53 protein-coding genes (2 of these 53 running past the window's edge) are annotated in these 57671 nt (G+C 65.8%); 24 read left to right on the top strand and 29 right to left on the bottom strand.

What is annotated here, in order from left to right; all coding sequences use genetic code 11:
• The 3 genes from HWX08_RS23430 to tssB all read right to left on the bottom strand — a co-directional run.
• Window positions 1-909, bottom strand: partial view of a type VI secretion system Vgr family protein gene (locus HWX08_RS23430; RefSeq protein WP_174921235.1) — the 5' portion only. 1443 nt of this gene lie to the left of the window's left edge; the window shows 909 of its 2352 coding nt (coding positions 1-909); the start codon lies at window positions 907-909; the stop codon falls past the left edge of the window.
• Between the two features lie 80 nt (window positions 910-989).
• Complete coding sequence (gene tssC / locus HWX08_RS23425) at window positions 990-2540, bottom strand: type VI secretion system contractile sheath large subunit (RefSeq protein ID WP_174921236.1); 1551 nt, start codon at window positions 2538-2540, stop codon at window positions 990-992.
• Window positions 2541-2613: 73 nt separating this feature from the next.
• On the bottom strand, window positions 2614-3126 hold the full coding sequence (gene tssB / locus HWX08_RS23420) for a type VI secretion system contractile sheath small subunit (protein ID WP_174921237.1): 513 nt from the start codon (window positions 3124-3126) through the stop codon (window positions 2614-2616).
• A gap of 574 nt (window positions 3127-3700) precedes the next feature.
• Between tssB and tssK the strand changes: the two genes are divergently transcribed.
• The 6 genes from tssK to tssE all read left to right on the top strand — a co-directional run bounded on the left by tssK (window position 3701) and on the right by tssE (window position 11415).
• Window positions 3701-5050 carry a type VI secretion system baseplate subunit TssK gene (gene tssK, locus HWX08_RS23415; protein ID WP_174921238.1) on the top strand — a complete coding sequence of 450 codons (1350 nt, stop codon included), beginning with the start codon at window positions 3701-3703 and terminating at the stop codon, window positions 5048-5050.
• Entirely contained in the window at window positions 5050-5805 is a 756-nt protein-coding gene (locus HWX08_RS23410) for a DotU family type IV/VI secretion system protein (RefSeq protein ID WP_174921239.1), read from the top strand. The genes tssK and HWX08_RS23410 overlap by 1 nt, the downstream gene beginning before the upstream one ends.
• Complete coding sequence (locus tag HWX08_RS23405) at window positions 5802-7565, top strand: OmpA family protein (RefSeq protein WP_174921303.1); 1764 nt, start codon at window positions 5802-5804, stop codon at window positions 7563-7565. Before HWX08_RS23410 ends, HWX08_RS23405 begins: the two co-directional genes overlap by 4 nt.
• A gap of 94 nt (window positions 7566-7659) precedes the next feature.
• A complete protein-coding gene (locus HWX08_RS23400) occupies window positions 7660-8145 on the top strand; it encodes an Hcp family type VI secretion system effector (protein WP_174921240.1) in 486 nt (161 codons plus the stop codon).
• Between the two features lie 139 nt (window positions 8146-8284).
• Window positions 8285-10999 carry a type VI secretion system ATPase TssH gene (tssH, locus tag HWX08_RS23395; RefSeq protein ID WP_174921241.1) on the top strand — a complete coding sequence of 905 codons (2715 nt, stop codon included), beginning with the start codon at window positions 8285-8287 and terminating at the stop codon, window positions 10997-10999.
• On the top strand, window positions 10996-11415 hold the full coding sequence (gene tssE / locus HWX08_RS23390) for a type VI secretion system baseplate subunit TssE (RefSeq protein ID WP_069259363.1): 420 nt from the start codon (window positions 10996-10998) through the stop codon (window positions 11413-11415). Before tssH ends, tssE begins: the two co-directional genes overlap by 4 nt.
• A gap of 13 nt (window positions 11416-11428) precedes the next feature.
• On the opposite strand, the gene HWX08_RS23385 is transcribed toward tssE, so the two are convergent.
• Window positions 11429-12214 carry an NAD(P)H-dependent oxidoreductase gene (locus HWX08_RS23385; protein WP_174921242.1) on the bottom strand — a complete coding sequence of 262 codons (786 nt, stop codon included), beginning with the start codon at window positions 12212-12214 and terminating at the stop codon, window positions 11429-11431.
• Window positions 12215-12300: 86 nt separating this feature from the next.
• Between HWX08_RS23385 and HWX08_RS23380 the strand changes: the two genes are divergently transcribed.
• The gene (locus HWX08_RS23380) at window positions 12301-13194 is read left to right on the top strand and encodes a LysR family transcriptional regulator (protein ID WP_069259362.1); all 894 of its coding nucleotides are present in this window, start codon (window positions 12301-12303) and stop codon (window positions 13192-13194) included.
• A 213-nt stretch (window positions 13195-13407) separates the two neighbouring features.
• Entirely contained in the window at window positions 13408-13812 is a 405-nt protein-coding gene (locus HWX08_RS23375) for a DUF2471 family protein (RefSeq protein WP_069259361.1), read from the top strand.
• Window positions 13813-14025: 213 nt separating this feature from the next.
• Here HWX08_RS23375 and HWX08_RS23370 read toward each other — a convergent pair whose 3' ends face one another.
• A complete protein-coding gene (locus HWX08_RS23370; protein WP_174921243.1) occupies window positions 14026-16059 on the bottom strand; it encodes an NADPH-dependent 2,4-dienoyl-CoA reductase in 2034 nt (677 codons plus the stop codon).
• 75 nt (window positions 16060-16134) lie between these two features.
• On the opposite strand from HWX08_RS23370, the gene HWX08_RS23365 reads away from it, so the two are divergent.
• The 3 genes from HWX08_RS23365 to HWX08_RS23355 all read left to right on the top strand — a co-directional run bounded on the left by HWX08_RS23365 (window position 16135) and on the right by HWX08_RS23355 (window position 18555).
• Window positions 16135-17244, top strand: a complete 1110-nt coding sequence (locus tag HWX08_RS23365) for an AraC family transcriptional regulator (RefSeq protein WP_174921244.1) — start codon at window positions 16135-16137, stop codon at window positions 17242-17244.
• A gap of 112 nt (window positions 17245-17356) precedes the next feature.
• A complete protein-coding gene (locus HWX08_RS23360; RefSeq protein WP_069259358.1) occupies window positions 17357-17956 on the top strand; it encodes a hypothetical protein in 600 nt (199 codons plus the stop codon).
• Window positions 17953-18555, top strand: coding sequence for a hypothetical protein (locus tag HWX08_RS23355; RefSeq protein WP_174921245.1), 603 nt, complete (start codon window positions 17953-17955; stop codon window positions 18553-18555). Before HWX08_RS23360 ends, HWX08_RS23355 begins: the two co-directional genes overlap by 4 nt.
• 91 nt (window positions 18556-18646) lie before the next feature.
• On the opposite strand, the gene HWX08_RS23350 is transcribed toward HWX08_RS23355, so the two are convergent.
• The 3 genes from HWX08_RS23350 to HWX08_RS23340 form a co-directional block, all read right to left on the bottom strand.
• On the bottom strand, window positions 18647-19126 hold the full coding sequence (locus HWX08_RS23350; protein WP_069259356.1) for an aconitase X swivel domain-containing protein: 480 nt from the start codon (window positions 19124-19126) through the stop codon (window positions 18647-18649).
• A complete protein-coding gene (locus tag HWX08_RS23345; RefSeq protein WP_174921246.1) occupies window positions 19119-20366 on the bottom strand; it encodes an aconitase X in 1248 nt (415 codons plus the stop codon). The genes HWX08_RS23350 and HWX08_RS23345 overlap by 8 nt, the downstream gene beginning before the upstream one ends.
• A 187-nt stretch (window positions 20367-20553) precedes the next feature.
• On the bottom strand, window positions 20554-20982 hold the full coding sequence (locus HWX08_RS23340; RefSeq protein WP_069259354.1) for a MarR family winged helix-turn-helix transcriptional regulator: 429 nt from the start codon (window positions 20980-20982) through the stop codon (window positions 20554-20556).
• A gap of 91 nt (window positions 20983-21073) precedes the next feature.
• On the opposite strand from HWX08_RS23340, the gene HWX08_RS23335 reads away from it, so the two are divergent.
• The 5 genes from HWX08_RS23335 to HWX08_RS23315 all read left to right on the top strand — a co-directional run bounded on the left by HWX08_RS23335 (window position 21074) and on the right by HWX08_RS23315 (window position 26710).
• Window positions 21074-21994, top strand: coding sequence for a LysR family transcriptional regulator (locus HWX08_RS23335; protein WP_107310251.1), 921 nt, complete (start codon window positions 21074-21076; stop codon window positions 21992-21994).
• An 81-nt stretch (window positions 21995-22075) separates the two neighbouring features.
• Window positions 22076-22507 carry a MarR family winged helix-turn-helix transcriptional regulator gene (locus HWX08_RS23330; RefSeq protein ID WP_069259352.1) on the top strand — a complete coding sequence of 144 codons (432 nt, stop codon included), beginning with the start codon at window positions 22076-22078 and terminating at the stop codon, window positions 22505-22507.
• 64 nt (window positions 22508-22571) lie between these two features.
• Entirely contained in the window at window positions 22572-23666 is a 1095-nt protein-coding gene (locus tag HWX08_RS23325; protein ID WP_174921247.1) for an HlyD family secretion protein, read from the top strand.
• A gap of 13 nt (window positions 23667-23679) precedes the next feature.
• Window positions 23680-25254: a DHA2 family efflux MFS transporter permease subunit gene (locus tag HWX08_RS23320; RefSeq protein ID WP_069259350.1), complete on the top strand. Its 1575-nt coding sequence runs from the start codon at window positions 23680-23682 to the stop codon at window positions 25252-25254.
• A 19-nt stretch (window positions 25255-25273) separates the two neighbouring features.
• On the top strand, window positions 25274-26710 hold the full coding sequence (locus HWX08_RS23315; RefSeq protein ID WP_174921248.1) for an efflux transporter outer membrane subunit: 1437 nt from the start codon (window positions 25274-25276) through the stop codon (window positions 26708-26710).
• A gap of 69 nt (window positions 26711-26779) precedes the next feature.
• Here HWX08_RS23315 and HWX08_RS23310 read toward each other — a convergent pair whose 3' ends face one another.
• Entirely contained in the window at window positions 26780-27190 is a 411-nt protein-coding gene (locus HWX08_RS23310; protein ID WP_174921304.1) for a TIGR02594 family protein, read from the bottom strand.
• Window positions 27191-27377: 187 nt separating this feature from the next.
• Here HWX08_RS23310 and HWX08_RS23305 point away from each other — a divergent pair, with 187 nt between their 5' ends.
• The 3 genes from HWX08_RS23305 (at window position 27378) to HWX08_RS23295 (ending at window position 30977) form a co-directional block, all read left to right on the top strand.
• Complete coding sequence (locus HWX08_RS23305; protein WP_069259347.1) at window positions 27378-28289, top strand: LysR substrate-binding domain-containing protein; 912 nt, start codon at window positions 27378-27380, stop codon at window positions 28287-28289.
• Window positions 28290-28412: 123 nt separating this feature from the next.
• On the top strand, window positions 28413-29729 hold the full coding sequence (locus HWX08_RS23300; protein ID WP_174921249.1) for an MFS transporter: 1317 nt from the start codon (window positions 28413-28415) through the stop codon (window positions 29727-29729).
• Between the two features lie 12 nt (window positions 29730-29741).
• Entirely contained in the window at window positions 29742-30977 is a 1236-nt protein-coding gene (locus HWX08_RS23295; protein ID WP_174921250.1) for a metal-dependent hydrolase family protein, read from the top strand.
• Between the two features lie 261 nt (window positions 30978-31238).
• On the opposite strand, the gene HWX08_RS23290 is transcribed toward HWX08_RS23295, so the two are convergent.
• The 9 genes from HWX08_RS23290 to HWX08_RS23250 all read right to left on the bottom strand — a co-directional run bounded on the left by HWX08_RS23290 (window position 31239) and on the right by HWX08_RS23250 (window position 40183).
• Complete coding sequence (locus HWX08_RS23290; RefSeq protein ID WP_069259344.1) at window positions 31239-31652, bottom strand: hypothetical protein; 414 nt, start codon at window positions 31650-31652, stop codon at window positions 31239-31241.
• A gap of 417 nt (window positions 31653-32069) precedes the next feature.
• Window positions 32070-32489 carry a DUF6678 family protein gene (locus HWX08_RS23285; protein ID WP_069261094.1) on the bottom strand — a complete coding sequence of 140 codons (420 nt, stop codon included), beginning with the start codon at window positions 32487-32489 and terminating at the stop codon, window positions 32070-32072.
• A gap of 152 nt (window positions 32490-32641) precedes the next feature.
• Window positions 32642-33430, bottom strand: coding sequence for a hypothetical protein (locus HWX08_RS23280; RefSeq protein WP_174921251.1), 789 nt, complete (start codon window positions 33428-33430; stop codon window positions 32642-32644).
• A 103-nt stretch (window positions 33431-33533) separates the two neighbouring features.
• On the bottom strand, window positions 33534-35396 hold the full coding sequence (locus HWX08_RS23275; protein ID WP_174921252.1) for a methyl-accepting chemotaxis protein: 1863 nt from the start codon (window positions 35394-35396) through the stop codon (window positions 33534-33536).
• 133 nt (window positions 35397-35529) lie between these two features.
• On the bottom strand, window positions 35530-36501 hold the full coding sequence (locus tag HWX08_RS23270; protein WP_174921253.1) for a hypothetical protein: 972 nt from the start codon (window positions 36499-36501) through the stop codon (window positions 35530-35532).
• 48 nt (window positions 36502-36549) lie between these two features.
• Entirely contained in the window at window positions 36550-37224 is a 675-nt protein-coding gene (locus HWX08_RS23265) for an OmpA/MotB family protein (RefSeq protein ID WP_174921254.1), read from the bottom strand.
• Window positions 37225-37263: 39 nt separating this feature from the next.
• Window positions 37264-38028 (bottom strand): flagellar motor protein, encoded by a 765-nt coding sequence (locus HWX08_RS23260; RefSeq protein ID WP_011355952.1) that lies wholly within the window; start codon window positions 38026-38028, stop codon window positions 37264-37266.
• A gap of 13 nt (window positions 38029-38041) precedes the next feature.
• Entirely contained in the window at window positions 38042-39283 is a 1242-nt protein-coding gene (locus HWX08_RS23255; protein WP_174921255.1) for a Crp/Fnr family transcriptional regulator, read from the bottom strand.
• A gap of 237 nt (window positions 39284-39520) precedes the next feature.
• Window positions 39521-40183 (bottom strand): glutathione S-transferase family protein, encoded by a 663-nt coding sequence (locus HWX08_RS23250; RefSeq protein ID WP_174921256.1) that lies wholly within the window; start codon window positions 40181-40183, stop codon window positions 39521-39523.
• A gap of 289 nt (window positions 40184-40472) precedes the next feature.
• Here HWX08_RS23250 and HWX08_RS23245 point away from each other — a divergent pair, with 289 nt between their 5' ends.
• Window positions 40473-41828, top strand: a complete 1356-nt coding sequence (locus tag HWX08_RS23245) for a polyhydroxyalkanoate depolymerase (protein ID WP_069259338.1) — start codon at window positions 40473-40475, stop codon at window positions 41826-41828.
• A 106-nt stretch (window positions 41829-41934) separates the two neighbouring features.
• Here HWX08_RS23245 and HWX08_RS23240 read toward each other — a convergent pair whose 3' ends face one another.
• From HWX08_RS23240 to HWX08_RS23205, 8 genes are all read right to left on the bottom strand, one after another.
• Entirely contained in the window at window positions 41935-42402 is a 468-nt protein-coding gene (locus HWX08_RS23240; protein ID WP_107310265.1) for a DUF3761 domain-containing protein, read from the bottom strand.
• Window positions 42403-42463: 61 nt separating this feature from the next.
• A complete protein-coding gene (locus HWX08_RS23235; RefSeq protein ID WP_174921257.1) occupies window positions 42464-42604 on the bottom strand; it encodes an HHHH-motif protein in 141 nt (46 codons plus the stop codon).
• A gap of 312 nt (window positions 42605-42916) precedes the next feature.
• Window positions 42917-43351: a cupin domain-containing protein gene (locus HWX08_RS23230; protein ID WP_069259336.1), complete on the bottom strand. Its 435-nt coding sequence runs from the start codon at window positions 43349-43351 to the stop codon at window positions 42917-42919.
• A gap of 83 nt (window positions 43352-43434) precedes the next feature.
• Window positions 43435-44430: an ABC transporter permease gene (locus HWX08_RS23225; RefSeq protein ID WP_174921258.1), complete on the bottom strand. Its 996-nt coding sequence runs from the start codon at window positions 44428-44430 to the stop codon at window positions 43435-43437.
• A 1-nt stretch (window position 44431) separates the two neighbouring features.
• The gene (locus tag HWX08_RS23220) at window positions 44432-45409 is read right to left on the bottom strand and encodes an ABC transporter permease (protein WP_174921259.1); all 978 of its coding nucleotides are present in this window, start codon (window positions 45407-45409) and stop codon (window positions 44432-44434) included.
• 32 nt (window positions 45410-45441) lie between these two features.
• Window positions 45442-46998 (bottom strand): sugar ABC transporter ATP-binding protein, encoded by a 1557-nt coding sequence (locus HWX08_RS23215; protein WP_174921260.1) that lies wholly within the window; start codon window positions 46996-46998, stop codon window positions 45442-45444.
• A 58-nt stretch (window positions 46999-47056) separates the two neighbouring features.
• Window positions 47057-48085: an ABC transporter substrate-binding protein gene (locus HWX08_RS23210; RefSeq protein ID WP_084636148.1), complete on the bottom strand. Its 1029-nt coding sequence runs from the start codon at window positions 48083-48085 to the stop codon at window positions 47057-47059.
• Between the two features lie 127 nt (window positions 48086-48212).
• On the bottom strand, window positions 48213-49142 hold the full coding sequence (locus HWX08_RS23205; RefSeq protein ID WP_174921261.1) for an aldose 1-epimerase: 930 nt from the start codon (window positions 49140-49142) through the stop codon (window positions 48213-48215).
• A gap of 301 nt (window positions 49143-49443) precedes the next feature.
• On the opposite strand from HWX08_RS23205, the gene HWX08_RS23200 reads away from it, so the two are divergent.
• A complete protein-coding gene (locus tag HWX08_RS23200) occupies window positions 49444-50484 on the top strand; it encodes a LacI family DNA-binding transcriptional regulator (protein WP_174921262.1) in 1041 nt (346 codons plus the stop codon).
• Window positions 50485-50841: 357 nt separating this feature from the next.
• Window positions 50842-53163 carry a PA14 domain-containing protein gene (locus HWX08_RS23195; RefSeq protein ID WP_174921263.1) on the top strand — a complete coding sequence of 774 codons (2322 nt, stop codon included), beginning with the start codon at window positions 50842-50844 and terminating at the stop codon, window positions 53161-53163.
• A 72-nt stretch (window positions 53164-53235) separates the two neighbouring features.
• Here HWX08_RS23195 and HWX08_RS23190 read toward each other — a convergent pair whose 3' ends face one another.
• From HWX08_RS23190 to HWX08_RS23180, 3 genes are read right to left on the bottom strand one after another with little or no spacing between them, the layout of a single operon-like run.
• Window positions 53236-54003 (bottom strand): ABC transporter ATP-binding protein, encoded by a 768-nt coding sequence (locus HWX08_RS23190; protein ID WP_069259330.1) that lies wholly within the window; start codon window positions 54001-54003, stop codon window positions 53236-53238.
• A gap of 33 nt (window positions 54004-54036) precedes the next feature.
• Window positions 54037-54750, bottom strand: coding sequence for an ABC transporter permease (locus tag HWX08_RS23185; protein WP_174921264.1), 714 nt, complete (start codon window positions 54748-54750; stop codon window positions 54037-54039).
• Window positions 54747-55436: an ABC transporter permease gene (locus HWX08_RS23180; RefSeq protein WP_069259328.1), complete on the bottom strand. Its 690-nt coding sequence runs from the start codon at window positions 55434-55436 to the stop codon at window positions 54747-54749. The genes HWX08_RS23185 and HWX08_RS23180 overlap by 4 nt, the downstream gene beginning before the upstream one ends.
• 767 nt (window positions 55437-56203) lie before the next feature.
• Between HWX08_RS23180 and HWX08_RS23175 the strand changes: the two genes are divergently transcribed.
• Together HWX08_RS23175 and HWX08_RS23170 are read left to right on the top strand one after the other, a co-directional pair.
• Complete coding sequence (locus HWX08_RS23175) at window positions 56204-56518, top strand: hypothetical protein (protein ID WP_076605993.1); 315 nt, start codon at window positions 56204-56206, stop codon at window positions 56516-56518.
• A gap of 187 nt (window positions 56519-56705) precedes the next feature.
• Window positions 56706-57671, top strand: partial view of a porin gene (locus HWX08_RS23170; protein WP_174921265.1) — the 5' portion only. Its footprint extends 162 nt past the window's final position; the window shows 966 of its 1128 coding nt (coding positions 1-966); its start codon is at window positions 56706-56708; the stop codon falls past the right edge of the window.

The raw sequence follows: 57671 nt of genomic DNA, 5'->3' as shown, positions 1-57671 counted from the left end.
GGCTTCGTGCCGCAACCGGGCGACCTGCTTACCCTCGTCGGGCGTCTCGTAATGCTCGCCCCAGCGATAATCGACGGCGTTCGTCGTCTTGTCGTCACGCGCTGTGTTTTCCTCGACCAGCAACGACACCTCGGCCTGCCGATGGTTGTAGTCATGCAGCCGCACCGCCTCCGGCACACGCTTCGTCTCGCGCCCGAGTGTCTTGATCGCGTCGGCCCCGGCGCTCTCCAACCCCGAGTCACGCCGATACGGCACCGTGCGCTGCTTGCGCGCATACGCATCCAGATCGTCGCCGAACACGACCACGGCGCGATCCTTCTTCTGCTCCCAGCGAAACCAGATTCCCTCTTCCGCGCAAATGCGCCGGATGAAGGCGAACGTCGTCTCGTGATACTGCGTCACGTACTCGCGACGCTTGTACTGCCCGCGCAACTGAAACTGGAAATCGACACCCGCGCGATACCCGTAATGCCGAAGCGTACCGGTCACGATCTCCTCGACCGACTGCTTCTGAAACAGCCGGCTGGTCACACCACGATCGAGATCGGCCAGCGTCGGCTCGAGCACGACCCGGTAGCGCGTTTCATCCGCCGACGTCTCCAACTCGTCGAACTGCGTGATCACGCCGTGAACCATATACGCCGCAGGCTTCGCACTGAACTGCGCCGCGTTCTCCCCGAACATCTTCCGCAGGTAATCCATGTTCGGGTCGATCGGATCGGCACTGAATTTCGCCGGCCGGCCCAGCACCTGATCCATCGGAATCCCCGCCGCCGGGCTTGTGAATTCGATCTCATACCGGTAAAGCTGGCTCACGCGGTCCAGCCCCGTGAACTTCACGATCGAGAACGGTGCCGGATGCGGCGCCAGCTTCAGTTCATAAGCCTGCGTAGGCAAAATCATCGACATGGATTCTCCCAGTCGCACGACGCGTGCTGCTCCGCCGGGGCAACCATCGACGCCCCGGCGGCTCGCACACGAACGTCGGATCAGTTCTTGGCCTTCGGCATCTGCGATACGAGCGACAGTCCGATATCCATCCCCTCGACCTGGAAGTGCGGGACGATAAACAGCTTGATCCGGAAGAAGCCCGGGTTGTCGTCGATGTCCTCGACCGTCACCCTGGCCTCGCGCAGCGGATGCGACGCCTGCAGCTCGTCGCCCGGATCCTTCATCTCGGTCACGAGCCCCTTGATCCAGCCGTTCAGTTCGAGTTCGAGCAGACGGCGATCCTTGGTCGTGCCGATGTTCTCGCGCTGGATCAGCTTCAGGTAGTGCGCGATACGCGACAGCAGGAAGATGTACGGCAGCCGCGCATTGATGCGGCTGTTCGCGGTCGCTTCCTTGGTCTCGTACAGCGCCGGTTTCTGCGCCGAACTCGCCGAGAAGAAGCATGCGAAATCGTGGTTCTTGTAGAACGACAACGGGATGAAACCGAGATTCGCGAACTCGAATTCGCGCGTTTCGGGGATCAGCACCTCGGTCGGAATCTTCGGCTGGTAGCCGGTGCCGAGGTCGTACAGGTGGACCGGCAGATCCTCGACCTTGCCGCCCGCCTGCGGCCCGCGAATCTGCACGCACCAGCCATTGCTGACGAAGCTGCGCACCATGTTCGCCGCGAACGCAAATGACGCATTCATCCACAGGTACTTGTCGTGGTCGGGGCCCTTGACGGCTTCCTCGTAGTTGAACGCCCGCACCGGCGCCGTATCCTTGCCGTATGGCAGACGGCCGAGCACGCGCGGCATCGTCAGGCCGACGTAACGTGCGTCGTCGGTATCGCGGAAGCTCTTCCACTTGATGTATTCGGCGCGATCGAAGTAGTTGCCGATGTCCTGGATCGCCGCCACTTCCTCCATCGATTGCTTGCCGAAGAACGCCGGCCCGACCGAACCGATGAACGGCATGTGCGCGGCGGCGGCCACCTTCGAGATGTTCCGCAGCAGCGCGACATCCATCGGCGAATGGGCAAATTCGAAATCGCTGATCATTGCGCTGATCGGCTGGCCGCCCGGCGTGTCGTACTCCTCGATGTACGTCAGCCGATACAGGCCGCTCTGGATCAGTTCGGGGGTGTCCTCGAAGTCGCGCTGCAGCGCGTCCTTCGACACGTCCAGCACCTCGATGCGTGCGTTCTTGCGGAAATCGGTCCGGCTCACGAGCATCTTCAGGCCACGCCAGCGCGCTTCGAGCGCCTGGAATTCCGGCGCGTGCATCACCGCATCGAGCTGACGGCCGATCTGCCGGTCGATCTGGCCGATATGGAAATCGAGCAACGACTTGTCCAGCCGGTCGACCGGCTGGCTCGCCTTTGCGACGAGTTCGAGGAACGCGCCCATCCCGCGCGCGATGCGTTCGTCGGCCGACGCCTCGGACAGCATGTCGTTGTCGCGGAACGCCTCGAGCGGGCGTGCTTCGTTGACGGGCTTCAGGTTGATCTTGCTGCACAGCGACGCATAGACGCTGTCGATATCCCCGTGCGGGGCGTCCAGCACGACGGTCTCGGTCGCGCCGGCCTGCTGCGTTTCGGTGGGTTTCATGTCGGGTCCTGTCTGCGATCGAATCGCTACGATGTTGCGAAATGCGCTGAACGCGCGCTTTGCCTGGCGTCGCTCACGCATGCCCTTCCGGCTGCGTCGCGGCAGTCGCGATCTGCGCGAGTTCGCCACGGAGCTTCGCGGACAGGCGTTCGTCCTTCAGCACCTTCTCGAACTCGCGGCGGAACATGCCGTTGTCGAGCAGATTCGATTTGAGGTCGCGCAGCAGATTGCGCATCGCAAGCAACCCCTGAAGCTCGGGAATCTGGCGCGCGACCTGCTCGGGCTCGAAATCCTTGATCGACCGGAACGACAGGTTGACGGGCAACTCCGAGCCGTCGCCGGCCAGCGTGTTGTCCGCAGCGATCTTGAGATCCGGTGCGTAATCGGCCAGCACGGCATCGAAGTTGTTCTTGTCGATGTTCACTTTCTTCCGCTCGGCAAGCGGCGCCTGCTCCCGGCCGGCGCTGAAGTCGCCCGCCACCAGCAGCTTCAGCGGCAGCTCGACCTTCTTTTGCGCCCCGCCCGTATGCAGATCAAGGGTGATCGACACCCGGCTCTTCGGGATCTCTCGCTGAAAGCTATCCAATTCGTTCTCCTTATCCAAGGAAGCTTGAAGACTCCGCGATGTGCACCCGCAACTACCGGTGCGCTGTCGTTCGCGTCACCCTTGCTCAATCGCGCAGCACGTATTGACGGACGACCGATTCGGATATTCGCGGCACGGCATCCGATTCAGCCGGCAGAAAATATCACGCACTTTCACATGAAGTAAACCACCCAAATCTGAAATCGATCCTCAATCACCAATTCGAGACTGAAAATAATACAAGTACGAATACGGAAAACCGTCCAGACCTCATCACACCGACATCTCCCCAGATCCAAAGTCAATCTCAAATAACCAAAAACCCCGCCCAACCCACTGATTTTTATACACAAAAATCAACACACAAGATCACCAAAACCTCAATAAAGCAACGCATCACAAATCCACGAACCAGGAAATAAGATCGCCCTCAAAATCCAAACCATTGAATCCAATCATATCTCGATATAAATGACACATTTGTCAACAATTCATCTAATTGCGGGGTATACGAAATCGGAAAACGATGGTTAGAATCGGCGCCTCATAATTCCAAATCGATATTGACCACACCATGCGGATCGAAAAGCCGCTCTGGCATGAAGGGCTGATTCTCACGCAGCAGCACTTCCAGCAGCAGGACCGCTGGAACGGGTTCGCGCTGCAACAACTGGCGTCGGCATTGTCCGTATCGCCATGGGGAACACTGAGCGTCGAGATCGACGAGGAGGCACTGTCTTCCGGACGCCTGAAGCTCACCCGGCTGCAACTGCGCTTCCCCGACGGCACGCCGGTCGACACGACCGTCGCCGATGCGTTGCCGCCGGCGCGCGACCTCGCCCGCGAGTTTCCGGCCGATGCCCAGACCGTCGACGTGCTCGCCGCACTCGCGCTGCCCGACGCAAACGGCAGCAACTGCCGTTTCGACGAAACGGCACTGGCCCGCCCGCGTCGCGCGTACCGCGAATTCGTCAAGGTGACGGACCTGAACGGAACGGCGGAAGCCGAGATCGCCGCCGAACGCCATGCGGTCAGGTTGCTGTACGGCCATGAATCGCACGCAGACGATACGACATGCGCAATCGCCCGCCTGACGCGCACGACGAGCGGCCAGTTCCAGGTCGATCGCGGATACGTGCCGCCCTGTCTGTCGCTGTCGGGCCATCCGCTGCATATCGAGCGCATCCATCGGCTTGCGGATATCCTCGCCGCCAAAAGCGCGCTTCTCGGCGCGCGGCGCAGCGAACGGATCGAGCAGGTCGCCGAATACGGTATCGCCGACGTCCAGCTCTTCTGGCTGCTGCACTGCATCCATCAGGCGTGGCCGCAACTGCGCTTCCTCGCGTCGCATCCGGCGCAGCCCACGGATCGCCTTTACCTGGTACTCGCCGAGCTGGCGGGATCGTTGATCACGTTCTCCACGCGCGTACCGCTGACCGACATCCCGCCCTACGACCATGCCGCCGCACACGGCGTCTTCGCGACGCTCGAATCGCTGATCCGCGATCTGCTCGACGCGATCATTCCGTCGCGGGTCGTGTCGATCGGGCTTTCGCACACGGCAACCACAACGTGGGTCGGCCAGTTCCGCGACGAGCGGATCGTCGAAGGCGCAGCGGACTGGTACCTGTCCGTCAACGCAGCATTGCCGGCGTTCGATCTGGTCGAGCAGTTCCCGCGCCTGTGCAAGATCGGTGCGCCGGACGACGTCGAGCACATCGTCAACTCCGCGGTGGCCGGTATTCCGCTCAAGGCCGTGCAGCGCGTGCCCGGTGCCATTCCCGTCCGGCTGGACAACCACTACTTCGCGCTCGACGCGCATGACGCCGCGCATGCGCGGATGCTGGCCGCACGCGCTTGCCAGATCTACCTGCCCGCGTCGATTCCGGACGCGTCGATCGAACTCTATGCGGTGCTGCGCTGATGAATGCCATCGTCTCCTCCCGTCACGATTCCGCGCTGCTCGCGCGCGAGCCATCCTCCGATCGTGCGCCCCGGCCTTCGATACGGGCGCAGTTGCGCGATACCGCGCTGCTCGTCACTCACCTGTCGAACGGCGGGCAGGTCGACGGCCAGGAGAACCTGCGTCAGCAGTGCGTCACGCTCATCGCGCAGTTCGCCACGGCGCTCGATGCGCAAGGGGTCGCGGCCGACGTCCGGGACGACGCCGTCCTCGCCCAGTGCGGGCTGATCGATGAGGCGGCATTGCGCTACCTTTCCGCGTCGGACAAGGGAAAGTGGGAGTCCCAACCGCTGCAGGTCGACCGATTCGGCACGCATGATGCGGGAACGCGCATTTACGAGCGCCTCGAGCAGCGGATGCGCGAACCCGCGCCGAACGTCGACCTGCTCGAATGCTATGCGGCCGTTCTAGGCCTCGGGTTCCGCGGCCGTTACGCCGCCCGCTCGGGTCCGTCGCCGGATGCCCACGACGGCGAAGCGAAGCGGCAGGCATTGATCGCTGCGCTGGTCGCCCGGATCGATCAGTTGCGACCGGCCGCGCGGCCGGGGTTCGTCACCGACCGCTCGAACACGCGGCTGATCGATTGGCTCAGACACCTGTCTCCGTGGGCGATTGCGGGAACCGCGTGCGCGATCGCGATCATCGTGTGGTTCGCGTGGGATCGCATCCTCGACGCGGAACTGGCACGACTCGTCCAGCAAGCGACGCGGCCGTGAACGTCGATACCGCCGTCCCGTCGGCAGCAACACGCGCCGATGCCGATGCCGCACGCGCGGCCCTGTCGGGACTCGGCTACCCGCTGCGCACGGTCGTGACGATCTCGGCCGCTCTGGCGCTTACCGTCATCGGATGGGTGTTGCCCGTCGACCGCGACGTCATGTGGGGATCGATTGCCATCGTCGTCGCGCTGTCGGCGCTGATCGCCGGGTTGCATGCGCGCAGATTGACGCAGGCCCGCGAACGGCACGTGCGCGTGATCGCGCAACTCGGCGCGGCAACCGCCGACCTGCCCGTCGCGCTGCGCACCAGCATGCCGCTCGTTCTCGTCATCGGGGACGGTCTGCCCGCCATGTTCGATCGCGGCGCAAGCCCGTCGCGTTTCATCCACGTCGGCGACGGCGCCATCTGGTTGCGGGCCGATCGCCCGCAGGACCTTCCCCGCCTTGCCGTTGCGGTCCGCCAGTGGCGGAACGGTCATGCGCCCGATTGCATCGTGTTGTCGGTCGCGCCGGGACTTCATGCGAGCGACGACCTGCTGTCGCAAACGCTGCGCGTCATCCGGCAGGCAGTGGCGGACACGTCGCGCATGCTCGGCACGTCGCTGCCGGGCTATGTCGCGATCTATCAGCGACTCTCCGATTCGGCCGTTTCGGCGGGACCGGCAACCCGATGGTATGGCGTATCGGCACGCTCACCGATCGCGGACATGCGCCGGTTCGACGCCGCGATCGACGCCGCCGAATCCGATGCCCTCCACGCCGGCGCAAGCCCTGCTGCCGCGGCCCGCGCCGCCGGGATCGCATCCATGATCGGATGGACTCGCCGTATCGTGTTCGACACGCTGACAGACCGTCGCCAGCCTGCGTCGCCCTGGCCGTTGTTCGGCGCCGGCTGGATCGACCATGGTCCGGCGACGGCCCCCGACAAGCCATGGGAACGCGAAGTCCGCGCGCGCACGGGCATCGCGCCGGCCGTACTATCGGCATCGCCCGCGCCGTGGCCGCTGCCGCAGCCGCTGATCGACGCGATGCCGCGCCGCGCGCGGCGATCGCCGCGCGTCACCGCGGTCGCGCATGTCGTCGCGATCGCGGCTTGTGCGGCCACCGTCGCCATCTGCGGTGCAGCGACAAACAACGCAGCGCTGATGACCCGAATCGGCGACCACGTCGAGCGCTACAACCGTCTCCCCGCTACGCAGGAGGCCGCGAAACGCGATGCGCTCAAAACCCTTTCGTCGGACCGCGATCAGCTCGATCGATATGCGCGCATCGGCGTGCCGCTCCGACTGTCGTTCGGCACGTATCGCGGCGCTCGACTGCTGCCGGTGCTCGACGACGCGATCGCCTCCTACCAACCGCCCGCGCCGCCGCCCGCCGTCGTCACGCTGGACAGCATGTCGCTGTTCGACAGCGGCAACGCAAGGCTCAAGCCCGGCACCACGCGCGCGATGGTCGATGCGCTCGAACTGATCAAGGCTCATCCCGGCAAGCGCGTGCTCGTCGCCGGCTATGCGGACGACCAGGGGCGCCCCGACCGCAACCTGAAGCTGTCGATCGACCGCGCGACCGCCGTGCGCGACTGGCTCGTCGATGCATCGGGCATGCCGACGACGCAATTCGCGATTCAAGGCTACGGCGATACACGGCCGATCGCGGACAACGCCACGCCCGCGGGCCGGGCCAGGAATCGTCGAGTCGAAATCACGCTGGTGCCCGACATGCCGGCGCCGGCCGTCTCGACCGGCGCCGCGAGGTAATACACGTTTGGGTTCCCGGGGCATCCGTCCCGGGTTTGTCAGCGCCGGAATCCGGTTCCGGCGATTCGCAGTACGAAGAAGAAGGAGTGAACAAATGGCAATTCCGGCCTACATGTGGCTCAAGGACGACGGCGGTGCGGACATCAAGGGTTCGGTGACCGTCCAGGATCGCGAAGGCAGCGTCGAACTGGTCGCGTTCGACCACGACGTGCACATTCCGACCGACGGCAATACGGGAAAGCTCACCGGTACACGCGTGCACAAGCCGATCACGCTGACGAAGGAGACGGACGCGTCGACGCCGTATCTGTACAAGGCCGTGACGAGCGGCCAGACGCTGAAGTCGGTCGAGATCAAGTGGTACAAGATCGACGACGCGGGCAAGGAGAAGGAGTATTTCAACACGAAGCTCGACAACGTGAAGATCGTCGCCGTGAAACCGAAAATGCTCGACATCAAGAACCCCGCCTACGAGAAACACAACCATCTCGAAGACGTCGAACTGCGCTACGAGACGATCACGTGGTCGTACAAGGACGGCAACATCATCCACAAGGACACGTGGAACGAACGTTCCTGACGCGCTGACCGACGGGCGGAATCCGGCGCGCCCGCGCGCCGGGTGCCGCTGCGCCGGTCGCCGATTCGCAGTCGCGCCCGTCGGTTCGCATGGGCGTCGACGAATGCACGCCCGCCTCCCCTCCTGATCCGATATCGACATGACGCCGCCTCTCCGGGACGCCTCCCATCTCATTCGCCGCCTCAATCCCCATTGCGCGCGCGCTCTCGAAGCCGCCGCGAGCCTGTGCCAGACCCGGCTCGCCGACGAAATCGCGGTCGAGCACTGGGTGCTGAAACTGATCGAAGCGGACGACGGCGACATTCCGGCGATCCTGCGCCACTACGGTCTCGATATCAACGCGGTGTGGGATGCGTTGATCGACGTGATCGACCGCATGCCGCGCACGCTGCGCGGCATGCCGGCGCTGTCGCGGCAGCTCGCCACGGTGATCGAGGATGCGTGGACGCATGCGATGTCGGACGATTCCGACGGCACCATTCGCTCGGGCCATCTGCTGCAGGCGATCGTCGACGCGCCACACGTGTTGCGCACGCAGCGTGCGTGGCCGCTGTTGTCGGTTTCGAGCGCGCAGATCCGGCGCGTGCTGCCCCGGATCGGGCGACGTTCATCCGAGAACGCGTCCGACGGCATGACGTTGCAGCCGCCGACGTCGCCCACCGCCGATCAGTCCGGCAACGTTGCGACGGCGGCGTCCATCGATCGTCACGCGCCACCGGCACCGTCTCGCACCACCGACGACGACGCACTCGCGCGCTTCGCACTCGACCTGACCGAGAAGGCCCGCCGTGGCGAGATCGACCCAGTGTTCGGGCGCGACCGGGAGATCCGGCAGATGATCGACGTGCTGGCGCGCCGCCGCAAGAACAACCCGATCCTGGTCGGCGAGCCGGGCGTCGGCAAGACCGCGCTCGTCGAAGGGCTCGCGCTGCGCGTGATCGAAGGCAGCGTGCCGGAGACGATTCGCGACACGCGCATCCTGACGCTCGATCTCGGCTTGCTTCAAGCCGGGGCCGGCGTCAAAGGCGAATTCGAGCAGCGGCTGAAGAACGTGATCGACGAAGTGCGGAACTCGGCGACACCCATTCTGCTGTTCATCGACGAAGCGCACACGCTGATCGGCGCGGGCAACGCGGCCGGCGGCGCCGACGCGGCCAACCTGCTCAAGCCGGCGCTCGCGCGCGGCGAGTTGCGCACGATCGCGGCGACGACGTGGGCCGAGTACAACGAATACTTCGAACGCGACGCGGCGCTCGAACGACGCTTCCAGGTCATCAAGGTCGACGAGCCCGACGACGACACGGCGTGCCTGATGCTGCGCGGGCTCGCAAGCCGCTATGCGCAGCATCACGACGTCCACATTCGCGACGACGCGATCGTCGCGGCCGTGCGGCTGTCGCGCCGCTACATTCCGGCCCGGCAACTGCCGGACAAGGCCGTCGATCTGCTCGACACGGCCGCCGCGCGCGCGCGCATGGCGCTCGACGTGCCACCGGTGGAATTGCAGCAGACACGCGCGACACTGGCGGCACTCGAACTGGAACGCGCCGCGCTCGATGCGGATTCCCGCGCCGGGATCGGCGACGTTGCCGGACGACGCGCGACGATCGACACGGAACTCGACGCCGTACGCGACACCGCGGACACGCTGCTCGACCAGTACGCTAGGGAACGCGAACGCGTCGACGTGTTGCGCAAGCTTCGCGGCGCGGCCGTCACTGCGCCCGATCCGGCGGCCCTTTCCGACGCCATCGATGCGCTATCGGAAGTTCAGGGCAAGTCGCCGATGATCGCCGCCGACGTCGATGCGCAAGCCATCGCACGCGTCGTCGCGGAATGGACCGGTGTGCCGGTCGGCAATCTCGTCGACGACGAACTGCGCAGCCTGCTCGCGCTCGAAGCGATGCTCGCCGCGCGCGTGGTCGCACAGGACGATGCGATCGGCGCGCTGGCGGAAAGCCTGCGCACCGCGAAGGCCGGCCTGAAGAGCGAACACGCACCGCTCGGCGTGTTCCTGCTCACCGGGCCGTCCGGCGTGGGCAAGACCGAAACCGCGCTGGCGCTCGCCGACCTGCTGTTCGGCGGCGAAGCCGCGCTGACGACGATCAACCTGTCCGAGTACCAAGAGGCGCATACGGTGTCGCAGCTCAAGGGCTCGCCGCCCGGCTACGTCGGTTACGGGCGCGGCGGCGTCCTGACCGAAGCCGTGCGCCAGCGTCCGTACAGCGTCGTGCTGCTGGACGAAGTGGAGAAAGCGCACCGCGACGTGCTCGACATTTTCTATCAGGTGTTCGACCGCGGCACGATGCGCGACGGCGAGGGGCGCGAAATCGATTTCCGCCACTGCGTGATCGTGATGACATCCAATCTCGGCAGCGCGCAAATCGACGATGCAACGGCCGAGGATCCGGCAATCACGCACGAAGCGCTACGCGAAGCCGTGCATTCGCAGTTGGTCGCGCACTTCCAGCCCGCCCTGCTCGCACGCTTTCAGACACTCGTCTATCGGCAGCTCGATGCCGCTGCGCTCGCCTCGATCGTGCGGCTCAAGCTCGACAAGATCGCCGAACGTCTCCATCGGCAACACGCGGTGACTCTGACGTGCGCGGACGGCCTGATCGAATCGATCGCGCGGCACTGCGTATCGCGCGAGTCCGGCGCACGCAGCGTCGACGCTTTCCTGAACCGGCGCGTGCTGCCGGCCGTCTCGCGCGAACTGCTCGCCAGGATGGCAGCGGGTATCACGCCGCGGCAAATCCTGTTGTCGGTCACCACCGAAGGATCGTTGACGATCGACTTCGTCGATGCGCCGACGGCCGGCGATGCCGGCACGACGCAACGGAACGACCGATGACCGCCGGCCCGTCGCTCTACGACATGCTGCTCGGCCAGATCGGCGGCGAGCCGATCGGCGCTTACGACGACCGCACGCTCGAATGCCTGAGCGTGCAGCAGAACGTGCGCCGCATTCTCAATACGCGGGCAGGCGCGCTCAAGCACCTGCCCGACTACGGGCTGCCCGACCTGACGAACATCTACAAGGCACTCCCCGCGTCGGCGCATTTGCTCAAGCAGCAGATGGAAGCAACGTTGCTGAAGTACGAGCCGCGTATTCGCGCGATCGACGTCGGGATCGTCGACAATCGCGATCCCGGCATCCTGGTCAGCTTCGAGATGACCTGCCATCTCAAGAACGCAGGGCTCGTGCGCTTCGGCACCTACTTCGAGCCGCCGGGCCGCCTGCGCGTCGAACGACGCATCGACCCGTGACGAGCTCGCGCCGTCACTGCTCGAGCGCAAGATGCGCGGCGAACCCCACCGCTCCCGGCGCGATCTCCGGCTTCAGCGTCAGCGCCGGAATCTCGTAATCGCCGGCATTCTGCCGCCGGAACGGAATCGGCGGCGTCGTCTCCAGTGCGTCCAGACGCTTGCCGAGCGCCGCACGCGTTTCGGCGAAACGCGCTTCGTCCATCCGGTGCGTCTGATAGATCACGAACGGCGGCAGCACGTCGAAACCCGGGTAATAGAGAATCCCGTGCTGAATCGGAAACAGCACGTCGTCGATCGGCCCGTTGATGCCGCGCGGGCTGTAGTGCGATTCCCAGCCGCCGGTCGTCACGATCACCATCGCGCGCTTGCCCGCCAGCGATCCCTCGCCGTAACGGTCGCCCCAGTGGCTGTCGGAATGCTCGCCGACGCCGTATGCGAAACCGTACGCATATACGCGCTCGACCCAGCCCTTCATGATCGCCGGCATCGAGAACCACCACAGCGGAAACTGCAGGATCACCGCGTCGGCCCACTTCAGCTTGGCCTGCTCGCGCGCGATATCGTCGCGCTGCGTGCCCGTCTCGAATGCACGCTTCGAATCGAGCGCGGGATCGAAGCGCGCATCGGGCGCGCGATCGGTCACGTCGCCCGCATCGAACGCGGCCTTCCAGTTCATCGCATACAGGTCGGTCACCTGCACCGCGTGGCCGGCCGCTTCGAGATGCGCGACGGCATAGTCGCGCAGCGCGCCGTTCAGCGAACGCGGTTCGGGATGGGCATACACGATCAGCACGTTCATGTTCGTCACTCCGTCGATTGAATGACTGCAGGATGCCGCGGTCAAAGGTATATTTGAAATGAATTCCTGATATTCCAGGTATAGCGATGAATAATCTCAGGCGACTCGATCTGAACCTGCTGGTCACGCTGGACGTGCTGCTCGCCGAGCACAACGTCACACGCGCGGCCGAGAAGCTGAACATGTCGCAGCCGTCGGTCAGCGTGCAGTTGCAGAAACTGCGCGACCTGTTCGGCGATCCCCTGTTGCTGCCGGGGCCGCGCGGGATGCGGCCGACCGCACGCGCGGAAGCGCTGCGCGAGCCGTTGCGGGACGCGCTCGAAGCCGTCGAACGCGCGGTGATTCCGGCCACGCCGTTCGATCCCGCGACCGCGACGAACACATGGCGGGTGGCCGCGACCGACTACGGCGAATCGACGATCGTGCTGCCCGCGCTGAATGCGCTGCGGTCGGCCGCGCCCGGTACGCGGCTCGCCGTCGTCGAACTCGTGCCGCCGCGCATCGAGCAGGATGCCGAACGAAACGGTATCGATCTGGCCTTCCATACGACCGAGGGTTCGCCGCCGGGCATGCGGCGCCTGCCGCTGTTCGTCGAGCGATACGTGCTCATCGGCCGCGCCGGCCATCCGAAGCTCAAGCGGCGCCCCACGCTCGCGCAGTTCGGCACGCTCGAACACGTGATCGTGTCGCCCGACGGCGGCGGCTTCTTCGGCGTGACGGACGAAGTGCTCGCGAAAGCGGGGGCCGTGCGGCGCGTCGTGCTGTCCGTCCCGCATTTCCTGTTCGTGATGTCGGCCGTCGCCAGCACCGATCTCGTCGCGATGGTGCCCGAGCGGCTGGTGCGCGATGTGCCCGCGCTGCGTGTCGTGGAAGCGCCGGTCGACGTGCCCGGTTATGAAATGTCGATGCTGTGGCACGAGCGCGCGCATCGCGATCCGGCGCATCGGTGGCTGCGGGAGACAATCGCGCAATCGGTGTAAGCGGCACGGCCGACGGAATCGGCACGCCAGCGAGCGGGCAGCGCTCGCCTACCGGCCTCCATCGGCCGCCCCGACATCCGCCGCGTCCGCGCGGCCAAGATTCTTCATCCGGGACTTGAAACCGCGTCGAACACTGTATATATTTACAGTTCTTTTGCACCATTTGACCCGAATTCCGTCATCCACAGACGGACGGACTTTTGTGAGGCGACCATGTTCCAGTCATCCGCATTCGATCCCGAGCAACCCGGCTTCAATCCCGTCCACTTCGAGCGCGCCGCGCAGCGGGCGGTCGTCGATCTGCAGCGTGTCGTCGGCGGCCCCGCTCAGCGGGCGCTCGGCCTGCGCCGCCGCACCCACCCGGCCGCCGTCCGCACGATGAGCTGGCAGGCGCTGCTGAACGTCGAGGATCTGGCGTTCTCGAATGCCGGCTTCCTGAGCCGCAACGATCCGACCGTCGTCGATGCCTTCATCCGGCTGCGCGGCAGCCGGCTGGTCGCCGCGGACGTCGAGGAACCGGTCGACTGGCGTCGCGACGACGACGACCTGCCGGCCGTCTATCTGATCGTCAAGGCGATGCTCGAAGCGGAAGAGGAAGAACGGGCCGAAGCGGCCTGAGCGGCGCCGGGCACCGGTCGTGCGCGGCTGGCCGGTTTCGCGCCGCCTCGTTGCGGAGTGGCGCACGGAGGCCCGCAAAGGCGCACGGCACGGTCACCGCACCGCCCGCCTGCGCGCGCCTTCGGCCCAGCGGCGGGCAATACGTGTATCGTCGCACCGGCTGCACGCCGTCACGCGACGAACCTCGTCGCGAACGCAACCGCCACCCTGCCGTTACAGCCGCGCCGCGAGCCGCGCACCCTGATCGATCGCGCGCTTCGCGTCGAGTTCGGCGGCCAGTTCCGCGCCGCCGATCAGATGCACCGAGCGCCCGGCCGCCTGCAATGGGGCGAGCAGCGCGCGCTGCGGCTCCTGCCCGGTGCAGAGCACGATCGTGTCGGCCTCGATCAGTTCGTGATCGGTGCGCTGCTCGCCGTACGACACGTGCAGCCCGCGCGCATCGATCAATTCGTAGTTCACGCCGCCGACCATCTTCACCTGCTTCATCTTCAGCGTCGCGCGGTGAATCCAGCCGGTCGTCTTGCCGAGCCCCTTGCCGAGCGGCGCGGCCTTGCGTTGCAGCAGCGTCACTTCCCGTGCCGGAGCTGAAACCTGCGCACGCGTCACGCCGCCGCGCGTCGCGGCCGGGTCGGTCACGCCCCACTCGGCCTTCCACGCTTGCAGATCGAGCGCCGGCGATTCCCCTTCCTGCACCAGATATTCGGCGACGTCGAAGCCGATCCCGCCCGCGCCGACCACCGCCACTCGCCGGCCCACCGGCTGCCTGCCCGCGAGCACGTCGATGTAGCTGAGCACGTTCGGGCCGTCCTGCCCCGGGATCTTCGGGTCGCGCGGCGCGACGCCGGTCGCGAGCACGATCTCGTCGTAGCCGCCCGCGATCAGGTCGCTCGCGTCGACGCGCCGGTTCAGATGCAGGTTCACGCCGGTCAGCTCGACCTGGCGCCCGAAGTAGCGCAGCGCTTCATCAAACTCTTCCTTGCCCGGAATCCGCTTCGCCATGTTGAACTGGCCGCCGATCTCGGCGGCGCCGTCGAACAGGTCGACGTGGTGGCCGCGCTGCGCGAGCACGGTCGAGCACGCGAGCCCGGCCGGCCCCGCGCCGACCACCGCGATGCGCTTCGGCTGTTGCGCGGGCGTGTATTTCAGCTCCGTCTCGTGGCATGCGCGCGGATTCAGCAGGCATGACGCGATCCGGTTCTTGAACGCGTGATCGAGGCACGCCTGGTTGCAGCCGATGCAGGTATTGATCTCGTCGGCGCGGCCCTGCGCGGCCTTGACGACGAACTCGGCATCCGCGAGCAGCGGGCGCGCCATCGACACCATGTCCGCGCAGCCGTCCGCGAGGATCTGCTCGGCCACTTCGGGCCGGTTGATCCGGTTGGTCGTCACGAGCGGAATGCCGACCTCGCCCTTCATCTTCTTCGTCACCCACGCGAACGCGCCGCGCGGCACCGACGTCGCGATCGTCGGCACGCGCGCCTCGTGCCAGCCGATCCCCGTATTGATGAGGGTCGCGCCCGCGCGCTCGACCGCCTTCGCGAGCTGCACGGTTTCGCTCCAGTCGCTGCCGTCCGGAATCAGGTCGAGCATCGACAGCCGGTAGATCAGGATGAAATCGCGGCCGACCGCTTCGCGCGTGCGCTCGACGATTTCGATCGGCAGCCGGATGCGGTTCTCGTACGCCCCGCCCCACTGGTCGGTGCGCTTGTTCGTGTGCATCGAGATGAACTGATTGATCAGGTAGCCTTCCGAGCCCATGATCTCGACGCCGTCGTACCCGGCTTCACGCGCGAGCGTCGCGCAGCGGACGAACGCGCGGATCTGCCGTTCGACGCCGCGCGCGCTCAGTTCGTGCGGCGCGAACGGCGAGATCGGCGACTTGATCTTCGACGGCGCGACCGCGAACGGGTGATAGCCGTAGCGGCCCGTATGCAGGATCTGCAGCGCGATCTTGCCGTCCTCCGCGTGCACCGCATCGGTGATCTCGCGATGCCGGCGCGCGGCGGCCGACGTCATCAGCGTGCCGCCGAACGGCTTGGTCCAGCCGGCCACGTTCGGCGCGAAGCCGCCCGTCACGATCAGCCCGACCCCGCCGCGCGCGCGTTCGGCGAAATATTCGGCGAGCCGCGGCAGCGTCTTGCGGCTGTCTTCGAGGCCCGTGTGCATCGAGCCCATCAGCACGCGGTTCTTCAGCGTCGTGAAGCCGAGATCGAGCGGCGCGAGCAAGTGGGGAAAGGAGGTCGTCATGAGGATTCAGCCAAGGGGCGATGCGTGACATCGTAGGCGCGCGCCGCCTTGAACGTGAGGGGGCAAACAGCCATAATGCTTGTCATTTTCGGCCAAGATGACATGACTTCCCCTCTCGCCAAGGACCGCCTCGGGCTGCGCCGGCCGACGATTCCGGTCGCCTATACGCGCCTGCTGCTGCAGGCGCTGGCCGCGCGCGGTGTCGACCTGGCCGCCGTGCGCGCCGGCACGGGCCTGCGCGATGCGGTGCTGGCCGAGCCGGACGCGCGCGTCGCGCCGTCGCAATGGGGGCGGCTCGTGCTCAATGCGATCGAGATCGGCGGCGATCCGGGCATCGGGCTCGCGTTCGGGCTGCTGCTGAAGCCGACCGTACACGGCTTTCTCGGCTACGCGACGCTGACCGCGCGGGACATCCGCGAAGCGCTCACCGTCACGCAGCGCTACTTCCGGATGCGCAACCGCCAATATCGGCTGACTTATGCGGAAGACGAACGCGGCGCGACGCTCGAACTGCACGGCGTGCAGGCGAGCCCCGTGCTGCAGCATCACGTGATGTTCGAATTCGTGCTGACGGGGCTCGCGCAGAACATCTCGCAATGGGCCGGGCGCGCGTCGCCGCCGATCGCGCTGCGGTTCGCATGGCCGGAGCCGCCCTATTTCGCGCGCTATCGCGACCAGTTGCCGCCGGTCGAATTCGGCTGCGCGGCCAATGCGCTGTGGATCGCGCGCGACGTGCTCGACTGGCCGCTGCCGCTCGCCGACGAAGTCGCGCACCGGCAGGCGCTGGTGCAGGTGGAGCGCGAGTATGCGCAGGTGCGTCAGGAGGACGGCGATCTGGTCGAGCGCGTGCGTGCGGAGCTGGCGCGCGGAGCCGGCGATTACCCCGGGCCGGAGACGCTCGCCGACGCGCTGCTCGTATCGACGCGCACGCTGCGGCGGCGTCTGGAGGAAGCCGGGTCGAGCTACCGGCAATTGCTCGACGAAGCGCGGTTTCGCGACGCGAAGCAGTTGCTCGCCGCATCGGATCTCGACCTGAAGACGATCGCCGAGCGGCTGCAATTCACCGACCCGGCGAATTTCACGCGCGCGTTCCGGCGCTGGGCCGGGCAGACACCAAGTGCGTATCGGGAAGCGGCGGCCGGCGTGACAGGGTCGGCGACGACCCGAGCACCGGTGCGCGAATGACGCCGAGCCGTCGGCGCCATGGTGCGGCGGCAGCGACGCGCGGATTTCGGCGTCGCGCGCCGGACGACCCGTCGCCCGGCAAACCCGGACGGTCGGCCGAAAGCGTTCGCGTATGATGGGCGCCACATCAAAACGATGCCGCGCGAACCGGCGCCCGCTCCGACCCATGCCCAATCGCACCACGCTGATCGACGCGACGATCGACCGCGTCGATACCAACCTCGTCCGATTCAAGGCCGACGTCAGGAAGGCCCCGCCATACCGTTTGACGATGCAGAACGTCTGCTACTTCGTCACGGCCGACGACGTCGACTCGGAAGCGTTCAAGCAGATCGAGAAACTGAAGCCCGGCATGCGGGTGCGCGCCTGCACCTTCGCGCATCGCGGCCGTCGCCGGATCGCGTGGATCAGAAGCGGCAACGTTGCCATCGCGCCGTACGACGTGGTCGCGCAAAAGCGGCGGAACCTGTCGCTGCTCGCGTGGGCGTCGTGCGTGCTCGTGCTGAGCCTGGGCATCGCTGCCGCGGCACTCCATTCGGGTTGGGCGTTCGTGTCGGCACTGGCCACCGTCGTGGCCATCGTCAGTCTGACGGGCAGCCTGCTCGCCATCGCCGGCCTGTCCGATCTGATCTTCCAGCCGCAGCGACGCGAAGCCCAGGATAGCTGGCAATGCGAACCGTCCGGTTTCGACGTGGAACGGAGCAGCCCATGACGAACCATGCGATGCAAACCACGTCCGGTCGCGTGACGGCCATCGGCCAGCAATCGATCGAAACGAAGGTCTGGAGCAACAACCTGGGTGCGACCACGCAAACAATCGAGGAAATCACGCTCCAGCTCGATTCGCTCGAGTCCCCGCTCGTATTCAGGACCAACCGGACGACACGCCTGTTCATCGCCGACGGCGATCGATTGAATGTCGCCTATACCGACGGCCAGGATCGCCGGATCGTCTACGGCATCCGCAACATGACCGACGGCTCGGCTTATCTGCTGCGCCCCGCCAAAATCGCCGGCGCCCGGACCGACCTCGTTGTCATGCTCGTTTGCGTGATCGCCGCCGCCGTGGTCAGCGGGATCGTATCCGCGGTGACGCTCAGCATGGAATCGACGTTCGACGTGTTTGCGCTGATCAGCGCGGCTGCCATCGGTTTGTGCGCGCTGAGTGCGCTCCTGCGCATCCTGTTCGGCGTGATCGTGTGGCCCGAAATCAGAAGACTGGCTCAGCCGGGCGGCAAACGCGAAATGCATGCGGCAACCCAGGCGCTGTCGCTCACGCAGGAAGAAACCCGGCACGTGCGCTTCATCTGACCACGCCGCTCGTGCGGGCGCACGAAGCTGCACGCGCCGGATCGCATCGCCGCGCACACCGGCTGATTCGCCGCCAGTGCGCGCCGCTCGTTCAGGTCGAACCAGGGCCGCCCGAACGCGCGTCGTCACTCAGATCAATCCGCGCACCGCCATCGCCGTCGCCCGCGTCGATCCGCACGTCGCCCGTTGCCGCGACGATCGCGTCGTACACGTCGTCCGTCACGCACACCACCGGCACCGCAATCGCATACAGCTCGGCGGCCACGATCGCGCCGATCGAGATGATCAGGTCGCGCTCCTTCAGCACGATCGCGACCGGCCCCGTGCCGTTGCGCACGGCCTCCGCCAGCACGCTGCTGCTCGAACTCGACCCCTTCGCGTGCGGCATCACCATCACCGTGCCGGCGAGGCTCGCGCCGGCCTGCGGATGCCCGCGATCGACGATCCTTCCCGCGCCGGAATCGTAGCCGCCCCAGAAGCTGAGCGGCTTGTCGAGCACGAACGGGCGCGCGCACGCGCGGCCCGGCACGAGCGTGTCGCCCGTCAATACGTTGCGCGTCGCGTCAGTCATCGAATCGCACCATTCCTTCATACGCCGACCGTACGCACTCGCGCATGCTGCCGTACGCGACGCTCACGCCGATGTTCGCGGGCGCATACGACGCCCATTTCCCCGAATTGGTCATCACGAGCCCCGACAGCTGCTTCATCACCGGCGTGATGTACGTGCAGGTATCGACGACGATCTGGATGCCGCGCGCGGCGAATTTCTCCGCGAGGCCGGCTTCGTCCAGCTCCCACAGGATGAACCGGCTCGTGTTCACGTAGAAATCGCAGGCCGGCTTGCCGTCGTACGCGTCGAGCAACGTATCGAGCGTGCGGAATTCGGCCAGCGAGAAATGCGGCGTGCCGAGCGCGACCGCGACGAGCGCATCGCCGGCCGCGCCGTGGTTCAACGTGCGGCGAATCTCGTCGAGATCGGCCATCGCGACGTCGACCGTGCGTGGCGCCGCCTGCCCATGCAACGCGGCGTCGAGCGTCGGCGCTTCGGGCGTCACGCCCACCGCATGAAACAGCGCGACCGCGCCGCTCGACGCGGCGGCCGCACCGAGCGCCTTGAGTTCGTCTTCGGTGGTGTCCGCCGGCAGCCCGACGATCGCCGGCACGATCGCGCCCGCGATCCGGCCGACCAGCAGCCCAAGCGCGGCGAAATGGATGTCGCGCGACGGCAGGCGGCTGAAGTCCGGCGCGTTGAACACGATCCGCGCGGCGCGGTTCGCTTCGACATGCAGCCCCGCGTACGGCGCGCGCCCGGTGATCGCGGCCGCCAGATCGAGAAAATCGCCGTAGCGGCTCGTGCGCGCGCCGAGCACCGAATTCGCGAACACGATCGCGTTCGATTCGGCCCACGCGATCTGCTCGCCTTTCGCCGGACGATTCTTCAACTGGTAAGGCGCGCACGTGAAGCTCGATTCGCAGCCGAGCTGCAGATGCGCGTCCATCAGGCGCTGCGCGTCGCGCTGGATCGTGCGGTCGCCGTGGTACAGCTCGGGATGGATCAGGTCGAGCGACCCGACGTTCAGCGTGGTCGGCACCGCGACCTTCGCGCCGGTCTCGACGAAATACTCGACGAAGTCGAGGCTCGTCTGGCCGTGGTACAGGCAGCCGTCGATATGCGCGGACGTGATGTCGATCAGGTGCGGCGCGGACATCACTTGCGCGGTGCGTGCGACGATCCGCATCGCGCGCGCGACGCCCTCGCCGAAATCCCCGCGCAGCATCGCGCTGTCGCGGTCGCTCAACTGCAGCATCGGTGGCTCCTCTGACGGGAACCGGCGGCGCCGGTTCACGAAATCCGTCAGGGGACTCTACAACTGGAAATAAAAACTGTCCAGATAGCAATCTATCCGGACCGTTTAAAAAACCAATTTACACATCTTCCCGCGGACAAAGAAACCAGTGGCTCTAATTTCGCCCCAGTTTGCCGCGAACGGTCGCCTAGCGTTCCGCGGTCACGCTGAACAATTCGTCGCGCAGCGCCTTCGCGCGGTCGCGGCCGAACTGCGTTTCGAAATCGTCCTGCGCGGCCTGCCACGCGACCAACGCCCGCGCGAACGTCCGCTCGCCGAGCTTCGTGAGGCTCAGCGCATGGGCGCGCGCATCGTGCTCGGACGCGGCCGTCGTGACGAAGCCGTCGCGCTGCAGCGGCTTCAGCGCGCGCAGCAACGTCGTGCGGTCCATCACCAGCGCATCGGCGAGTTCGCTCATCAGCAGGCCCGGCTGGCGCTTCATGTTCGCCATGATCGAGAACTGGGCGGGCGTGACGCCCACCGGGGCCAGATGGCGCTCGTACAGTTGCGTGACGAAGCGCGCCGCCTGACGCAGCGCGAGACAGTTGCACGCCTGGGCAATCGAGGTGTCGTTCATGCCTGGCAATTTATATGTGCATATGCATAAAGTCAATGTACACTCCGCCGTAACACGGCCGGCGGCCGGCCCTCGCGTCAAGGAGACGGACATGGACTACATCGACAAGCTGCGGATTTTCCGGTCGGTGGTGGAGATGCGCAGCTTCACGCGCGCCGCCGACATGCACGGCCTCGCGCGGCCCGTCGTGTCGCGCGCGGTCGCGGATCTGGAGGCGCGCTTCGGCAGCCGGCTGCTGCACCGGACCACGCGCCAGGTGTCGCTGACCGAAACGGCCGAGCGCATCTACGAACGCTGCGCGGCCGTGCTCGACGAACTCGACTCGCTCGAAGCGGAAGCGCAGGCGCCGACGCGCGAACCCGAAGGCCTGCTGCGGCTCGTCGCGCACACGACGGCCGCGCTGAACCGGCTGGTGCCGCTGATCGCCGGCTTCAAGGCCACGCATCCGAAGGTGCGCCTCGACGTGACGCTGACCGAGCGGCCCGTCGATCTCGTCGGCGAAGGCTACGACATCGGCATCGTCGTGCCCTACATGCTGACGAACGAATCGACCGTCGTGCGGCTGGTCGAGCGGATTCCGCTCGTGATCGTCGCGACGCCCGCGTACCTGCGCGCCCATGCGCGCCCGGTCGCGCCGGCCGATCTCGCCGAGCATTCGTTCGTGCCGATGTCGCCGTCGCTGCGCCGGCCCGCGCTGTCGTTCCGCGTCGACGGCGACTTGCTGACGGTGCCGTTCCGCTTCGACATCTCATCGAACAGCCCCGTCTTCAATCGCGAGATGGTGATGCACGATTTCGGGATCGGCGTCGTGCCGCGCACGCTCGTCGAAGCCGAACTCGCGTCGGGTGCGCTCGTGCAACTGCTCGAGGATGCCGATCTCGTCGACAAGTGCGTCGAGATCAAGCTCGCGTACGCGAACCGCGCGCTGCTGCCCGCGAAGGTCAAGGCGTTCATCGACTACACGGCCGCGTACTGCGACCGCGAAGGCTGGATCGTGCCGGCCGCGGCCTGACGCCGATTGGTACAGCCGCGACAACAATCTGATCCTGCCCCGCCGCTCGCTTCGCGCCGTATAGCCCCCTAACATGTGTACATGCACAAGACGACGCTCAACGATGACGATTGCTTCGCGGTCCGGCAAGCCGCCCGCCGGATCTCGCAGTTCTACGAGCGTTATCTGTCGCAGGCGGGCGTGACGCCGTCGCAGTACAGCATTCTCGCGCTGCTGCGCGACCGGCCGGGCCTGACGATGGCGACGCTGTCGGCCGTGCTGGTGATCGAACGCACCGCGCTGCTGCGCGCGCTCAAGCCGCTCGTCGGCGCGGCGCTGGTGGCCGGCCGGATCGAGCCGCCGTGCCGCGGCCAGACGTTCGCGCTGACCGCGCACGGCGAAACGAAGATCGCCGACGCGCAGGTGCACTGGCTCGCCGCGCAGCAGGCGTTCGAGCAGCGGTTCGGGTCGGCGCAGGCGGCCCGCCTGAGAGACGAATTGTTCCGGATCACGCACAACCTGCCGGAACGCTAGCCCCTTTCCCGATCGACGACACGTCGTCGATCGTCTTGATACGTGCATATACATAGGTGAATCGATGGATACGACCCAAGCCGCTGCGTCATCGCGTGAAGCAGCCACACCCGACCAGAGCGCGAAGCAACGGCGTCGCGTGCCGTGGATGCGCATCGCGGTGGGTGCCGTCATCGTCGTCGTCGCCGCCGCCGCGCTCGACTGGCTGTTCGTGCTGCGCTTCCAGGAGAGCACCGACGACGCGTATGTCGGCGGCGACGTGACGGTGCTCGCGCCGAAGGTCAGCGGCTTCGTCGACAAGATCCTCGTGACCGACAACCAGCGCGTGAAGGCCGGCGACGTGCTCGTGCAGCTCGATGCGCGCGACTACGACGCGAAACTCGCGCAGGCCACTGCCGAAGTCGACAGCGCGCGCTCCGCCGTGGCCGAGCTCGAGGCGAAGCAGCAGCTGCAGTTCGCGGTGATCGGCCAGCACGCGGCGGACAAGAACGCGTCGTCGGCCGAGCTGACGCGCGCCGCGTCCGACCGCGTGCGTTACCGTGAACTCGTGAAGTCGGACGCCGTCTCGAACCAGATCGTCGAGCGCGCGGACGCCGATTACTCGAAGGCCGGCGCCGCCGTCGAACGCAGCGATGCCGCGCTGCTCGCGTCGAAGCGGCAGCTCGACGTGCTCGGCGCGCAGCTCGCCGATGCGCGGGCCCGCGTGAACACCGCGCTTGCCGCGCAGCGCGTCGCCGCGCTCAACGTCGAATACACGACGATCCGCTCGCCGGTCGACGGCTACGTCGGCAACCGCACGGGCCGCGTCGGGATGCTCGCGAACGTCGGCGTGCCGCTGCTGACGGTCGTGCCCGCGTCCGGCCTGTGGATCGACGCGAACTTCAAGGAAGACCAGCTTCGCAAGATGCGCGCGGGCGATCGCGTCGACGTGTCGCTCGATGCGTCGAGCACGCGGCTGCACGGCCGCGTCGACAGCGTCGCGCCCGCCACCGGCGCGACCTTCAGCGTGCTGCCGCCCGAGAACGCGACCGGCAACTTCACGAAGATCGTCCAGCGCGTACCGGTGCGCGTGCATCTCGATCCACAGCCCGGTATCGAACACGTGCTGCGCCCCGGCCTGTCCGCGGTCGTGACCGTGCATACCGGCCACGCAGGCTGAACGGGAGACGACGATGACCACCGCGTTTTCCGGCGACCCGGCGTCGCAACCGACGAAGCAGCGCGTGTTCGCGTTCGCGCTGATGTGCGTCGGCTTCTTCATGGCGACGCTCGACATCCAGATCGTCGCGTCGTCGCTGCGCGACATCGGCGGCGGCTTGTCCGCCAGCCAGGACGAACTGTCGTGGGTGCAGACGGCCTACCTGATCGCCGAGATCATCGTGATCCCGATGTCGGGCTGGCTGTCGAAGGTGATGTCGACGCGCTGGCTGTTCGCCGCGTCGGCCGTCGGCTTCACGATCACCAGCATGCTGTGCGGCATCGCGTGGGACATCAATTCGATGATCCTGTTTCGCGGGCTCCAGGGTGCGCTCGGCGCCGCGATGATCCCGACCGTGTTCACCACCGCGTTCGTGCTGTTCCCCGGCAGGCAGCGGCTGATCGCGTCGACGACCATCGGCGCGCTCGCGTCGCTCGCGCCGGCGATCGGCCCCGTGATCGGCGGCTGGATCACCGATCAATGGTCGTGGCACTGGCTGTTCTACCTGAACCTCGTGCCCGGCATCGCGGTGGCCGCGCTCGTGCCGCGCTACGTGCACATCGACGAGCCCGACCTGAGCCTCATCAAGCGCGGCGACTATCTCGGCATCGCGCTGATGTCGGGCTTCCTCGGCTGCCTCGAATACGTGCTCGAGGAAGGCCCGCGCAAGAACTGGTTCGGCGACGACGTGATCGTGATCTGCGCGTGGATCTCCGGCATCTGCGGCTTCCTGTTCGTCGTGCATGCGCTGACCGCGAAGGACCCGGTCGTCGACCTGCGCGCGCTCGTCGTGCGCAACTTCGGGATCGGCAGCCTGCTGTCGTTCGTGACCGGCATCGGGATCTTCGTGACCGTGTTCCTCACGCCGCTGTTTCTCGCGCAGGTGCGTGCGTTCAGCTCGCTGCAGATCGGTATCGCGCTGCTGTCGGTCGGTGCGTTCCAGTTGATCGCGCTCTGCGCGTATGCGTTCGCCGCGCGCTACTTCAGCCTGCGCTCGCTGCTCGTGTTCGGGTTGATCTGCTTCGGGCTCGGCTGCTATCTGTACACGCCGATCACGCACGACTGGGGCTGGCGCGAACTGCTGCTGCCGCAGGCGCTGCGCGGCATCGGCCAGCAATTCAGCGTGCCGCCGATCGTGACGATGGCGCTCGGTTCGCTGCCGCAATCGCGCCTGAAATCGGCGAGCGGGCTGTTCAACCTGATGCGCAACCTCGGCGGCGCGATCGGCATCGCGGTGAGCGCGACGATGCTCAACGACCGGCTGAACTTTCATTACCTGCGCCTGAACGAGCACGTGAGCGCCGGCCAACCGCAGATCGCGTCCCTGCTCGATCGCCAGGCCGCGTACTGGGCGTCCGTGGCCGGCAATACGCTGAACACCGCGCAAGCCGGGCTCGCGAACCTGCACCACCTGATCTATCGCGAAGCGCTGACGCTCACCTATGCGGATGCGTACTACGCGCTGTCGCTGTGTTTCGTCGTCGCGCTGATCGCGGTCGTCTTCTCGAAACCCATTTCCCTGAACGCGCCGCCGCCGGACGCGCACTGAGGCTGAGGTCCTCTCCATCATGAAAAAACTTCTCGTCGCCCTCGCCGTCAGCGCACTCGCCGCAGGGTGTGCGGTGCAGCCCGCGCAGCATCCTGCGCTGCAGGACTCGGTTCGAACGCTCGCACCCGATGCGTGGGACATTGACGTGCCGCGCGCGGACATCGACGCCGCCGCGTGGTGGGCGCAATTCCACGATCCCGTGCTCGACCGGCTGATCGCCGCCGTGCTCGACGGCAACCTCGACCTGCAGGCCGCCGCCGAACGCGTGAAGCAGGCGCAGGCGCTGACCGTGCAGAAGCGCGCGGTGCTGCTGCCCGAACTCGACGCGACCGCGCACGCGGCCGACGCGCGGCAGAACACGCCGCCGCCGCTCGGCTACGTACGGCAGGCCGGCGCGGGGCTCGCGCTGAGCTGGTCGCCGGATGTGTTCGGCGGTGAACGGCTCGACCTGCTCGCCGCGCAGGCCGAGTTGGTCGGGCAGCAGCATGCGGAAGATGCGATGCGGCTCGCGCTCGCGGCCGACGCGGCTTCCGCGTACGTCGATCTGCGCTGGTCACAGCAGGAATTGAAGATCCTGCAGGACAACGCGAAGATCCGGCAGCATGCGCTCGAACTCACGCGCAAGCGGCAGGCGTTCGGGTTGTCGACCGAGCTCGACGTGACGCGTGCGCAGAACCAGCTCGATGCGCTCGAAGCACGGATTCCGCCGACGCAGGCGCAGATCGCGCATCAGCTCAATCTGATTGCCGTGTATTCGGGACGCACGCCGGAATCGGTCGATCGGCTCGTGCTCGCGCAGGCGGGGGAGATTCCGGCGCCGCCGGTGGGCGCGCCGGGGACGTTGCCTTCGCAGGCGTTGCTGCGGCGGCCCGATGTGCTGACGGCGTATGCGCAGGTCGAGCGGCGTGCCGCACAGGTGGGGGTGGCGAAGGCCGAACGGTATCCGAAGTTTTCGTTGAACCTGACGGACGGGATTCTGGCCGCTTCTTATCTCGGGTTGCCTACATTGACCGATAACCTGTTCAGTGCCGCGTTAAGCGCGACGAGTCCGATCTTCAATGCGGGGCGGATTACCGCCGATATCTCGCAGAGCGAAAGCCGGATGCGCGAATCGGAACTCGGGTTACGGCAGACGATGCTGCAGGCGTTGCGGGAAGTCGAGGATACGCGGGCGAATCTCGTCAGTTCCGACGAGGCGACGCGCAGGCTCGGGAGTGCGCTCGCGGCTTCGGACAAGGCGCTTGGGTTGGCGAATCAGCTTTATAAGGGCGGTGCGACGGATTTTCTGGATGTGCTGTCGGCGCAGGAAGTGTATCTGCGGGATTCGGATTCGCTCAATCAGGTCAGGCGCGAACATGCGCTGGCGGCGGTCGCGCTTTATCGGTCGCTTGGCGGTGGGTGGAGCAGGAATGACGCGGCGGGTGGGCCGGGGGTGGAGGCGGTGGCGAAGAACTGAAGCCGGCGCCTGATGCGAACGCACGCCGCGTGAACGGCCTGCGCCTTTATTCACACATCGCCCGCGAGATCATCCGGCAACGGGCCAGCGGTAGCCGATCACTTCATTCAACGGATACGCAAGTTCGCGCACTTCTTCCAGTTGATTGCCGCCGAAGAGATACACCTGTTCTTCATCGTGACGCAGGTAGAAACCGACATGCCCTTTCCAGCTAGCGGGATCGTCGCGCGTCAGAACGGCGATGCAGCCGTAGACCGGGCGCTCCAGCGGCCTGCCCCATTCGAGCCACGAACGCGCGAGCGCGGAGCCCGTGCCGCGAATGTCGGCGCGCGCCATGCACCAGTTGACGAACGACGAGCACCAGGAAATCTTGTCGTCGTAGCCGACCAGGTTCGTCTGGTTGTTGTATTCGACGATGCGCGGATTGATGCTGCCGGGCGGGTGGCGGCGGATGCCGAGTTCGGCCAGGGCGACGGGCATCCACGGCGGGTGGGCGGCGTTCGCGTTGCTCTCAGGATTGGATGGGGTCACGTCGTTCTCGGGCGAGTGTGATGTGCGCTCAATCTTCGCACGAATGCGGCGGCCGGCGGCGGCGCCCTGCTTCCTTGTGATTTCCTTTCGATCCGCTCGTATCATATCGGCAGCCTCCTCGACCTCCCTTGCTGCCATGCGCATTACGCCTCTGCCGCCCCTTCAGTGCCTCGTCGCGTTCGAAGCCGCCGTGCGGCACGCGAGCTTCACGAAAGCCGCCTCCGAACTGCACCTGACCCAAAGCGCGATCAGCCGCCAGATCCAGCAGCTCGAGGAATACCTCGGCCGCTCGCTGTTCGTCCGCGAGCATCGTTCACTGCGGCTGACCCTTGCCGGCGAGCAATACGCGACCCAGGTCCATCATCTGCTCACGCAATGCGCGGAAGCCACGCATGACGTGATGAAGCCGTACGGCGATCTCGAACTGACCATCGCATGCTCGTCGGGCGTCGCGCTGCTGTGGCTCACGCCGCGCCTGCCGAATTTCCGCGCCGCTTATCCGAACATCAAGCTGCGCTTGATCGTCAGAGACGGCCTCGCGTCGATGTCGCCGGCGGAATTCGACGTCGGCGTCTACTACGTGCGCCAGCAGGCGCCGGCCGAATACACCGCTCGCCGCCTGTTCGACGAGGAAGTCTTTCCCGTCTGCGCGCCCGGCTATCTGGCCGGCCGCACGCTCGACGCAGCCGACCTTGCGAACGAGACGCTGCTGCGCCTGGAAGATGGACAGCGCCAATGGATGTCGTGGCCCGAATGGTTCGACCAGAACGACATCGACCGGCAGAAGGCGCTGCCGCAGGACATCACGATCAATTCGTATCCGCAGATCGTACAGATGACCATTCTCGGCCAGGGCGTGTCGCTCGGCTGGCGCTACATGATCGACGCGTGCATCGAGGCCGGCCTGCTCGTGCGCGTGACGGAAGCCTCCGCGAGCCACGGCGGCGGCTATTACGTGATCTCGCCGAACGACCGCGCGCAGAACCAGGCCGCGCGCCTGTTCACACGCTGGCTGTTCGAACAAGCGGAGAAGCAGATCGCGTCCTGATCGCGATGCATGCGCGTAGCGCATGCGTGCATGCAAATCTTTCGTTTCAGAAAAAAATCGCGCTGTCCTTAGCATGGGGTTCACGCGGGGCGCCCGTCCCGTCTTCTGGCAAAGGAAGAGACCATGCAAGGAACGCTTTCCCCGCGCGCCGCGCCTGCCGTCGATGCGGCAGTGCAGCAGCGTCGCCGCGCCATCGTCGCGACCGTGATCGGCAACGGTCTCGAATGGTTCGATTTCACCGTCTACAGCTTCTTCGCGGTCATCATCGCGAAACTGTTCTTTCCGACCGGCAACGAACTGACGTCCGTGCTGCTGACCGTCGCGACGTTCGGCGTCGGCTTCTTCATGCGGCCCGTCGGCGGCATCGTGCTCGGCATCTACGCCGACAAGGTCGGGCGCAAGGCCGCGCTGTCGCTCACCATTCTCATGATGGCAGCCGGCACCGCGCTCATCGGGCTCGCGCCGACCTACGAACAGGCCGGCATCGCCGCGCCGCTGCTGATCGTCGTCGCGCGGCTGCTGCAAGGTTTCTCGGCCGGCGGCGAGATGGGCGGCGCCACCGCGTTCCTCACCGAATACGCGCCGCCGGAGAAGCGCGCGTACTACTCGAGCTGGATCCAGTCGAGCATCGGCTTCGCGGTGCTGCTCGGCGCCGCGACCGGCACCTTCGTCACGACGTCGCTCGACGTGCAGGCGCTGCATAGCTGGGGCTGGCGACTGCCGTTCCTGCTCGGGATCATCGTCGGACCCGTCGGCTATTTCATCCGCAGCCATATCGACGAGACGCCCGCCTTCAGTGCCGTCGAGGCGCAGGCCAAAGAAAGCTCGCCGCTGAAGGAAGTGCTGTCCACCTACCCGCGCGAGACGTTCGCGAGCTTTTCGATGGTCATTCTGTGGACCGTCTGCACGTACGTGCTGCTCTTCTACATGCCGACGTATTCCGTGCGCACGCTGCATCTGCCGCAATCGACCGGGTTCGCAGCCGGCATGGTCGGCGGGCTGATGATCATGTGCTGCTCGCCGATCGTCGGCAAACTCGCCGACGTGTGGGGACGGCGCGTGTTCCTGTCCGGATCGGCGCTTGCGATCTTCGTGCTCGCGTGGCCGATGTTCGCGTGGATCAACCATGCGCCCGGGTTCACGTCGCTGATCGTGTTCCAGGCCGTGTTCGGCGTGCTGATCGCGACTTATACCGGGCCGATCCTCGCGGCGTTCGCCGAACTGTTCCCGACCAAGGTGCTATCGACCGGGCTGTCCGTCGCCTACAACTTCGCGGTCACGATCTTCGGCGGCTTCGCGCCGTTCCTGATCACGTGGCTCATCGCCCGCACCGGCAGCAACATGGCGCCGGCCTTCTACGTGACCCTCGCGGCGGCCGTCAGCTTCATCGGAACGCGCTTCGTGAAGGACGCCAGGCGTGCCGCTTCCGTCAATCGATAAGGATCCCTCTCCATGACCATTACCGTGCTTCAAGGCGGCAACGTACTCGATCTCGAACGGGGCGTGCTGCTCGAACATCATCACGTCGTAATCGACGGCGACCGGATCGTCGAAGTGACCGATCGGCCGGTGGATTTTCCGAATGCGCACCGCATCGACGTACGCGGCAAGACCGTGATGCCGGGGTTCATCGATTGCCATGTGCATGTGCTGGCTTCGAATGCGAATCTCGGCGCGAATGCGACGCAGCCGAACATTCTCGCGGCGATTCGCTCGTTGCCGATTCTCGATGCGATGTTGTCGCGCGGGTTCACCAGCGTACGCGATGCAGGCGGCGCGGACTGGAGCTTGATGCAGGCGGTCGAGACCGGGCTGGTGTCGGGGCCGCGTATTTTTCCATCGGGAAAGGCGTTGTCGCAGACCGGCGGGCACGGGGACTTTCGGCCTCGCGGGGACTTGCTGGAGCCTTGCTCGTGCTGTTTCAGGACGGGCGCGATTGCGCGCGTGGTGGACGGGGTCGAAGGTGTGCGGCTCGCGGTACGTGAAGAAATTCAGAAAGGCGCGACGCAGATCAAGATCATGGCGTCGGGTGGCGTCGCTTCACCGACCGACCCGATTGCGAACACGCAATACTCCGAGGACGAGATTCGGGCCATCGTGGATGAAGCCGAGGCCGCGAATACTTATGTGATGGCACACGCGTACACGGGGCGGGCAATCGCGCGGGCGGTGCGCTGTGGGGTAAGGACGATCGAACACGGCAATCTGGTGGACGACGCGGCGGCGAAACTGATGCACGAGCATGGCGCGTTCGTGGTGCCCACGCTTGTCACGTATGACGCGCTCGCGAAACACGGCGCGGCGTTCGGGATGCCGCCCGAGTCAGTGGCAAAGGTGGCTTCCGTTCAGCAGAAGGGGCGCGAATCGCTGGAAGTCTATGCGAACGCCGGCGTGAAGATGGGATTCGGGTCGGATCTGCTCGGGGAAATGCACGCATTTCAGTGCGGGGAGTTCCGGATCCGGGCCGAGGTGCTGGGGACTCTGGAAGCGCTCCGGTCGGCGACGACCGTCGCGGCGGAAATCGTCAACATGCAGGGCCAGCTCGGGGTCGTGGCGGCGGGAGCGATCGCGGATCTGGTCGTGCTGGACGGGAATCCGCTCGAGGATATCGACGTGGTGGCCGGTCAAGGCGAGCGCGTCGAATATGTATTGCAGCGGGGGAAGGTTGTGAAGGCGCGGGCGGGTTAGGGTGGGTTCGCGGTTGCGGGGATTTGTCGCCGGATCGTTTGACGGCTCCGTTGCTTGCTTCGAGCCGGACGATCGAAACAACGAGCGAACGATCATGGTTCGCACTTTTTTGAATGATCGGCGATCGGTGACGGTCCATCCTGCTACGTCGAACGCCTGCTCCTGCCCGTCGCGCGTTCCGGATGTCCGTGCGCAGCCTCCGGTCATGAAGCGCAGCCTCGTCGGGGGCGTCTTTCCGTTCGGCCAGGCGGGCTCGGAAAGTCAGCGGCTAAATTGTCCGAAAAACCGAGCCCACGCCACCCGAAGACGTCGCGCGCGGTCTTCGAAGAGATAGGAGGCCGCAAGCGTCAGGAGACCTGAAATTGCCCCCGTCACGATGTGCTCGACATAGGGGATACGGTAGTGACTCGTGTGCGAGTAGACGTCGCCCAACGTTGTCAGGATGCCAACGACCAGCGCATTGCCGTATCGATGCGGGTAGAGTTTCGCCGCGGGCGTGAAAGTCAACAGTACGGCCAGGAGTCCGGTAAGCAGACCCGTATGAATTGCGATAGTCCAGTGGGTAACGCTCATGATATTTCCCCAGCTCCCGGGCATGCAGGTCATGCACGCACTGGTCGGCTGCCAGAAGCGCTGGACAAACAGTCTGACGCGGTGCTTCCACTCGGTTGACATGATGCCTTCCCATCAATGTCATCGCCGCGGCCTGTGCCATCACACGTATCGTTGAAGCAGTTTCCAAACTCTTTAACGAGCTTGCCGCCGTCGTCACGGATGGGTCGACTGTGCGCCGTATGGGCCGGGCAATAACCTGGACATGGGGGAATACTACTCCACGATTTGACGCCCGCTGTTTCGAACGAAACCGGAATTCGATGCTTGCGTCTATCGGTGCCCCCCCGTCCGTGACGCGCGTCGAACGATGCGCTTGCGCGCGAAATCGATGGTCGGCCTCGCCCCTGAGCGGTCCATCGGATTTGCCTGTAGTGGCCCATTCACCACGGCGTCGGGATGTGCTGCGGTAGCCGTCGGTACAACGCCAGTCAGCGGTCGACGCAGAAGACATCGTCGGCGCCCACTGACGCAAGACGATCAAGCTCCGGAAAAGTCATCCGGCGGAAAATCTTCATAGGACTTCGGGGCATAGCCCCAGATTCTGGCGACGTCACCCCTGACCTCAAACTCGAAGCCAATTTCTGCCAGCTTACTCAAAACAAGCGTTGAGTGATCGATGACCTCGTGCCTGACCGAAGCCTGCTCACGCAATCCGAGATCCATCCACTCAACCCCCACAAATGGAAACGGCAGGTGGTAGAACCACTCGACATCCCATCCCGACACATGCCCGTTGATCCATTTTGAACGGTACGAAGGCCGCCATCCGTCCAGACCACGCATGAATGAAATCAGCTCGTTCCATTTCGTGTCATTGGCCAGAGACCCGGCGAACTTCTTTTGCGCCTGCGATCGAATTTTTGCCTTGTCGATACCCCGTGGCAGGGCATCAGCCATAGGAAGCTCGGACTGCATTTACTCCCCTCTGGTAGTCGTGGGCGACGCGATTGTCGGCGATGTCCCCGGTACTGTCGACTCTTTCAAAACCCTAGCGAACCCTATCGCCTCGCGATATCGCCTGACTCAACGGCCATCGAGACAATTGCATCCTACTGAACAACCGCATCGACCATCGCCTGCGCTTCCGACACAAACCGTGAATAGCGCCGCTGTTTGGGCAATTGCTGCGCGAAACAGGCTGGCCGCTGTTCCTCGGCCACGTGTTCCGTACTGCAAGCGGCGATCGTCGGCAACGTCGCATCCCGCCACAGGATATAAACCCGCGCGCCCTGCCTGATCGACACTGCCAACGTTTTCGGCCCATCCGGCATGCCGTCCTGGCTGTCACCCAGCAGCCATGCTTTCACCGCCGCATCAGCCGGCTTTCGCTTCACCGGTAATTCCGCAAACCGAAACTCCGCGGCGTCGCCACCGAGCACGTCGGTGTAAAACGTCTCGCTATCGAAAATCGCGGCAACGTCATCCGCCGACTTGATCCCCGCATCTGCCGTCGCTACCCAGGCCTTCAAAAGCGGAACCGCCGTCACGACGAGATTCACCTTCCCGTCATTCGACTTCAAGAACAGTCCGTCCGGCCCGGGCGTCATCCCGTTATCGACAACGAGGCTCGACACGTTACTCCCCGCCTTCGCGGAAAACCCTTTCGCCCTGACCATCCCGACCAGCTTGACCAACCGCGCATTCACGTCGGCCGTGTATTTCTTGTCCAGATCCGCCCGGTCTTCAATCCGCGCCGCTGCAACCGTGTCGACGGCTTTCTTTCGATAGGCAAGATAAGAATCGGCAGGCGACGCAACCACCTTCGCGCCCACGGCAGCCATTACCGCGACGAGCACCACCGCCCCCACCCCGATCTTCCACCTGGAAATGCGTTTCATTTTTATAGACGTCACCGAATCCCGCGCCGATATGCAAACGGCTGCCGTGAACCCACTACAGCCGTCCCTCAGAAACGCCTTATTCTAAATCGCGAATCAGGCTTTACTCATCCACCTTGAAAGCCGACACCAGCCGCGTCAATTCCGCCGCCTGCTGCTTCAAACTCTCCGCAGCCGCCGCACTTTCCTCGACCAAAGCCGCATTCTGCTGCGTCATCTGATCGAGCGACTGCACCGCATCCCCGATCTGATCGATACCCGCACTCTGCTCCAGGCTCGCCTCGGCAATCTCGCTCATCATCGCGCTCACGCCCTGCACTTGCGTCACGACATCGCGCATCACCTTCCCGGCCTCACTCACCAGCCGCGACCCGGTATTCACCGTCCCCGCGCTATGTTCGATCAGCGATTTGATCTCCTTCGCCGCCTGCGCGCTGCGCTGCGCCAGATTCCGCACTTCCGAAGCCACCACCGCAAACCCGCGCCCCTGCTCCCCGGCCCGCGCCGCTTCCACCGCCGCGTTCAACGCAAGAATATTCGTCTGGAACGAGATGCTGTCGATCATCACGATGATCTCGGAGATCCGCTGCGACGCGTCGCTGATCTCCTGCATCGTGCTCACCACCTCGCCCACCACCTGCCCACCGCGCGCCGCCGCATCGGAAGCGCCGTTGATCATCTTCGCGGCCGTCGTCGCCGTCTCGGTGTTGTTCCGCACCACGGCCGTGATTTGTTCCATCGATGAAGCCGTGCGCTCCAGGTTGCTCGACTGCCCTTCGGTACGTTCGCTGAGGTCGGCATTGCCGGTCGCAATCTGCGCCGACCCGGTCGCGATCGATGCAGAAGCCGCCCGAATGCTATGCACCAGCGTCGACAGCGACGACACGAACCGGTTGAACGCATCCGACAATTGCCCGATCTCGTCCTGGCTCTCGACCGTCATCCGGCGCGTGAGATCGCCCTGACCGCTTGCGATCTCCGACAGCAGCGTCGCCGCCCGTCGGATCGGCGCGGCGATCGCACGCCCCACCTGCCAGATCACGAGCAACGCGACACCCAGCCCCACCACCGCCGCGACCAGCGCAGCACTGCGGATCGCACGCGTCACCGGTCCGAGGAGTTCGACCTGCGGCACCTCGACGACCACATATGCGTTCAACTCCGGAATGAACGACGTCGCGATGAAACGCGCGCCGCCTTCACCGTTGTAGCTCAGGTACGCATACGGCTTGCCGGCCAGCAGCGTCGACGACGCATCGCCGGGCAGCCCCTGCTGGTCCTTCATGAAATGCTTGCCGTCGATCAGCGACGAATCGCGATGCATCATGATCGCGCCGTCGGGACGCACGAGATACGCGAAGCCGGTCTCGCCGATCCGGTAAGCGGCGATGCCCTTCGCGAGCGCATCGACCGACAAGCTCATGCACGCCGCGCCGATCGGCACGCCGTCGAGTTCGACGCGGCTGTTGATGAACATCATGTAGCCGCCGACCGTCACCTCGCGGTCCATGTTCACGTCGAACGCCTTGCCGGACGACAGGAAGCCGGTCAGCCACTGATCCTTGTCGGTCACCTTCCGCTGCAGACCGGCTTCGTTGTAGTAGTTGCCGCTCTTCACCGACACCCACTGCACCGACGCGGCCTTCTGCTCGTCCTTCACGTTCTTCGCGAGCTGGATCCAGTTGCGCGTGCCGGCGTCCGGTTCGCCGTCGGCTTCCCATTGCAGCAGGAATGCATCGCGCGCGAGAATCCGCGACGCGGCGATCGGCCCGGCCATCTGCCGCTGCACGTCGGCGCGGATGCCGTTCACGGCCGTCGGCAGCTCTTCGCGCACGACGCGATCGCGCACCGCGTTGCCGATCAGGCGGATGCTGAGCCCGCTCGAGATCGCGACGAACACGAGCAGGCAACTCGTCATGCTGAGAATCAGCTTGTTCTGAATGGAAAGCTTGCGCCAGAAATGCATGGGGAACCCTCGATAGCCGCTCGGTCTGAGCCAGTTTGGGTTATCGGCATGCGCGCGCAGAACCGCATCGCTGATTTCAGATGTTCATCATGCGAGATTCGTTATATCTCAGCACCGGCGGCATTCGGGCTGTTTATTTTGACGACTCCTGCGATTCGGCGACCTGCGGCATATTCGTACGCTGCGAAACATGGGGCGTGACGGTTTGCTTCGCAACGTCATCAATTGCCAAGAACGTGAGCCGGTACTCGTACACGGCAACAGCAAGCTTGAAACCGACCGCAATAGTCACCGTCAAAACCAGAAATGATGCAATGGCCATCTGAAGTAATGAGAACCCCGCCTCGTCGGGAATTTCAGCATCGACCTTCTTGATGAGACGCGCCAGCTCGTCATGCCCGACGTCCTGAATCGCGGCCAGCACCGGACCGACACGCTCCAGCATCTCCATTACGGCAGCCCGCCGCTCAATCGGATCAGTTTCCTTCTCGACGATGTCAATCATCTGGCGCACGGAAGGCGGAGTCGTGCAAATGTCCGCCGTCACACCCATACGACACGACCGCTCAGTCAACACGCGGATCCGTGCCAGATCCGCTGCAATCACAGCGGGGCCGGGTCGCAAAAATCGCGCGTCGAACGACGTATAGGAGCCCATCAGCGAAAATGCGGCGCTGAGTACCGACATCGCGGCGAATACCTCACCGATCATCTTGTACAGACTGCGCTTTCTCTCGACCTGGTGCTTGAGCTGAATTTTCTTCTCGTCTGGCGTGCCCTTCGGCAAATCGCGAAATGCAGCATGCGCCGCCATCAGCGACCGATGCCGTATGACTCCAATCAACGCCAGATATCCCAATGCCGCCGGCAACGGCATCCAGCGCCATTGGCTCAACCATGCGTAATCACTATGTGTGGCCATCCACGGCCCCAGCCAGTAATAGCAGGCGAATGCAATCGCCAAGGAAAGCACAATCGTCTGGATGATCAGGTTTCTAAGCGACAAATCAGCTGTCAGCACACGCACCAGCAGCCTGACAACACCGCGAGGGTTTCGTGTGTTCTCGCGATTGGCAGCGGCCCCGGCATTATTCTCGGTCGACATCTATACATTCCCTCAGGTTCAGATCGTGGGTGAGCGCGAGCAATCCAATCAATACGCCACGAAGATCGTGACCCTCCGGTTCCGCGCCCGCGCGGCCGCATCGTCACCCGCGACGAGCGGCTGCGTATCGGCCCGCCCGATGGCCGCGAGCCGATGCGGTGCGACGCCGCGCTCGGTCAGGTAGCGCACGACGCTCCCCGCGCGCGCCGACGACAGCTCCCAGTTCGATTCGTATTTCGCGTTCGCGATCGGCACGCTGTCGGTGTGGCCTTCGACGAGGATGTCACCGGTTGCATGCGCGCTCAATGCCTGCGCAATCTGGTTCAGCACCGGCGACGAATCGGGCAGCAAGCGCGCATCGCCAACGTTGAACAGGATCTTCGCGTCGATGCCGATCTCGACACCATGCGGTGCCTTCACCAGCGAGATCCGGCCGTTCGACTTCAACGAATCGAGCAACGCGAGCCACGGCGGCGAGCGCTCAGGTGTTACGGCAGAGGCAGCGGATGCACTCGCCGCGCTGTCGGCATGCCGCGCGAGCGTCTGATACCGCGCATCGAGCGCGTTGTATTTCGCGAGCTGAAGCACATACAGCGCGAGAAACAGCACCATCAGCGTCGTGATGAGATCCGCGTACGAAATCAGCCAGCGGCCCGATTGCACGCCGTCGAGTTCGTCGTCGTCGCGATCGGCGGCAGATGCACCGTCAGTTCGAGCAGTCATGCGATTGGGAATCCGGGTTCGTCGTACGACATGCGCCCATCACGCGAGCGATTCGACCGCACGCCCGCGCACGTCACCGGTCAACCGCGTTTCGATCGTATGCGGCGATTCCTTGCGCGATATTGCCAGCAAGCCGTCGAGATACAGCTTGCGAAACCGCAATTCGCTGTCGATCTGCGCGCGCAGCTTGCCGTAAAGCGGCAGGAACACGAGGTTAGCGAACGCCAGCCCGTACAGCGTCGCGATGAACGCAACCGCGATGCCTGGCCCGAGCTGCGCCGGTTCGAGAATGTGGCTCGTCACCTGCACGAGCCCGAGCACCGACCCGAGAATGCCGAACGTCGGCGCATACCCGCCGGCCTGCTGCCACACGCGCGCGGCAGCGAGGCGGCTGCGTTCGTACGCATCGAGTTCGCGCTGCAACGCATCTTCGAGCACGGCGGTCGACACGCCGTTGGCCAGCAGTTCGAGCCCGCGGCGCGCGAACGGATGAATACCGCTCACGTCCATCGATTCGAACGCGAGCAGCCCGTCGAGCTTCGCGCGGTCGCCCCATTCGAGCAGGTCGGACAGGTTCTTGCGATCGACCTCGCGCGCACGGACGAACGCGAGCCGCAGCTGTTTCACCGCGTCGAAGAAGCGCGCCCAGGTGTTCTGGATCATCACCGCGCCGAGCGTGCCGCCAAGCACGATCACGAGCGCCTCGAACTGGAACAGCATCGAGAAGTGCCCGCCTTCCAGCGCGAAACCGAACACGATCGCGGCGCCGCCCAGCACCACACCGGCCAGGGTCAACAGATCCATACGCGCCTCCTCGTCATGCATCCGATGCCGACGCGACAGGCGCAGTGCCTGCCGCCGGCGCCTTCGCCGCGCGAACGGCATCCAGCACGCGCCGCTCGATGTCCTCGATCTCAACCGGATCGAGCTTGAGCTCGCGGCGCATCACCCACGACACCTCGTTGCGCCGCGCCTCGGTCATCACGGAGAACAGCTTGTCGGCCACCGCGCGATCGTCGAGATTCGCGATGAGCTTCGCGAGATCGTAGGTGTCGAATGTGCCGATGACGTCGAACAGCGTGCGCTGGTCGATCGACACGAGATCCTCCAGCGAGCGCACCTCTGCGCGACGCGCGTTGCGTCGCGAGAAGTACGCAACGCCCTTTTGCTCGACGTAGCTGAGCACCTTCGATTTGCGGAACGCGAACACTTCGTCGGCAATCTCGCCGTTCGACAGCTTGTTGAGCAGCATCGTCCTCTCGACGCCGATCAGCGATTCGAGATCGGCCAGTTCGATGAGTTCGAGCTCGCTGTTGATCGACAGATCGAGATCGTGATCGGCCACCTGCTGCGCGCGATCGATCACGCGCGCGGCGTCGAACGTGACGACCTGGCGCGCATCCGACGAAGCCGCATAGTCGACTGCCCCGCCCGCATGGTCCGCCTGCGCCGCTTCGATCGTGACGAGGTTGAGCTTCTCCATGCGTCGCAGCATCGCGAGCACGTGCGGGCGCGAATGGCCGGCAATCGCGCGGCATTTGCGGATCACTTCGGCAAGCGGCACCGAGGTTTCGGCCGCATGGGCCTGCATCGGCCGGCGCACCCACGCGTCGCCGCCGTCGCGCGCTTCGGCGCCCGCCATCAGCGCCAGCACATGCGCATACGACAGCACGCCCGGCATGAAGTCGGCATGCGTGTAGGTGGCGAGCTGGTCGTCCTTGCGCTTGACGCGGCGGATCATCGTTCGCACGATGTGGCGCAGCAGCGCCGACACGCGCTCGATTTCCTCGTCGAGCATGCCGGCCGGCACGACCGTCAGCTGACAGAATGAAAGCGCCTTCGCGGTATGGGCACGCGGTTCGGCCGCGAGCAATGCCGATTCGCCGAAGAACTCGCCGCGGCCGAGCGTCGCGACGATCACGCGCTTGTCGTCGCATCGCGTGGACAGCTCGACCTTGCCGTCGGCGATCAGAAAGATGACGGGCTCGCCCGCAAAACCCTCGGAGTAAATGATTTCCCCGGGCGCCGCCGTACGCGTCCACGATTGCTGACGATTCAAGTCGATTCCCCTGCTGCGCTGAATGTTGCGGACTGCGCGTCGCATGTCGAAAGCATGCGATCGCGAGTCGTCCCCGTGACCCGTTTACGTCATCGGGCTCAACATCCTTTAGGGAATTCGTCCTCGTTTCGAACCGAAATCAACGTAAAACGTTTGCGGGTCGCGCAGCCGCACGGGAAAGTTCATTTCATCGCCTGCGCGTGTAGTGCAATTGAAAGCGGCGAGCGGTCCCGTGCGTCAGAACTCCATGTCGAGTTCGTCGATGTCCTCGTGCTCCGCCTTCGCCGCGTCGGTCCACTCCGTCACGAACGGATGGGCGAGCACCTGCATGCAGTACTCGGCGATGTCGGGCTCCAGTTTCACGTCGTAGGTCAGGAAGCGCGTGACGACGGGCGCATACATCGCGTCGGCGATGCCGATCTCCGCGCCGAACAGCCAGGGGCCGCCGTACGCGGCCAGACACTCGCGCCAGATCGTCACGATCCGCTGGATGTCGTGCTGCGCGCGCGACCAGATGCGAAAGCCGGGAAAGTGCGCGCGCAGGTTCATCGGCAACGCGGATCGCAATGCGCTGAAACCGGAATGCATCTCGCCGCAGATCGACCGGCAATGCGCGCGGGCTTTCCGGTCTTCAGGCAGCAGCCGCGCGTGCGGCCGGATTTCGTTCAGGTATTCGGCGATCGCGAGCGTGTCCCACACGGTGTTGCCGTCGTGCGTCAGGCACGGCACGAGAATCGACGGCGACAGCAACAGCAACTCCGCGCGCGACGCGGCGTCGATCGGCACGCTGACCGTGTCGAACCCGAGCCCGCTCAACTTCGCGAGCAGCCAGCCGCGCATCGACCACGACGAGTAATTGCGGCTGCTGATGGTCAACGTCGTCCGTCCGGTGACTTCCATGTCGCTCCCCTGTTCAAAACCGTTCGCGCCCCTGCACCGAAAACGGACGCCGCGTCGCGCCACCCGCACCATGCCGGTGCCGCCCATTCGCCGAACTGGCGCAGCACCGCACGCTGTCGCGGCACATGCCGCACGCCAGGCCGGCTGGGCAACGCATCGCGCGCGGCTGCCGTGTGGCGCGTGCCATCTGCGTCGTCGCGTTCCCGAACCGCGTGCAACGCGCGTGCCAGCCGCAAGCTGGCACATCGCTTGCCTCGTTCAATGCAACGCGGCACAACGAGCGACGGTCATGAATCTGCTTGCCTATCCGTTCTACCAATGGTCTGCAGAATGCACGCGCCCGGCGCGCGCATGGGCCGCGGCCACACGCGCGACGATGGCGCTGTGGCCGCCGTCCACCGCGACGCCGACCGGCCGCATGCTCGACGCGCTGTGCGAACTGCTCGAATGCTGCGCGTTCTCGCATCGGCGTCCGCCGTTCGGCATCACGTCGATCGTCGTCGACGGTGAAACGGTGCCGGTCGTCGAGGAAGCCGCCGCCGCCACGCCGTTCGGCACGCTGCTGCATTTCCGCAAGGCGTTGCCAGTGGCGCGCCAGCCGCGCGTGCTGATCGTCGCGCCGATGTCCGGGCATTTCGCGACGCTGCTGCGCGGCACGGTGCATACGATGCTGGCCGACCACGACGTGTACATCACCGATTGGCACAACCCGCGCGACATCCCGCTCACGGCCGGACGGTTCGGCTTCGACGAATACGTTGCGCACGTGATCGACTTCATCCGTCAGATCGGCCCCGATGCGCACGTGCTCGCGATCTGCCAGCCGACCGTCGCCGCACTCGCGGCGGTCGCGCTGATGGCTGCCGGCGGCGATCCGGCGCAGCCCGCGAGCCTGACGCTGATGGCGGGCCCGATCGATTGCCGCGTGAATCCGACGAAGGTCAACGCGCTCGCGACGAGCCAGCCGATCGAATGGTTCGCGCGGAACCTGATCAGCGTCGTGCCGGCTGGCTTCGTCGGTGCGCAACGCTGCGTGTATCCGGGGTTCGTGCAGGTCGGCGCGTTCATGTCGATGAATCCCGATCGCCATGCGGCGTCGTTCGCCGACCTGTATTACGAGCGCGCGAAAGGCGACCCGGCAAAAGCCGACACGCTGCGGCACTTCTACGACGAATACTTCGCCACCGCCGATCTCACCGCGGAGTTCTATCTGGAAACGGTCGAGAAGGTGTTCCAGCAATACGCGCTCGCGCGCGGCGAGCTGACGGTCGGCGACCGGCTCGTCGAACCGGCGGCGATTCATCGCACCGCGCTGTTGACGATCGAAGGGGAGAAGGACGATATCTGCGCAGTCGGCCAGACGGTCGCCGCGCAGGAGCTGTGTTCGGGGTTGCCGCCGTACCTGAAGACGCACCACGTGCAGACGGGAGCGGGCCACTACGGTGTGTTCAACGGCAGCCGCTGGGAAACGCAGATCTATCCGATCGTGCGCGCGACGATCCACGACAACGAGCCGTACGATCGCACCGCGGATGCGGAAGGCAACGCGGACGGCACGCACTACGTGACGCTGCGCGCGCTGCTCGATGCCCGCACAACCGCGCACGACGCGGCGACCGACGCGCCGCTGCATCCAGCCCACTGAAGGCCTACGACACTGAAAATGAAACGCCCCGCCATCGATGGCGGGGCGTGCGTTGCTGCAGCTTGCGGACGACGCGCGAGGAAGCGGCCTCGCGCGTCAGCCTGCGTTACGAACAGGCCTTGCCGTGCGACGCGTGGTAGCCCTTCGCCTTCGCGTCGGCTTCCGACATGTAGCTGCCGTGCTTCGTCTTGCCGTAATACTTGTCGGTCGAGCAGTGATAGACCTTCGTGCTGTCGTTGGCCCACACCTTGCCCGGGCCGCCGCCGGGTGCCGCCGCCGCGGTCGTTGCGGCCGCGCTCTTCGCCGGCGCGGTGCCGGACGCAGGGGCGGCGGAGGCCGCCATGGCCGGCGCTGCGGCCGGCGCGCTCGCGGCGGCCGCCGACGATGCGCCGTACCAGGCCTTCACGCCCTTGTGGCCCGCGCATGCGCCCTTCTTCGATGCGCCCGAGTAGAACGAGCCGTCCTTGCACAGACCGGTCGTGCCGGCCGGCGCGCTGGCCGGAACCTGCGCGAACGCACCGATCGACATACCCATGCCGGCGACCAGCGCGGCGATCAACATTGTCTTTTTCATGGTCCTCTCCTGATTTGCCTGTATGAAGAATGCGTTCCGGGTATTCCCGGGAAAGTCGCGGTTACCGCACCCAGCGGCACGCGCGATGGTGGTGGTGGTGATCGAAGTGACACACACGGTGCGAATGCGCTTCCGCCAGTGCCGGCACGAGAACGGCACATGCCACTGCGGTGGCCGTCAGGATCTTTGCGATGCGCTTCATGAAATCTCTCCCGGGTAGGTCAACCGGTGATCCGGCTGGTACCTCCTTAACGCCGGTCGTCGACGGGCCGTGCACCGCGTTCACGCGCAATTGACGATCTTTGACATCGCGACGGCGCCAACGCGTCGAAGCTGACGAACGACTTTCTTTTCTTTCCGGATCTTCAGCTTCGCGGTCATTCGGAATTCGAAAGAATGTGAACACGGGAACGCGGACCCCACGTGGGCTTCCATGGAAGGCCCAACAAAAAACCGCCCGAAGGCGGTTTTCACAAACAGGCGGACGGACGATGCATGCGGAAACACCGCACCGCTACGCCCCCGACTCTGCCCACGGTGTCGGTGGCGGCACCGCGCACGGGCCGTCGACGTCGATCGATTTGAAATCGGCGGGCCCGACGATCTCCAGGTACTCCATGTCCGGCGAGTAGTCGAACAGGTAGTGGACGATCCCCGGCGCCTGGTGCACGCAATCGCCGGCGCTCACCAGCGTCTCCTGTTCACCGTACATGAAGCGCGCCCAGCCCTTCAGCATGATCACGATATGGAACTCGGCCTCGTGACGGTGCCAGCCGGTGCCCGCCTCCGGTGCATGATTTGCCCTGACGAGTTGCGCGACGACCTTGCCGTTCGTCGCGGCCGCGATACCGAGATCGCGATACAGGAAGAAGTCGCGCAGGCCTTCGCCGCGATACGCGGTGTCCTGCGGCTTCACATGGGAAAAGGCGGTGGGGGTCGGGGTGCTCATCGCGGTGCTCCTTCATCGAAAGGATCCCGCGTGACAAGCATTTAGCGTTCCAGTGTGCGGCGGCGCGACACCGCGCCGGGTCGTTACCGCTTGCGCCGCTTGCCGGTCAGCAGCGTCTGCGCGATCACCGCGAGCAGCAGGAACGCGCCGCTCGCGAGGTTCTGGTAGTACGGGCTCAGCGTGCCGACCTGGTTGATCACGTTCTCGATCACGCCGAGCAGCAGCACGCCGGCGAGCGGGCCGAACAGCGTGCCGACGCCGCCCGTCAGCAGCACGCCGCCGATCACCGCCGCGGCGATCGACTGCAGCTCGTAGCTGTTGCCTGCACCCGGCAACCCCGAATCGAGCCGCGACGCGAGCAGCGCGCCGGCCAGCCCGGCGAGCGCGCCGCTCAGCCCGTACGTGACGATCTTGAGCCCTTCGACGTTCACGCCGAGCATACGCGCCGCCTCCTCGTTGCCGCCGATCGCGAACACGCCCGCACCGTAGCGCGTGTGATTCAGCACGAACGCGGCAACGAGATACGCGATCAACACGATCCACACGAGATTGCCGACGCCGAACAGCGCGCCGTTCGCGATCGTCGCGAAGAACCCCGGATTCGCGATCAGCATGTCCTGGCTCGCGAGCACGAGCGACAGCCCTTTCAATCCGAGCAGCGCGGCGAGCGTGACGATGAACGGCGCCATCCGCGCGCGCGCGATCAGCCAGCCGTTCACGAGCCCGACGATCAGCCCGGCGCAAACGGGCGCGGCGAGCGCGGCGCCCCAGCCATACGGCGCCGCATACGCGGCAATCACGGTGCCGAGCCCGACGAGCGAGCCGACCGACAGGTCGAACCCGCCAAGGATGATCACGAAGCTCTGCCCGATCGTGATCAGCGCGACGAAGGCGGCGGCCGCGACGATGTCGAGCAGGTTCGGCGCGCTGAGGAAATGCGGAAACACGCGGCCGGCGATCAGGCACACGAGCACGAGGATCGCGATCGCACCGCGCGACTTCACGAGCCGGACGAACTGCGCGCGGCGCGCGCGGCTCGCGTCCTGCGCGGTGTGCGTGGGAATCGGCGCGGTCGACATGTCAGGCTCCCGAGCGCTGCAGGTACAGCGCGCCGAGGATGAACGCGGCCTTCAGGATCTGCGCATACGTGTAGCTGATGTTGTTCATGATGAAGCTGGCGTCGAGCAGTTGCAGCAGCAGCACGCCGAACACGGTGCCGACGATCGACACGCGCCCGCCGGAGAGCGGCGTGCCGCCGATCACCGACGCGGCGATCGCATCGAGTTCGAAGTTCACCCCGACATAGTTCGGATCGCCGGCGCCGAGCCGTGCGGTGGCGAACAGGCCGGCAAGGCCCGCGAGCGCACCGCTTGCCGCGTACACCGCGAGCAGCGTGCGCCGCACCGGCACGCCGGCGAGATGTGCGGCCTCGCGACTCGCACCGACGAGGATCGTGTAGCGCCCGAAGGTGGTATTGCGCACGACGAAGAACACGATCGCCGCGCACGCCAGCGCGATCAGCATCACGACCGGCAGCCCGAGGAACGTACCGATGCCGATGAAATCGAATGCATCGGAAGGCGGCAGGCTCACGCGCGACCCGCCGAGCAACGCCTGCGCCAGCCCGCGCGCGGCAACGAGCAGCGCCAGCCCGGAAATCAGCGGATCGATGCCGAGCCGCGCGACGAGACCGCCGTTGAAGAGGCCGACCGCGAGCCCGATCGCGATCGCCGCCGCGCATGCGGCGCCCGTTCCGTACGGCAGACACACGGCGATGACCGCGCTCGACAGCGCCATCACCGACCCGACCGACAGGTCGATGCCGCGCGTCGCGATCGCGAGGTTCTGCCCGAGCGCGATCAGCACGATCGGCGCGGCCTGGAACAGCAGGCTGCGCGCGGCGAGCGGATTCGAGAACCCGGGCGTGACGATCAGGTTGAAGACCGCGAGCGCGACGAACGCGAGATACACGCTGCGGTCGCGCGCCTGGGCGAACAACGCGCGGCGCGACGTGCGGCGTGCGTCGTCCCGCTCGCTCGTCAGGTTGGCTAGATTCACGCTTCCCTCATTCTCTGGTCGATGTGCGGTGCTCAAGCCTGATTCGCGAGCAGCGCGGTCACGTCGTCGGGGCTCGCGCCGCGCGTCGACAGCTCGCCGCTCGTCGCCCCTTCATGCAGGATCACGAGCCGGTCGGCCAGCTCGAGCAGCTCGTCCATCTCCGACGACGTCGCGACGACTGCCAGCCCGTCGTCGGCGAGCCGTTTGACGAGGTCATGCACTTCCGCCTTCGCGCCCACGTCGATGCCGCGCGTCGGATCGTCGAGCAGCAGCACCGTCGGCTCGGTCGACAGGCAGCGCGCGATCAGCGCCTTCTGCTGGTTGCCGCCGGACAGCGTCGAGATCGGCGCGCTCGCGTGCGACGTCTTGATGCCCAGCTCGCGGATGTAGCGCTCGACGAGCGCGTCCTGCTTGCGCACGGAAATGAAGCCGAAGCGCGCGATGCGCGGCAGCACGCACACGACGATGTTCTCGCGCACCGACAGCTTCGAGAAAATGCCTTCCGAACGGCGATCTTCGGACAGGAACGCGAGCCCCGCGCGAATCGCACGCGCCGGGTCCGCGCCGTCGAGCGCACGGCCGCCGATGCGCACCGCGCCGCCGTCCGGCTGCTGCGCGCCGAACACGGCCTTGAACGTTTCGGTGCGGCCGGCGCCGAGCAATCCCGCGAGCCCGACGATTTCCTTCGGCGCGACGCGGAACGACACGTCGCGCAAACGCGTACCCCAGCGCAACCCGTCGACGGCGAGCGCCGGCGCCTGCGCGTGATCGGCCGCGGCGGCTTGCGCCTGTTCGCGCGGCCCGTGCGCGCCGACTTCGCGGCCGAGCATCGCCGCAATCAGCGCCATGCGCGGCAGCCGGTCGGGCGTGTCGCTGCGCACCACCGCGCCGTCGCGCAGCACGGTGAGCCGGTCGCACATCCGGTAGCACTCGGACAACCGGTGGCTCACGAGCACGATCGCGATGCCCGTCGCGCGCAACTGATCGACGACGCCGAACAGCACTTCCACTTCCGCCCCGCTCAACGCCGACGTCGGCTCGTCGAGAATCAGCACGCGCGCGCCGAGCGACACGCCGCGCGCGATCGACACCATCTGCTGCTGGCCGAGCCCGAGGGAACCGACCTTGTCGGCCGGATCGACCGAGAGCCCGTAGCGCTCGACGATCTCGCGCGTGCGCGCGCGCATCGCGCGCCGATCGATCCACGGGCCGAAGCGGCGCGGCTCGTGGCCGAGGAAGATGTTCTCGGCCACGCTGCGCTCGGGAATCAGGTTGATTTCCTGGTAGACCGCGCAGATGCCCGCGCGCTGCGCGGCCCGCGGGCTGTCGAACGACACGGGTGCACCGTCGACGCGGATCTCGCCCGCGTCGGGCTGGTGAAAGCCGGTGAGGATCTTGATCAGCGTCGACTTGCCGGCGCCGTTCTCGCCCATCAGCCCGTGCACTTCGCCCGCGCGCAGCGACAGCGACACGCCGGCCAGCGCGCGCACGACGCCGAACGTCTTGCCGATGCCGCGCGTCTCGAGCACGACGGGTTTGCCGCCGGCGCCATCGTCGGCGCCGGGTCCGGCGGGTAGCGTTGCGTCCATCGTGCGCCTCGTGTTCGCGTGTGAGCGGTTGCCGACCGGTTACCTGCCGGTTGCCGGATCAGTACACGAGATTCGCTTCGAGCGAATGCTTCGCGTTCGCCTTGTCGTACAGCGCGTCTTCCATGATCTGCTTCTGCGCGACCGGCTTGCCGGCGAACCACGCTTCGAGCGACTTGAATGCGAGCGGGCCGAAGCGCGGGTTCGTCTCGACGCTCGCCGCGGCCGAGCCGTTCGCGATCGCGGTGACGAAATCCTTCGTGCCGTCGATCGACACGACCGTCACGCCGCGCTGCTTGCCGGCCTGCCGCAGCGCGGTCATCGCGCCGAGCGCCATCGTGTCGGCCTGCGCGTAGACGGCGTTCACGTCCGGATGCGCGAGCAGCACCTGCTCCATCACCTTCTGCGCTTCGGTGGCCGACCAGTTCGCCGTCTGCGACGCGACGATCTTCATGTTCGGGAATTTCTTCAGGCCGTCGGCGAAACCGTCGGTGCGCTGGCTCTCGACGGTATTGCCGTAGCCGCCCTGGATCTCGGCGATCGTGGCTTTACCGCCCGTCGCATCGGCGAGCGCCTGCGCGGCGCGCTGCCCTTGCCGGAAGAAGTCGGAGCCGAGGAACGTGATGAAATCCTGGCACGGCGTGCCGGCCGTCTGCCGGTCGATCGTCACGACCGGGATGCCCTTCGCGCGCGCCTGCGCAAGCGCGGGCTGCAGGCCGGTCGAATCGTTCGGTGCAACGATCAGCGCCTGCGCGCCCTGGTTGATCATGCTTTCGATATCGGCGACCTGCTTCGCCTGGTTCGCGTTCGCATTCGTGTACAGCAGCCGCTTGACGCCGGCCGCCTTCGCCGCGGCACGCACCGACGCGGTTTCGGTCGCGCGGAACGGGTTCTGCTCGTTCTCCGACTGCGAGAAGCCGACCACGAGATCGGTCAGCTTCACGCTGCCCGGCTTCGGATTCGTGCAGGTCTGCGCGGAGCTCGTCCCGACCTTCTGCGCATTGTCCTGCGCGTGCGCGATCGCGACGCACCCGAGCGTCACCCCCAATGTCACCACGATACGTTGCAGCTTTGCACGGCTCGGCATCATCGTCTCCAAGTGTTGTGATCGGCCCGCGCGCCGTCGCACATACGGCCGGCTTCGACGTCACGAACTAATATTATTACTCGATATTATCGCCTGCCCGACTCGGGATAATCCCGTACCGCCGAACCCGTCAGGCAGGGCCCGGCGTCCACCGCAGCATCGCCTGCAGCGACTCGCCCGGCGCCAGCACGCAGCCTCCGACGAGCGATACGGATTCCTTCGCATTGAAACTGTCCGTCGTGTTCGTGACGGGCTCGACGCACAGCGCGTCGGCGCCGGCCGGCGCGTACACGACGAGCTGGTCGAACGGCCGCTCGGCGTGCATCACGACCTGCCGGCCGCGCGCCGGCCAGATCACCGCGGCTTCGCGCGACCAGCCGACGAAATTGTTGTCGAGATCGAACGCATCGACCGGCATCCCGTTTCGGAGCGCGTCGACAGCCGGATGAGCGCCGACGCGAACGGGCAGCACGTCCGCATCGGCGTGCCACATCGCATCGACGTGCGCCTTCACGACGGTATCCGGCGTGCGCGGGTAATACGGGTGATGGCCCATGCCGAACGGCATCGGCGACGCGCCGAGGTTGCGCGCGGACAGCGTGATCGACAGCACGGCGCCGTCGAGCCGGATCGACTGGCGCGCCTCGTAATGGAACGGCCAGTCGCCCGGGCGGCCGGGCGACGGACGATGCTCGAAACGCAGGTCGGCCCGCGCCGCCTCGCACCGCTCGACTTCCCACGGGCGACGCCAGCCGTGGCCGTGCAGCGCATGGCGATATGCATCGTCCGGGCCGGACAGATCGATCGTGCGGCCGTCGAATTCGAACTTCGCGTCGCGGATGCGGTTGCAATACGGAAACAGCGGGAAGCTCGCGAAACGCAGCGGATCGCCGCTCGCGAGCGCCGCGTCGGTGGTCGGCCGGAACCAGTGCTGCGGGCCGTCGGGCCCGTGTTCGTAGTACGCGGCGATCGCGCCGCCGGCCTGCGGCGCGACGCGCACGCGGGCCGTACCGCTGGCGAGTTCGATCAGGCCGGCATTGCGGGGCGTTCCCATCGGCATCGTTCATCCCGGGATGAAGCTGGCGACCCCGCGGCCGGCGTGCAGCATCCGGCCGCGGGCATGTGCGGCAAAGAATGGCATGGCGCGGCCCGCGTGGTCAATAATATTTGTTGATATTATTATCCGAATGTCGACGAATCCGGCGCAGCCCGCGTAAAGCTTGATTGCCGGCCCGAATGGCCGATGTTACCGTCGGGTCAGGTTGATCCGACCCGCTGTTCATTACCGATTTTATTTGCCCACCCTGCCGAGGCCGGACCGCGCTCCTACCGTGAAACGCTCTACTCAACGTCGCCCCACGATGACCGACATCGCCAAGCTGGCCGGCGTGTCGCAATCCACCGTCTCTCTCGTGCTGAACAACGCGGCGGGCACGAAATTCTCGGACGCCACCCGCGACAAGGTCGTGAAGATCGCGCACGAGCTCGGCTACCGCTTCCTGCCGCGTGAAGTGACGATGACGCACGACGGCGAGCGCGACCTGATCGTCTATCTCGCCGACGAAATCTCGACGAGCCCGCACCCGGTCGTCAACGTCGACGGCGCGCGCGACGCGGCCTACGCGAACGGCAAGCTCCTCGCCGTGTACTCGACGCACGGCAACGTCGACATCGAGCGCCAGGTGCTCGAATCCGTGCTCGCGATGCCGAACCTGCTCGGCGTCGTCTATGCGACCGTCTATACGCGCAAGGTTACGCCGCCGTCCGAACTGCTGCGCGTGCCGGCCGTGCTGCTCAACTGCTATACGACGGAAGGCGGGCTGTCGTCGATCGTGCCGGCCGAAGTCGCCGGCGGGCTTGCGGCCACTGAATACCTGCTGCGCGCGGGCCACCGGCGCATCGGCTACATCAACGGCGAACCGTGGCAGGACGCCGCGAAGGACCGCCTGAAGGGCTATCGCACCGCGCTCGCGACGGCCGACATCCCGTTCGCGCCGGAACTCGTGCGCGACGGCGACTGGGGTTCGGACACCGGCTTCGAGCAGGCGCTGTCGCTGCTGCGCGAGCCGCATCCGCCTACTGCGATCTTCTGCGCGAACGACCTGATGGCGCTCGGCGCGATCGAGGCCGTCAAGCATCTGGGCATGCGCGTGCCCGACGACATCTCGGTGCTCGGCTACGACGACCAGGAAATCGCGCGGCACACGCACCCGCCGCTGTCGACGATCGTGCTGCCGAACTACGAGCTCGGCCGCTGGGCGGTCGAGATTCTGCTGCAGGAAGAGCAGAACCGCGCGGTCGGAATGCCCGTGCGCCGTCGCGCGATCAAGCTCGACGGGCCGCTGGTTGAGCGCGGGTCGGTGCGCGCCGTCGAGACGGCCGCGCAATCGGCCAGCGCGTAGGCGAGCACCCGCCTTATTTTCATTCCCCCAACACAACTACGCGGTGCGGCGGCTTCGCCGCCCGGCCTGCTTGTCCTTGCCGTCGAACACTTCAGGGTAAACACCATCGCTAAATTATTAGTAATAATTTCAAAGCATTTCTATACTTGCGTCGGCATCGGACAAAACCCCGCGCCACGACACGGCAACACGACGAGACGGTGACCGGAAGCGAATGCGCGCGAACCCCGCCGCGCTGCCCGCTCCGCCCGTCCGCACATCACACGCGTACCGCTCCGGACGCTTCCTGTCCGGGCACCGCTTCATCCGCATCGAGTCACCAGTCGTCCGCTTCTCCTCATTCATACGGAGTCCAGAATGACTATCACGTCTCGTCTCAAGCCCGCCGCACTGGCGGTCGTCATCGTGCTCGCATCGTGCGGCGGCGACGATTCGTCCGCGCCGTCGGCGTCCGCGCTCGCCGCGCGTGCGTCCGTCGATGCCGCATCGACCGACAGCGCCGCAGCCGCGAACGCAACGGCGTCCGGCGATTTCATGAACACGGGCTACGGCGGCCCGTCGCACTTCCCGAATCAGCTCGTCACGCTCGGCCTGCCGGGGCCGACGCCCGCGCTGCGCGTGTCGCCGCACGGCGTGCTGCCCTATGCACCGCCGGCGCCGCCCGTCGCGACCGACACGCAGACGCTGACGCTCGCCGACTTCGATACGTACGGCCCGGCGTGGACGAGCGGCGGCGGCAATACGATCCGGATCGACGGCACGAACACGGACGGCGCAAAGCTCGTCACGAACGCGCAGCATCCGGCGTACGGCCACGCGTCGTACGAAGCGGACGTCACGATCGGCGCACCGGCGCCGGGCGCGAACACCGCGAACGCGGGCTTCATCGTGCACGTGACGAACCCGACGGTCGGCACCGACGCGCTGACGGGCTACTACATCGGGCTCGACGCGGTGCGGCACGTGGTGCAGGTCGGCCGCGAACGGAACGACTGGACCGACTTCATCGACTACCCGGCGCCGGCGATCGTGCCGGGCAGCACGCACCACCTGAAGGTCGTCACGCGCAACAACGCGATCGACGTGTACGTCGACGGCACGCAGACGATCAGCATCAACGACGCGACGAGCGGCCTGACGACCGCGCTGCGCGCGGGCGCGTTCGGGCTGCGCCGCTTCGGCGCGAGCGTCGCGTTCAGCAACGTGACGGTCAGCCGCTATCCGGACGTCGCACCGAAAACCTACGACTTCTCGCGCGTGGTCGGCGCCGTGTACAACCCGTGGAATGCGGTCAACGCGATCGACTTCTGGGAGAACTACGATCCGGCGACCGTCGACCGCGAGCTCGACTACGCGCAGACGTACGGCATGAACACGATCACCGTGTACCTGCACTACCTGAACTGGGTCAACGACCGCGACGCGTTCCTCGCGAAGTTCGACAGCCTGCTCGGTATCGCCGCGCGCCACGGGCTGAAGGTCGCGCCGATCTTCTACGACGATTGCTGGCACGTCGATCCCGCCTACGGCCCGCAGCCTGCGCCGATCTTCGGCGTGCACAACAGCCGCTGGGTGCAGTCGCCCGGGCAGTCGGTCGAGCAGCAGTACCTGCAGCCGGTCGCGGCGGGCGCGTCGACCACGTACAAGCAGGACCTGCAGCACTACATCGCCGATTTCGTGTCCGCGCACCGCAACGACCCGCGCATCCTGTACTGGGAACCGATGAACGAGCCCGGCTGCAGCGGCAACGGCGCGCTGCAGCCCACGCGTGCGCTGATGATGAACGACGCCCGCATCGCGATCCTGAACGCGGGCGCGACGCAGCCGATCAATTCGCCGAACGTGCAGGAGCCGGAAGGCGACTACTTCTCCGATTTCCACGCGTTCCACCCGTACGCGAAGAACGCGACGACGCCCGACTACTCGCTGCCGCCGAGCCTGCTCGACAGCCTGAATTCGGAAACGCTGCAGCGCGGCTGGCCGGGCGGCCAGGCCGGCCAGACGATGGCCGGCATCGCATCCACCTACGGCGGCACGACGGGCTTCCTCGTGTGGGAGCTGATGATCGGCCGCACGAATACGCGCTTCCACTGGGGACAGACGGCGTCCGCCCCGGCGACCGTCGAACCGGGCACGCCGTTCCAGGGCACGCTCTACCCCGACGGCCACCCGTGGAGCACGGCCGAGGTGCAGGCGCTCGCGAGCGCGTTCAGCTCGCGGCTGCGCGTGCTCAATGCGACGTACTACAACGACACGACGTTCACGACGCCGGTGTTCTCGTCGATCACGCCGCTCGTCGATTTCGACCTGAACACCGAGCGCGGCACCGATTCGCCGGACGCGTCGAAGGGGATGAATGCGACGAACTATGCGATCCGCTGGACCGGCGCGCTCGACATTCCGAAGGCCGACAACTACACGTTCAGCGTGACGAGCGACAACGTCGCGCGCGTGTGGATCGACGGCCGCAAGGTGATCGACAAGGAACAGCCGGGGCTCGCGACCGCGAAGGGCCGCATTCACCTGACGCAGAAGCGCAACGTGCCGATCCGCATCGAGTACGTGCATGCGAGCGGGCCGGCCAGCATGCATCTGCAATGGTCGAGCCCCGGTGCGAGCCGCGACAATCTGGTGCGTGTCGCGCAGCGGCCGCTGACGGACGCGCTCGCGCAACAGTAGGCGTTTTCACGGCGACGCCCGTGGCGCCGGTGCGGCGTCACGGGCAACGCATCGCGCCGCGCAACGACCGGTTTACTTCAACCGCCCCGACAGGAACTGCCCGAGCCGTTCGCTCTTCGGATTCACGAGAATCTCCTGCGGGTTCCCTTCCTCCTCGATCTTCCCCTGATGCAGGAAGATCACGTGATTCGACACGTTGCGCGCGAAGCCCATCTCGTGCGTGACGACGACCATCGTGCGGCCTTCCTCGGCGAGCTTCTGCATCACCTTCAGCACTTCGCCCACCAGTTCCGGATCGAGCGCCGACGTCGGCTCGTCGAACAGCATCACTTCCGGCTCCATCGCGAGCGCACGCGCAATGGCCACGCGCTGCTGCTGGCCGCCCGACAGGTGCGACGGATACATGCCCTCGACGCGCGGCGCGAGGCCGACCTTCTCCAGATACTTGCGCGCCCGCGCGATCGCTTCGTCCTTGCCGACGCCGAGCACCGCCATCGGCGCTTCGATGATGTTCTCGAGCACCGTCATGTGCGCCCACAGGTTGAAGTGCTGGAACACCATCGACAGCTTCGTGCGCATCCGCTGAAGTTGCTTCGGGTCGGCGACACGCAGCGAGCCGTTGCGGTCGCGCGTGGTCCCGATCGGCTCGCTGCCGATCGTGATCTGCCCCGAGCACGGCTGCTCGAGGAAGTTGATGCAGCGCAGGAACGTGCTCTTGCCGGAGCCGCTCGAGCCGATGATGCTGATCACGTCGCCGGCCTTTGCCTTCATCGACACGCCCTTCAACACCTCGTTGTCGCCGAACTTCTTGTGCAGGTTGTCGACGGTGAGCTTGTACATGCTGAATCCTTCCTTGCGAATCTTGCGAAAGCGTTAGTGGCCGCGCGGCGCGAGGTACGCGAGCCAGCGCGTCTCGAGCTTGCGGAACGCCCAGATGAGCGTGAACACGACGGCGGCGTACAGCACGGCCGCGATGCCGTAGGCCTGGAACGACATGTACGTCGCCGAATTGACGTCGCGCGTGACCTTCAGGATGTCGGGCACGGTCGCGGTGAACGCGAGCGTGGTCGCGTGCAGCATCAGGATCACCTCGTTGCTGTAGCTCGGCAGCGAGCGGCGCAGCGCGGAAGGCAGGATGATCCGCGTATAGAGCTTGAAGCGCGACATCCCGTAGGCCATCCCGGCTTCGATCTCGCCGGCCGACGTCGCCTTGATCGCGCCCGCGAAGATCTCGGTCGCATACGCGCATTCGTTCAGCACGAACGCGAGCAGCGTGCAGTTCATCGCGTTGCGGAAGAACGTGTCGAGCAGCACGTGGTTATGCACGACCTGCAGGCTGTAGATGCCCGTGTAGCACATCAGCAGTTGCACGTAGAGCGGCGTGCCGCGGAACACGTACGTATAGAGCCACACGGGGCCCGAGATCCAGCGGTTCGACGACGCGCGCGCGATTGCCAGCGGCACGGCGAGCGCGAAGCCCAGCGCGATCGACACGACCAGCAGCCACAGCGTGATCGCGAGGCCGCTGAAGCGGTAGCCGTCGGTATAGAGATAGCTTTGCCAGTACTGGCTGACGAGTTCGATCACAGTGCGAGCCTCCGGACACCGACGGAATAACGCTTCTCGAGGTGATGCAGCACGACGTTCGACACCGTCGTGATCGCGAGGTAGATCGCGCCTGCCGCCAGCGTGAAGAAGAAGAAATCGAGCGTGCTCTTGCCCGCGTCCTGCGACGCTTTCACCACGTCCGCGAGGCCGATGATCGACACGAGCGCGGTGGCTTTGACCAGCACCTGCCAGTTGTTGCCGATGCCCGGCAGTGCGAAGCGCATCATCTGCGGGAACAGGATGCGGCGGAACACGCGCCAGCCGCTCATTCCGTACGCGAAGCCCGCTTCGAGCTGGCCGCGCGGCACGGCGAGGAACGCGCCGCGGAAGGTCTCGGTGAAGTACGCGCCGTAGATGAAGCCGAGCGTGATGACGCCCGCGACGAACGGATCGATGTCGATCTGGTCCCAGCCGAGCATGTCGGTCACGTTGTTCAGCAGGATCTGGATTCCGTAGAACAGCAGCAGCATCAGCACGAGGTCGGGCACCGCGCGGATCAGCGTCGTGTAGAAGGTGCCGACCGACCTGAGCATGCGATTCGTCGACAGTTTCGCGCTCGCGCCGACGAGGCCGAGCACGAGCGACGCGGCGAGCGACAGCACCGCGAGCTTCACGGTTTCCACCGTGCCGGCCCACAGCAGCGGGCCAAATCCTTGGAAGATCATATGAGGGACCCAGATCGAAGTGGCTGGATTGTCAATAGCCATTAACTGCGCATCAAACGATACTTACGCACGACGTGATGCAGCCTGCTCATCAAGCCGCACGCATCGCGCACCGTGCGCGGCGCCCGACGACAGCGCGGCACGCACGCGGCCGGCGCGCGCCGGCGCCGCTGTACGACACCCCGCCGCGAACCCTTCCAACCCGGACATCGCCCGTTCCGGCGGCGCCCCAAGTTGTACATACAACTTTGCCTTTTCAGCCCGTCCACCGGCAATCCGTGTTTATCTCTAGTTGTCGCCGGATTGTTTCGCCGGTGGAATTTTCCCTTCAATTTCAATTGATTACGGATTACATCGAGCTAAACGGAAGCTTTCCGAGCGCATCGGGCGCCAGCTTTCACCTGTCTAGACCTGACAAGGCCGCATCGCGCAGCCCCTCGGTCATGCGGACCGTTTCCAGACCGACCAGCCGGTAGCCGAACGACGGTTCCGTCAGCGGATGCCGCGGGCGTGCCGGCATCGGTTCGATGTTTCTGCCGCAGGTTCGTCATGTCATGGACACGCGCACGTCGTGCGCGCGGCCCAACGTCGCGAACACGTTCGCGCGCCTCTCGCGGCGCATCCGCGGTCGCGATCGTTTTTTATGCGTTCTTTTCGCGGCCGGTTCGAGTCTATACACCGTATCGTCACCGCGATTCCTAGAATGGGCGGCATGTCCAGCATGAAATCTCCGCAGTGCGAAGCACGATGCGAACCGGGGTGCCAGCATGAAACCGACCACAACCGAAACCGCCGCTTCACGCGCGCTGCCGATCGTTCGATCGCGGCGCCGGACCGCCGCCGACGAATTCGTGCTGCTGTCGATTCGCATCGAATCGGACAACCTCGCCGTCGTGCGCCGCCTGCTGCATCAGGCCGTCGGTGCCGCGCTCAATTTCTACACGGCTGCGATCGACAACCGTACCGGGCGCGCGTGCATCGAGCTTGAAGTCGCGCGGTCGCAGGCGTCGCCCGCGATCCTGTCGATCCTCCGCCTGCTGCCGGCCGCCGAATTCGGCGCGATCCGCCTGCTGCAGCACTAGCCGGCATCCGTTGCGGTCGCGCACGACACACGTCTCGCGCCCGCCCCCCCCTTTCATCGATTCGAACGCGCGTTTCCGGCGCGAACGCATGCGGCTCGTCTTCGCCACGCGCCGCGCCGTTACGCCGTCGGCGCGCGCGCCGGATCGTCGTTCCCGTCGCAACGGGCCTTTCCAGGAAGCACACTCAATGAAAAAAGCAGTCGTCGGTACCCTCTCCCTCGCGTTCTTCGGCGCCGCCGCGCATGCGCAAAGCAGCGTCACGCTCTACGGGATGCTCGATGCGGGTATCGCCTACACGAACAACCAGTCGGGCAAAAGCGCGTGGCAGCAAGGCAGCGGCCTGCTGTCGAACACCGTGTTCGGCCTGAGCGGCAACGAGGATCTCGGTGGCGGCCTGCATGCGCTGTTCCGCCTCGAAAGCGGCTTCAACCTGAACAACGGCACGCAGTCCTACAGAAATACGATGTTCGGCCGTCGCGCGTACGTCGGCCTGCAGAGCGACCGGTACGGCGCGCTGACGCTCGGCCGCCAATACGACGCCGTGGTCGACACGCTCGGCCCGCTCGCAATGGCGAACAACGGCGACGGCAACAACCTCGCGTCGCATCCGTTCGACAACGACAACCTCGACGATTCGTTCTACATCGACAACGCGGTGAAATACACGAGCCCGACGCTCGCCGGCTGGCAGTTCGGCGGCCTGTACGGGTTCAGCAACGCGGCCGGCGGCTTCGCGAACAACCGTGCGTACAGCGCCGGCGTGTCGTATGCGAACGGGCCGGTCAGCCTCGGCGCCGCGTATCTGCAACTCAACCGCGGCGGGCTGACGCCCGGCGGTGCGCTGTCGACCAACGACGCGCCGAACTTCCCGGCCGTGCGCCAGCGCGTGATGGGCGCGGGCGGCAGCTATGCGTTCGACCGGCTGACGGTCGGCGCGTTGTGGACGCATTCGATGTTCGACGACACGGCCGCATCGTCGCTGCCCGGCGCGCTGAACGCGCTGCGCTTCGACAACTACGAAGTCAACGCGCGTTACGCGCTGACGCCAGCGGTTTCGTTCGCGGGCGCCTATACGTTCACCGACGGCCGCTACGACGACGCAGCCGGCAGCCACCGGCCGAAATGGCATCAGGTAACGCTGATGGCCGACTAC

The sequence above is a fragment of the Burkholderia metallica genome (assembly GCF_902832845.1).
GTDB lineage: Bacteria > Pseudomonadota > Gammaproteobacteria > Burkholderiales > Burkholderiaceae > Burkholderia > Burkholderia metallica.
The sequence above is the reverse complement of the archived record's forward strand: the minus strand, read 5'-3'. Positions and strand labels throughout refer to the sequence as shown.

Coding starts and splice junctions, on each gene's coding strand:
- tssC (WP_174921236.1), bottom strand. CDS start 2,540: ATGAAACCCACCGAAACGCAGCAGGCCGGCGCGACCGAGACCGTCGTG.
- tssK (WP_174921238.1), top strand. CDS start 3,701: ATGCGGATCGAAAAGCCGCTCTGGCATGAAGGGCTGATTCTCACGCAG.
- HWX08_RS23410 (WP_174921239.1), top strand. CDS start 5,050: ATGAATGCCATCGTCTCCTCCCGTCACGATTCCGCGCTGCTCGCGCGC.
- HWX08_RS23400 (WP_174921240.1), top strand. CDS start 7,660: ATGGCAATTCCGGCCTACATGTGGCTCAAGGACGACGGCGGTGCGGAC.
- tssH (WP_174921241.1), top strand. CDS start 8,285: ATGACGCCGCCTCTCCGGGACGCCTCCCATCTCATTCGCCGCCTCAAT.
- tssE (WP_069259363.1), top strand. CDS start 10,996: ATGACCGCCGGCCCGTCGCTCTACGACATGCTGCTCGGCCAGATCGGC.
- HWX08_RS23385 (WP_174921242.1), bottom strand. CDS start 12,214: ATGAACGTGCTGATCGTGTATGCCCATCCCGAACCGCGTTCGCTGAAC.
- HWX08_RS23380 (WP_069259362.1), top strand. CDS start 12,301: ATGAATAATCTCAGGCGACTCGATCTGAACCTGCTGGTCACGCTGGAC.
- HWX08_RS23375 (WP_069259361.1), top strand. CDS start 13,408: ATGTTCCAGTCATCCGCATTCGATCCCGAGCAACCCGGCTTCAATCCC.
- HWX08_RS23370 (WP_174921243.1), bottom strand. CDS start 16,059: ATGACGACCTCCTTTCCCCACTTGCTCGCGCCGCTCGATCTCGGCTTC.
- HWX08_RS23365 (WP_174921244.1), top strand. CDS start 16,135: ATGCTTGTCATTTTCGGCCAAGATGACATGACTTCCCCTCTCGCCAAG.
- HWX08_RS23360 (WP_069259358.1), top strand. CDS start 17,357: ATGATGGGCGCCACATCAAAACGATGCCGCGCGAACCGGCGCCCGCTC.
- HWX08_RS23355 (WP_174921245.1), top strand. CDS start 17,953: ATGACGAACCATGCGATGCAAACCACGTCCGGTCGCGTGACGGCCATC.
- HWX08_RS23350 (WP_069259356.1), bottom strand. CDS start 19,126: ATGACTGACGCGACGCGCAACGTATTGACGGGCGACACGCTCGTGCCG.
- HWX08_RS23345 (WP_174921246.1), bottom strand. CDS start 20,366: ATGCTGCAGTTGAGCGACCGCGACAGCGCGATGCTGCGCGGGGATTTC.
- HWX08_RS23340 (WP_069259354.1), bottom strand. CDS start 20,982: ATGAACGACACCTCGATTGCCCAGGCGTGCAACTGTCTCGCGCTGCGT.
- HWX08_RS23335 (WP_107310251.1), top strand. CDS start 21,074: ATGGACTACATCGACAAGCTGCGGATTTTCCGGTCGGTGGTGGAGATG.
- HWX08_RS23330 (WP_069259352.1), top strand. CDS start 22,076: ATGCACAAGACGACGCTCAACGATGACGATTGCTTCGCGGTCCGGCAA.
- HWX08_RS23325 (WP_174921247.1), top strand. CDS start 22,572: ATGGATACGACCCAAGCCGCTGCGTCATCGCGTGAAGCAGCCACACCC.
- HWX08_RS23320 (WP_069259350.1), top strand. CDS start 23,680: ATGACCACCGCGTTTTCCGGCGACCCGGCGTCGCAACCGACGAAGCAG.
- HWX08_RS23315 (WP_174921248.1), top strand. CDS start 25,274: ATGAAAAAACTTCTCGTCGCCCTCGCCGTCAGCGCACTCGCCGCAGGG.
- HWX08_RS23310 (WP_174921304.1), bottom strand. CDS start 27,190: ATGCCCGTCGCCCTGGCCGAACTCGGCATCCGCCGCCACCCGCCCGGC.
- HWX08_RS23305 (WP_069259347.1), top strand. CDS start 27,378: ATGCGCATTACGCCTCTGCCGCCCCTTCAGTGCCTCGTCGCGTTCGAA.
- HWX08_RS23300 (WP_174921249.1), top strand. CDS start 28,413: ATGCAAGGAACGCTTTCCCCGCGCGCCGCGCCTGCCGTCGATGCGGCA.
- HWX08_RS23295 (WP_174921250.1), top strand. CDS start 29,742: ATGACCATTACCGTGCTTCAAGGCGGCAACGTACTCGATCTCGAACGG.
- HWX08_RS23290 (WP_069259344.1), bottom strand. CDS start 31,652: ATGTCAACCGAGTGGAAGCACCGCGTCAGACTGTTTGTCCAGCGCTTC.
- HWX08_RS23285 (WP_069261094.1), bottom strand. CDS start 32,489: ATGGCTGATGCCCTGCCACGGGGTATCGACAAGGCAAAAATTCGATCG.
- HWX08_RS23280 (WP_174921251.1), bottom strand. CDS start 33,430: ATGAAACGCATTTCCAGGTGGAAGATCGGGGTGGGGGCGGTGGTGCTC.
- HWX08_RS23275 (WP_174921252.1), bottom strand. CDS start 35,396: ATGCATTTCTGGCGCAAGCTTTCCATTCAGAACAAGCTGATTCTCAGC.
- HWX08_RS23270 (WP_174921253.1), bottom strand. CDS start 36,501: ATGTCGACCGAGAATAATGCCGGGGCCGCTGCCAATCGCGAGAACACA.
- HWX08_RS23265 (WP_174921254.1), bottom strand. CDS start 37,224: ATGACTGCTCGAACTGACGGTGCATCTGCCGCCGATCGCGACGACGAC.
- HWX08_RS23260 (WP_011355952.1), bottom strand. CDS start 38,028: ATGGATCTGTTGACCCTGGCCGGTGTGGTGCTGGGCGGCGCCGCGATC.
- HWX08_RS23250 (WP_174921256.1), bottom strand. CDS start 40,183: ATGGAAGTCACCGGACGGACGACGTTGACCATCAGCAGCCGCAATTAC.
- HWX08_RS23245 (WP_069259338.1), top strand. CDS start 40,473: ATGAATCTGCTTGCCTATCCGTTCTACCAATGGTCTGCAGAATGCACG.
- HWX08_RS23240 (WP_107310265.1), bottom strand. CDS start 42,402: ATGAAAAAGACAATGTTGATCGCCGCGCTGGTCGCCGGCATGGGTATG.
- HWX08_RS23235 (WP_174921257.1), bottom strand. CDS start 42,604: ATGAAGCGCATCGCAAAGATCCTGACGGCCACCGCAGTGGCATGTGCC.
- HWX08_RS23230 (WP_069259336.1), bottom strand. CDS start 43,351: ATGAGCACCCCGACCCCCACCGCCTTTTCCCATGTGAAGCCGCAGGAC.
- HWX08_RS23225 (WP_174921258.1), bottom strand. CDS start 44,430: ATGTCGACCGCGCCGATTCCCACGCACACCGCGCAGGACGCGAGCCGC.
- HWX08_RS23215 (WP_174921260.1), bottom strand. CDS start 46,998: ATGGACGCAACGCTACCCGCCGGACCCGGCGCCGACGATGGCGCCGGC.
- HWX08_RS23210 (WP_084636148.1), bottom strand. CDS start 48,085: ATGATGCCGAGCCGTGCAAAGCTGCAACGTATCGTGGTGACATTGGGG.
- HWX08_RS23205 (WP_174921261.1), bottom strand. CDS start 49,142: ATGCCGATGGGAACGCCCCGCAATGCCGGCCTGATCGAACTCGCCAGC.
- HWX08_RS23200 (WP_174921262.1), top strand. CDS start 49,444: ATGACCGACATCGCCAAGCTGGCCGGCGTGTCGCAATCCACCGTCTCT.
- HWX08_RS23195 (WP_174921263.1), top strand. CDS start 50,842: ATGACTATCACGTCTCGTCTCAAGCCCGCCGCACTGGCGGTCGTCATC.
- HWX08_RS23190 (WP_069259330.1), bottom strand. CDS start 54,003: ATGTACAAGCTCACCGTCGACAACCTGCACAAGAAGTTCGGCGACAAC.
- HWX08_RS23180 (WP_069259328.1), bottom strand. CDS start 55,436: ATGATCTTCCAAGGATTTGGCCCGCTGCTGTGGGCCGGCACGGTGGAA.
- HWX08_RS23175 (WP_076605993.1), top strand. CDS start 56,204: ATGAAACCGACCACAACCGAAACCGCCGCTTCACGCGCGCTGCCGATC.